This is a genomic window from Saonia flava, assembly GCF_011927795.1.
Classification (GTDB): Bacteria; Bacteroidota; Bacteroidia; order Flavobacteriales; family Flavobacteriaceae; genus Saonia; species Saonia flava.
The window spans coordinates 1-57671 of record NZ_JAATJJ010000002.1 but is presented as its reverse complement, the minus strand read 5'-3'; the positions used below and the strand labels follow the sequence as shown (position 1 = coordinate 57671).

At 34.8% G+C, this 57671-nt stretch carries 54 protein-coding genes, 2 pseudogenes and 1 riboswitch (1 of these 57 running past the window's edge); of the genes and pseudogenes, 28 read left to right on the top strand and 28 right to left on the bottom strand.

Annotated elements, in window-relative coordinates; translation table 11 throughout:
* The 5 genes from GGR42_RS12375 to GGR42_RS12355 all read right to left on the bottom strand — a co-directional run.
* Positions 1-206, bottom strand: the start of a protein-coding gene (locus GGR42_RS12375; RefSeq protein ID WP_167964616.1) for a hypothetical protein. 439 nt of this gene lie to the left of the window's left edge; the window shows 206 of its 645 coding nt (coding positions 1-206); it begins with the start codon at positions 204-206; the stop codon falls past the left edge of the window.
* 343 nt (positions 207-549) lie between these two features.
* A complete protein-coding gene (locus tag GGR42_RS12370; RefSeq protein ID WP_167964614.1) occupies positions 550-1311 on the bottom strand; it encodes a hypothetical protein in 762 nt (253 codons plus the stop codon).
* A gap of 361 nt (positions 1312-1672) precedes the next feature.
* Positions 1673-2353, bottom strand: coding sequence for a DUF4386 domain-containing protein (locus tag GGR42_RS12365; RefSeq protein WP_167964612.1), 681 nt, complete (start codon positions 2351-2353; stop codon positions 1673-1675).
* A gap of 81 nt (positions 2354-2434) precedes the next feature.
* Positions 2435-3019 carry a Crp/Fnr family transcriptional regulator gene (locus GGR42_RS12360; RefSeq protein WP_167964610.1) on the bottom strand — a complete coding sequence of 195 codons (585 nt, stop codon included), beginning with the start codon at positions 3017-3019 and terminating at the stop codon, positions 2435-2437.
* 228 nt (positions 3020-3247) lie between these two features.
* A complete protein-coding gene (locus GGR42_RS12355) occupies positions 3248-3841 on the bottom strand; it encodes a TetR/AcrR family transcriptional regulator (RefSeq protein ID WP_167964608.1) in 594 nt (197 codons plus the stop codon).
* 72 nt (positions 3842-3913) lie between these two features.
* On the opposite strand from GGR42_RS12355, the gene GGR42_RS12350 reads away from it, so the two are divergent.
* Entirely contained in the window at positions 3914-4348 is a 435-nt protein-coding gene (locus tag GGR42_RS12350) for a cupin domain-containing protein (RefSeq protein WP_167964606.1), read from the top strand.
* A gap of 96 nt (positions 4349-4444) precedes the next feature.
* On the opposite strand, the gene GGR42_RS12345 is transcribed toward GGR42_RS12350, so the two are convergent.
* The 5 genes from GGR42_RS12345 to gndA all read right to left on the bottom strand — a co-directional run bounded on the left by GGR42_RS12345 (position 4445) and on the right by gndA (position 12757).
* Positions 4445-5470, bottom strand: a complete 1026-nt coding sequence (locus GGR42_RS12345) for an alpha/beta hydrolase family protein (RefSeq protein WP_167964604.1) — start codon at positions 5468-5470, stop codon at positions 4445-4447.
* A gap of 154 nt (positions 5471-5624) precedes the next feature.
* Positions 5625-6101: a hypothetical protein gene (locus tag GGR42_RS12340; RefSeq protein WP_167964602.1), complete on the bottom strand. Its 477-nt coding sequence runs from the start codon at positions 6099-6101 to the stop codon at positions 5625-5627.
* A gap of 761 nt (positions 6102-6862) precedes the next feature.
* Entirely contained in the window at positions 6863-10405 is a 3543-nt protein-coding gene (locus tag GGR42_RS12335; RefSeq protein WP_167964600.1) for an SIR2 family NAD-dependent protein deacylase, read from the bottom strand.
* A 302-nt stretch (positions 10406-10707) separates the two neighbouring features.
* Positions 10708-11262: a hypothetical protein gene (locus GGR42_RS12330; protein ID WP_209023996.1), complete on the bottom strand. Its 555-nt coding sequence runs from the start codon at positions 11260-11262 to the stop codon at positions 10708-10710.
* 85 nt (positions 11263-11347) lie between these two features.
* Positions 11348-12757, bottom strand: a complete 1410-nt coding sequence (gene gndA, locus GGR42_RS12325; RefSeq protein WP_167966364.1) for an NADP-dependent phosphogluconate dehydrogenase — start codon at positions 12755-12757, stop codon at positions 11348-11350.
* 168 nt (positions 12758-12925) lie between these two features.
* Between gndA and zwf the strand changes: the two genes are divergently transcribed.
* Together zwf and pgl are read left to right on the top strand one after the other, a co-directional pair.
* Positions 12926-14458 (top strand): glucose-6-phosphate dehydrogenase, encoded by a 1533-nt coding sequence (gene zwf, locus GGR42_RS12320; protein ID WP_167964596.1) that lies wholly within the window; start codon positions 12926-12928, stop codon positions 14456-14458.
* A gap of 26 nt (positions 14459-14484) precedes the next feature.
* Positions 14485-15210: a 6-phosphogluconolactonase gene (pgl, locus tag GGR42_RS12315; protein ID WP_167964594.1), complete on the top strand. Its 726-nt coding sequence runs from the start codon at positions 14485-14487 to the stop codon at positions 15208-15210.
* Here the strand turns inward: pgl and GGR42_RS12310 are convergent.
* The 6 genes from GGR42_RS12310 to GGR42_RS12285 all read right to left on the bottom strand — a co-directional run bounded on the left by GGR42_RS12310 (position 15191) and on the right by GGR42_RS12285 (position 20366).
* Positions 15191-15736 carry an acyl-CoA thioesterase gene (locus tag GGR42_RS12310; protein WP_167964592.1) on the bottom strand — a complete coding sequence of 182 codons (546 nt, stop codon included), beginning with the start codon at positions 15734-15736 and terminating at the stop codon, positions 15191-15193. The two genes, pgl and GGR42_RS12310, sit on opposite strands and share 20 nt — an antisense overlap.
* Before the next feature lies 1 nt (position 15737).
* A complete protein-coding gene (locus tag GGR42_RS12305) occupies positions 15738-16103 on the bottom strand; it encodes a 6-phosphogluconate dehydrogenase (RefSeq protein WP_167964590.1) in 366 nt (121 codons plus the stop codon).
* A 6-nt stretch (positions 16104-16109) separates the two neighbouring features.
* Positions 16110-17459, bottom strand: coding sequence for a DNA recombination protein RmuC (gene rmuC / locus GGR42_RS12300; protein ID WP_167964588.1), 1350 nt, complete (start codon positions 17457-17459; stop codon positions 16110-16112).
* 47 nt (positions 17460-17506) lie between these two features.
* On the bottom strand, positions 17507-18208 hold the full coding sequence (locus GGR42_RS12295; protein ID WP_317169703.1) for an ABC transporter ATP-binding protein: 702 nt from the start codon (positions 18206-18208) through the stop codon (positions 17507-17509).
* Between the two features lie 105 nt (positions 18209-18313).
* The gene (locus GGR42_RS12290; RefSeq protein ID WP_167964586.1) at positions 18314-19345 is read right to left on the bottom strand and encodes a FecCD family ABC transporter permease; all 1032 of its coding nucleotides are present in this window, start codon (positions 19343-19345) and stop codon (positions 18314-18316) included.
* Position 19346: 1 nt separating this feature from the next.
* A complete protein-coding gene (locus tag GGR42_RS12285; protein ID WP_245201469.1) occupies positions 19347-20366 on the bottom strand; it encodes an ABC transporter substrate-binding protein in 1020 nt (339 codons plus the stop codon).
* Between the two features lie 234 nt (positions 20367-20600).
* Positions 20601-20804: riboswitch (cobalamin riboswitch) on the top strand.
* Between the two features lie 73 nt (positions 20805-20877).
* On the opposite strand from GGR42_RS12285, the gene GGR42_RS12280 reads away from it, so the two are divergent.
* On the top strand, positions 20878-22734 hold the full coding sequence (locus GGR42_RS12280) for a TonB-dependent receptor plug domain-containing protein (protein ID WP_167964582.1): 1857 nt from the start codon (positions 20878-20880) through the stop codon (positions 22732-22734).
* 70 nt (positions 22735-22804) lie between these two features.
* Here GGR42_RS12280 and GGR42_RS12275 read toward each other — a convergent pair whose 3' ends face one another.
* Positions 22805-24280 carry a S41 family peptidase gene (locus tag GGR42_RS12275; protein ID WP_167964580.1) on the bottom strand — a complete coding sequence of 492 codons (1476 nt, stop codon included), beginning with the start codon at positions 24278-24280 and terminating at the stop codon, positions 22805-22807.
* A gap of 210 nt (positions 24281-24490) precedes the next feature.
* Here GGR42_RS12275 and GGR42_RS12270 point away from each other — a divergent pair, with 210 nt between their 5' ends.
* From GGR42_RS12270 to GGR42_RS12250, 5 genes are all read left to right on the top strand, one after another.
* Positions 24491-25000 carry an RNA polymerase sigma factor gene (locus GGR42_RS12270; RefSeq protein WP_167964578.1) on the top strand — a complete coding sequence of 170 codons (510 nt, stop codon included), beginning with the start codon at positions 24491-24493 and terminating at the stop codon, positions 24998-25000.
* Positions 24987-25418: a hypothetical protein gene (locus tag GGR42_RS12265; protein WP_167964576.1), complete on the top strand. Its 432-nt coding sequence runs from the start codon at positions 24987-24989 to the stop codon at positions 25416-25418. The genes GGR42_RS12270 and GGR42_RS12265 overlap by 14 nt, the downstream gene beginning before the upstream one ends.
* A gap of 12 nt (positions 25419-25430) precedes the next feature.
* Positions 25431-25967 (top strand): DUF4252 domain-containing protein, encoded by a 537-nt coding sequence (locus GGR42_RS12260; protein WP_167964574.1) that lies wholly within the window; start codon positions 25431-25433, stop codon positions 25965-25967.
* 84 nt (positions 25968-26051) lie between these two features.
* Positions 26052-26591: a DUF4252 domain-containing protein gene (locus GGR42_RS12255; RefSeq protein ID WP_167964572.1), complete on the top strand. Its 540-nt coding sequence runs from the start codon at positions 26052-26054 to the stop codon at positions 26589-26591.
* 158 nt (positions 26592-26749) lie between these two features.
* Positions 26750-27565 carry a mechanosensitive ion channel family protein gene (locus GGR42_RS12250; protein ID WP_167964570.1) on the top strand — a complete coding sequence of 272 codons (816 nt, stop codon included), beginning with the start codon at positions 26750-26752 and terminating at the stop codon, positions 27563-27565.
* Positions 27566-27791: 226 nt separating this feature from the next.
* Here the strand turns inward: GGR42_RS12250 and purB are convergent, their stop codons facing one another.
* From purB to GGR42_RS12235, 3 genes are all read right to left on the bottom strand, one after another.
* Positions 27792-29135, bottom strand: a complete 1344-nt coding sequence (gene purB / locus GGR42_RS12245; RefSeq protein WP_167964568.1) for an adenylosuccinate lyase — start codon at positions 29133-29135, stop codon at positions 27792-27794.
* Between the two features lie 84 nt (positions 29136-29219).
* Entirely contained in the window at positions 29220-29780 is a 561-nt protein-coding gene (locus GGR42_RS12240) for an adenylosuccinate lyase (protein WP_167964566.1), read from the bottom strand.
* Positions 29777-30478, bottom strand: coding sequence for an SIR2 family NAD-dependent protein deacylase (locus GGR42_RS12235; protein WP_167964564.1), 702 nt, complete (start codon positions 30476-30478; stop codon positions 29777-29779). Before GGR42_RS12235 ends, GGR42_RS12240 begins: the two co-directional genes overlap by 4 nt.
* A 58-nt stretch (positions 30479-30536) precedes the next feature.
* Here GGR42_RS12235 and GGR42_RS12230 point away from each other — a divergent pair, with 58 nt between their 5' ends.
* Both GGR42_RS12230 and GGR42_RS12225 read left to right on the top strand, forming a co-directional pair.
* Positions 30537-31193: a TrmH family RNA methyltransferase gene (locus GGR42_RS12230; protein WP_167964562.1), complete on the top strand. Its 657-nt coding sequence runs from the start codon at positions 30537-30539 to the stop codon at positions 31191-31193.
* Positions 31194-31236: 43 nt separating this feature from the next.
* Complete coding sequence (locus GGR42_RS12225) at positions 31237-31764, top strand: SRPBCC family protein (protein WP_167964560.1); 528 nt, start codon at positions 31237-31239, stop codon at positions 31762-31764.
* A gap of 6 nt (positions 31765-31770) precedes the next feature.
* Here GGR42_RS12225 and GGR42_RS12220 read toward each other — a convergent pair whose 3' ends face one another.
* From GGR42_RS12220 to GGR42_RS12205, 4 genes are all read right to left on the bottom strand, one after another.
* Entirely contained in the window at positions 31771-33462 is a 1692-nt protein-coding gene (locus tag GGR42_RS12220) for an alpha-amylase family glycosyl hydrolase (protein ID WP_167964558.1), read from the bottom strand.
* An 81-nt stretch (positions 33463-33543) separates the two neighbouring features.
* Entirely contained in the window at positions 33544-34308 is a 765-nt protein-coding gene (locus GGR42_RS12215; protein ID WP_167964556.1) for a carboxypeptidase-like regulatory domain-containing protein, read from the bottom strand.
* A 76-nt stretch (positions 34309-34384) separates the two neighbouring features.
* A complete protein-coding gene (locus tag GGR42_RS12210; protein ID WP_167964554.1) occupies positions 34385-36196 on the bottom strand; it encodes a DEAD/DEAH box helicase in 1812 nt (603 codons plus the stop codon).
* Positions 36197-36345: 149 nt separating this feature from the next.
* Positions 36346-36924, bottom strand: a complete 579-nt coding sequence (locus tag GGR42_RS12205) for a non-canonical purine NTP diphosphatase (protein WP_167964552.1) — start codon at positions 36922-36924, stop codon at positions 36346-36348.
* A gap of 65 nt (positions 36925-36989) precedes the next feature.
* On the opposite strand from GGR42_RS12205, the gene GGR42_RS12200 reads away from it, so the two are divergent.
* The 5 genes from GGR42_RS12200 (at position 36990) to GGR42_RS12180 (ending at position 41925) form a co-directional block, all read left to right on the top strand.
* Positions 36990-37442: a methyltransferase family protein gene (locus GGR42_RS12200; protein WP_167964550.1), complete on the top strand. Its 453-nt coding sequence runs from the start codon at positions 36990-36992 to the stop codon at positions 37440-37442.
* A gap of 100 nt (positions 37443-37542) precedes the next feature.
* A complete protein-coding gene (locus GGR42_RS12195) occupies positions 37543-38169 on the top strand; it encodes a SatD family protein (protein WP_167964548.1) in 627 nt (208 codons plus the stop codon).
* Positions 38150-38851: a DUF3307 domain-containing protein gene (locus GGR42_RS12190; protein ID WP_167964546.1), complete on the top strand. Its 702-nt coding sequence runs from the start codon at positions 38150-38152 to the stop codon at positions 38849-38851. Before GGR42_RS12195 ends, GGR42_RS12190 begins: the two co-directional genes overlap by 20 nt.
* A 97-nt stretch (positions 38852-38948) precedes the next feature.
* On the top strand, positions 38949-40841 hold the full coding sequence (gene serA / locus GGR42_RS12185) for a phosphoglycerate dehydrogenase (protein ID WP_167964544.1): 1893 nt from the start codon (positions 38949-38951) through the stop codon (positions 40839-40841).
* A gap of 166 nt (positions 40842-41007) precedes the next feature.
* Positions 41008-41925 (top strand): type IV pili methyl-accepting chemotaxis transducer N-terminal domain-containing protein, encoded by a 918-nt coding sequence (locus GGR42_RS12180; protein WP_167964542.1) that lies wholly within the window; start codon positions 41008-41010, stop codon positions 41923-41925.
* Here GGR42_RS12180 and rlmH read toward each other — a convergent pair.
* Positions 41891-42364, bottom strand: a complete 474-nt coding sequence (rlmH, locus tag GGR42_RS12175) for a 23S rRNA (pseudouridine(1915)-N(3))-methyltransferase RlmH (protein WP_167964540.1) — start codon at positions 42362-42364, stop codon at positions 41891-41893. The two genes, GGR42_RS12180 and rlmH, sit on opposite strands and share 35 nt — an antisense overlap.
* A gap of 95 nt (positions 42365-42459) precedes the next feature.
* Between rlmH and nadC the strand changes: the two genes are divergently transcribed.
* Genes nadC through priA form a run of 4 tightly spaced genes read left to right on the top strand, consistent with a single transcriptional unit; the run spans position 42460 to position 47185 of the window.
* On the top strand, positions 42460-43317 hold the full coding sequence (gene nadC / locus GGR42_RS12170; protein ID WP_167964538.1) for a carboxylating nicotinate-nucleotide diphosphorylase: 858 nt from the start codon (positions 42460-42462) through the stop codon (positions 43315-43317).
* On the top strand, positions 43317-44282 hold the full coding sequence (locus tag GGR42_RS12165; protein ID WP_167964536.1) for a YihY/virulence factor BrkB family protein: 966 nt from the start codon (positions 43317-43319) through the stop codon (positions 44280-44282). Before nadC ends, GGR42_RS12165 begins: the two co-directional genes overlap by 1 nt.
* Positions 44279-44725, top strand: a complete 447-nt coding sequence (locus tag GGR42_RS12160; protein WP_245201468.1) for a DUF2147 domain-containing protein — start codon at positions 44279-44281, stop codon at positions 44723-44725. Before GGR42_RS12165 ends, GGR42_RS12160 begins: the two co-directional genes overlap by 4 nt.
* 6 nt (positions 44726-44731) lie before the next feature.
* A complete protein-coding gene (gene priA / locus GGR42_RS12155) occupies positions 44732-47185 on the top strand; it encodes a replication restart helicase PriA (RefSeq protein ID WP_167964534.1) in 2454 nt (817 codons plus the stop codon).
* On the opposite strand, the gene GGR42_RS12150 is transcribed toward priA, so the two are convergent.
* Positions 47186-47878 carry a LytR/AlgR family response regulator transcription factor gene (locus GGR42_RS12150; protein WP_167964532.1) on the bottom strand — a complete coding sequence of 231 codons (693 nt, stop codon included), beginning with the start codon at positions 47876-47878 and terminating at the stop codon, positions 47186-47188.
* A 247-nt stretch (positions 47879-48125) separates the two neighbouring features.
* Here GGR42_RS12150 and rpsF point away from each other — a divergent pair, with 247 nt between their 5' ends.
* From rpsF to hisS, 7 genes and pseudogenes are all read left to right on the top strand, one after another.
* Positions 48126-48464: a 30S ribosomal protein S6 gene (gene rpsF, locus GGR42_RS12145; protein ID WP_167964530.1), complete on the top strand. Its 339-nt coding sequence runs from the start codon at positions 48126-48128 to the stop codon at positions 48462-48464.
* Positions 48465-48469: 5 nt separating this feature from the next.
* Entirely contained in the window at positions 48470-48766 is a 297-nt protein-coding gene (gene rpsR, locus GGR42_RS12140; protein ID WP_167964528.1) for a 30S ribosomal protein S18, read from the top strand.
* A gap of 11 nt (positions 48767-48777) precedes the next feature.
* Positions 48778-49230: a 50S ribosomal protein L9 gene (gene rplI / locus GGR42_RS12135; protein ID WP_167964526.1), complete on the top strand. Its 453-nt coding sequence runs from the start codon at positions 48778-48780 to the stop codon at positions 49228-49230.
* 189 nt (positions 49231-49419) lie between these two features.
* Positions 49420-52521 (top strand): TonB-dependent receptor, encoded by a 3102-nt coding sequence (locus GGR42_RS12130; RefSeq protein ID WP_167964524.1) that lies wholly within the window; start codon positions 49420-49422, stop codon positions 52519-52521.
* A 62-nt stretch (positions 52522-52583) separates the two neighbouring features.
* Positions 52584-53054 (top strand): DUF6495 family protein, encoded by a 471-nt coding sequence (locus tag GGR42_RS12125; RefSeq protein ID WP_167964522.1) that lies wholly within the window; start codon positions 52584-52586, stop codon positions 53052-53054.
* Positions 53055-53119: 65 nt separating this feature from the next.
* Positions 53120-53269: pseudogene (locus GGR42_RS16990) on the top strand (histidine--tRNA ligase); the annotation flags it as partial.
* A gap of 381 nt (positions 53270-53650) precedes the next feature.
* Positions 53651-54910, top strand: a pseudogene (hisS, locus tag GGR42_RS12120) (histidine--tRNA ligase); the annotation flags it as partial.
* Positions 54911-54966: 56 nt separating this feature from the next.
* Here the strand turns inward: hisS and GGR42_RS12115 are convergent.
* Together GGR42_RS12115 and GGR42_RS12110 are read right to left on the bottom strand one after the other, a co-directional pair.
* Positions 54967-55515: an NUDIX hydrolase gene (locus GGR42_RS12115; RefSeq protein WP_167964518.1), complete on the bottom strand. Its 549-nt coding sequence runs from the start codon at positions 55513-55515 to the stop codon at positions 54967-54969.
* Positions 55516-55547: 32 nt separating this feature from the next.
* Positions 55548-56636 carry a M42 family metallopeptidase gene (locus tag GGR42_RS12110; protein ID WP_167964516.1) on the bottom strand — a complete coding sequence of 363 codons (1089 nt, stop codon included), beginning with the start codon at positions 56634-56636 and terminating at the stop codon, positions 55548-55550.
* Positions 56637-56739: 103 nt separating this feature from the next.
* On the opposite strand from GGR42_RS12110, the gene GGR42_RS12105 reads away from it, so the two are divergent.
* Positions 56740-57426 (top strand): DUF4294 domain-containing protein, encoded by a 687-nt coding sequence (locus GGR42_RS12105; protein WP_167964514.1) that lies wholly within the window; start codon positions 56740-56742, stop codon positions 57424-57426.
* Positions 57427-57671: the final 245 nt, after the last annotated feature.

Genomic DNA, 57671 nt, shown 5'->3' with positions numbered 1-57671 from the left:
TTATTGTCTTTTCGAATGTTAAAAGATTGAAGAAGTTTCAAAGATTTTTGTCCATTAAATGTCTCGAAACCTGATAGATTTGGTTTTGACGCTTTCGAAACTTTATAATCAAAGGAAACCCTATCGAATATCTTTTTAAGATAGTTCCAATCCGCTTTTTCTTCTCGAGAAAGACTTTGATAATTTTTCGGGAAAATAAAAGCCATTTGGGAGGATTTTTATAATAGTGCCTAACGCCTCACTATTTACGACATCTGCGAAAGCAGTGTGCGAGTTGTAGCGCTGGCGGCGAATTTTAAGGAAATATAGCAAAATCGCATGACTGTTGTTTGGGAACTTGTCTTTTTTTGGTCACCGTGTCCCAAATAACAGGCCTCAAGAAGGCCACTTAGTGGGCGTATCTTATGGATTTTGCGGTATTGGGAATAAAATTTGCCAGGGATGCCCTATGATGAGAATTATGTGTCTGGATTAACTTAAAAGAACTTGTTTTTTAACCCAGTTCTTCTTAAGTTTAATTCTCACTAAATTGTTGTACACTTTTATTAGCTAGTTGCTAAGTTTTTTTTGATAGCGTAACTTAAAATTTTTTGGATTATGAGTAAGTGCTAGAAATTCGTTCAAAAGAGCATTATATTCTTTTAATTTTCCTTTGCTTTTCATCCAATCTTTTGGCGTATCCATTCCTCTAAAATTATCTGTGTTTGCGTAGAACCAAACCAATGTTATTTTACCGTATGCTCCAATGGATCCTCTACTAGTTTCCAGTGGGAAAGGATATTTGGATTCTATAAGTAATTCCGAAAATTCCCTTAAGACTTTGTCAATTTTGTTTACTGATTGAGAACTGATTTCATATTCAATCATTTCGGCAAAAGGAAACTCAGAAACTGACATTTCTGCAACAGTACTCCAAGGCAATATCATTTCTTTTGTATAGTTGAACCTGATATTTACATCAAGTTTTGATAGATTACTGATATTTTCGTCAAATATTTTCCCAGAATTGGCCTTTATAAAAACTTTTCGATAATCATGTATTGTTAAAATGCTATTTAAGTCATCACTAAAATTAACTATCAAATATTCATCTTTCTCAGATTTATAAGTTAACCAATCATATTCATAATCAATTTTGAATTCTTTGGCTCTATCTGCAATAGTTTGTAGATGTTTTTCAAAAGAGATAATATCCTTTTCATTTACATTAATTAAAGTTAATTGAGTGTAAATCTCAATATCCTCTTGAGTGATTGAAGATTGCCCAAATCCTAAGTGTGTAATTAAGAATATTAATATAAAGTTTTTCATTCCTAATAATTGTGTACAATGCCGCGCTATGTACGACATCTGCGAAAGCAGTGTGCGAGTTGGAGCGCTGGCGGCGAATTTTAAGGAAATATAGCAAAATCGCATGACTGTTATTTGGGAATTTGTCATTTTTTGGTCACCGTGTCCCAAATAACAGGCCTCAAGAAGGCCACTTAGTGGGCGTATCTTATGGATTTTGCGGTATTGGGAATAAAATTTGCCAGAGATGCCCTATGATGAGAATTATATGTCTGGATTAACTTAAAAGAACTTGTTTTTAACTCAGTTCTTCTTAAGTTTGATTCTGATTAAGGAAGAATTTGTTTGTTTTTCACCTCAGTTCTTTGTTGGCATTTTCGTTTTATTCCGTAATGTCTAATTTTTTAAACCCTTTTATAATCAGCCAAATAATAAGAGTAACCATAAAAATTCCATTCTGTCCAAAAAGTATAAAAGATACTTCTATTTCAGCCATTTGCAAAGCTCCACCAAAAAAAACAACTACTGATGCTAAAATCCCCCAAATCGCAAGCCATTTTGGTGTAATACGACTTTTAAAGAAAAAATAGAATAAAACAGAATTACCAATGCTAAATAATATTAGCGTTAAAAAATGTGTCCAATAGTAACTATCATAAAGCATTTTTGCAATAGTTGTATAATTTTGAGAAACTGAGGTTCCATTGTTTATTACAAAATCAGTACATACCGATAATAGTCCAATATGTAAAATATTACTAACAGCAATAATTAAAAAGTTGATAATTGCAATTCCAAAGTATGCTAAAGCTAATCTTCCGTTATATTGTCTTATAAAGGGAAATAGAAATATAGCGACTCCAATGATAACGGCACTACTAGCCATATCCAAGTAAATTGCTAGTTTCATTTGATTAATATTTTCAAATGCAAAAGAGAGGAAAGTTGTGTTGTCGAATTCCGCACCTGTCAGTCCTCTGAAGGAGATGCCAATTACTCCTAAAATCATGTTTACTAAAAAGAGAAAGCCTAATATTCTTCCAGAATTTTTTTTTGGTTGCATTTTGATTTGTTATTTTGATTGATGCACAAACCTAAAATCTAAATCGGATAAACTACTTCACAAATGTCAAGAAATTATTTTTTATTTACTCAAATTACTTCGAATACGACTCAAACTGCCTGGGTTTATTCCTAAATAAGAAGCAATGTAGTTTAGAGGTACGTTTTGAATGATAGAGGGAAAGTTTTTTCGCAATTTTATATATCGTTGTTCGGCTGAAAGCGTGGTGTGGTCTATGGAACGTTGCTTGTTTTTTTCTAACTGTTGTTGTAAGATTTGGACAGTGTACTCCATTTGAGTTATACCTAGTTTTGCAGTAATATCTACATCATTTCGTTTAATTCGGAGTAATTCACAATCGGTTATGCAATGTAAGTTCTCATTTGATGGTGTTTTATTCATAAAATGGTCATAAGAAGTGAAGAATCTAGGGCCATCGTTGATATCGGTAGTTATCTCATTGCCTTGCTCATCTATATAAAAATTGCGGATGTAACCTGAAACAATGAAGTTATGATATTCAGGTACTCTTCCTGCAGGTTCAATTATAGTATTTTTTGTAAAAAGGAACGGTTTAAAATACTTACGACAAATTTCTTGATCGTCTAAAGGAATATCTACAAGTAATCTGATGTAATTAAAAAGTGTTTGAAAATTAGTGTCCATTTTTTAAAAATATAGGTATTGAAAAGTAGGTTAGTGTTACAGTTTTATATTGCACTTAATTAAATGTGTAATGCTTTTTTAAATGAATGCCAACGTGTTTGTATAAGATTAGTAGCGTTGTTTAAGCAACTAATTTAGCAAATACAAACCGATAAGAAAATCCGCGAGGACTTTCGTAAGTAGGCTCTAACTAGGGCTTTTCATAGGAGCCGTTGTTGGCAACTGGCTTTATAATTTTTTATCAATAGAAATCCCTTTTAGAATCATTTCCATTCCCCAATTTAACAACTCTTTAGATTGCTGATTATTTAATCCACAAACGTCTTTGGTCACTATCAAAGGTTCTATACCCATAAGAACAGTTAAAAGATTTGATAATTTGTTTTTCTCCTTTTGGTTAAGACTCGAGTCGCTGAGGGCTAGTTGTAGTGTTTCGTTTCTCCTCGCTCCACGCTTATTATCGGCGTTATTGGGTTTTATTACAACGCTCAAATATTTTCTAAAAGCATTTTCGTTATCTATTGTGAAAGTATTATAATAGTCTTGTATTCCAAACATTCTTTCATCTATTTCGAGGTGGCGCAAGGTTTTGTTAATAGTTTCAGAATCTTTCGGTATATCTAAGGCTGCTTCACTTGTTAATATATCTACATTTGAGTAGTATCTATAAATTGTGGCACGGGATATTTTAGCTTTTTTTGCCACATCTTCCAGAGTGAATTCCTTTCCTTTATTAATGAAATATTTTGCGCTGGCAATTATTTCTTTCCTTGTTTCTAACTTTTGATTTGCTCTACCTGAGCTAAGATATTCATCATTCATAAGACAAATATCTTATAAATATTGTAAAATTAAAAATCTTGGCTTATATTTGTAAGACAAATGTCTCATAAAATGAAAAACGCGACAACAAAATGGATACTAGGTCATAAGGTTACACCCTATGATACTTCAGCAGATTACGATTTAATGATGGGTGAGAGTCCACCAAGAACGCAAGGACCTCCGCCGCATCTGCATTATTCTTATAAGGAAGTATTCTTAATAGTAGAAGGTGAAATGGAATTTATGGTCGATGGTGAAAAAAAGATTTTGAAAGCAGGAGATTCAATCGATATTATGCCAAAAACACTACATACGTTTGGAAATAACAGCGATAAACCTTGTAAATGGGTTAATATTCACAGTCCAAAAGGGTTTAGGAAGTTCTTTGAAAATTTAGGGATTCCAATAACTGAGAATAATGCCTTAGAACTTTCTATTGCCCCAGAGGTTATTCAGCAAGTTATACAAACGGCCGAAGATTTTGACATGTATATTAAGGCATAATATACGATTTCAGCTTGTTGCCAACGTCTCGTATAAAGGGCGTAGCCGACGAATGGAGGCTATGAACCTTTTATGCATTGTTCTAGACAGTAATATTTAAGTATTATTCTTAATCCAATTTACTACCATATCCCAATCGTAAAAGTTGTGCCCATTTTCATTAAGGACAAATTCGAAATTATCTTTCCCTGATAATTTATCAATGATAGCTTTGGCGTGGGAGATATTTACTACACTATCATTTTTGCCGTGTATAAGTAAAATAGAATTAGGATAATCTTTAATAAAGAATATTGGAGAACTTTTAATCATTTTTTTTCGGATGTTGTCAATTGATTTTGACCTGCTCAAGAACTGGTATTTATATTGCTTACCATATCTATTGAATGCCTTTTCAGAGTAGAAATTGGTTGGTCCAGAAATAGACACGACACTGCTTATAGTTGAGTCTCTTGATCCCATTAGTAAGGCAACTGTTCCACCTCTACTAATTCCAACTATACATATTCTATTTTCATCTATATTATCAATATTATTTTTTGTGAGGTTTAAGAAATTTAGAGCATCATCTGTTGCTCCATCAAATGCATCTCCAAAGAATCCGTCAGAGCAAAACCTTCTATTATTCGTTATTAAGGCTTGTCCTCTGAATGAAGGAATTAGGATAAAGTAATCTTCTGACTGAGATATTATCTTATTTACTGTACTGTTATATATATTAACACTCGGTTTGACCTGATTCAAACCTTCCGCCCATAATATCAACGGATATTTCTTGTGTGTATCATAGTTTTTTGGATATACGACAGCTCCATAGTGTTTTTGTCCATTTGAATATTGATTAATAATATTAATGGGTCTGTTAGTTATATAATTGAATTGAGTTTCTATTACAAAACTGTCTATTTGATTTCCAGCTAATTTCCACTCCTGTTTAATGTTATTTAGTAACCTTGAATCTACTTTTTTATAAAGTGTTCCTTTATCAATGCCATCATTCAAATTGACATTTGAATATGATATACGCTTCTCACATTCACATCGGTTGTATTGATAATAAATTATAAGGAATATAATTATTCCTCCTACGATTAGTATAGATTTCTTGGTCGTAGCATCCATTTTGTCTTTTTTATTGTCGAGAACGGTTGGGCTATGAGTAATTGCGTGGTTTAGCACTAAACTTTGCAAGTACACACCAAGTTAGAAATTCCGCAGGAATTTCCAAAGTAGGCGAGAACAAGCAATGAATTTTAGCCATTGTTGTAAGTAGTTTTTAAAAATTCATCGAAAGTCCAATTCCGTTTCCGTTTGATATAACTTTAAATTCAGGCTTAAATTCATAAAAAGAAGTTGATTTTAATGACGAGTTATATAATTCCACAGCTTGTTTTCCATTTTTATTTGCGCCTGATGTCAAAGGAATTGATATTGCAATAAGACCAGCTCCAACTCCTGCCAAAGTCCAATTTGCGTCTCCACCACCTATAGTAGTTCCAATCGGCCAACCAACTAAAAATCCACCAGCACCTCCAATAATTGAAGCTATGGTGTTATTCGATTGAGCTTTTTTAATTAAATCAAAAGCTTGCTGATTTGACTCCATTGTTTTTACCAAATCTTTCATTTTCATTAGTTTTCCGTTTTGGGTGTATTTGTATCCGCCAAATACTTTTTCCATTTCAATTTGTTGAGCATTGCAAAAAGTCAAAGTTGCTAAAGTAAAAGTTAGGGTCAAAATTGTGTTTTTCATTTTCTAAAGTTTTTGTTGGTTTAAATTACGTACAACGCTCCGCTAAACGTAGTGAGGTTCTGGCTTTTAAAAATAGTGAATTTATTCACTTGTTTTTAAGGGACAATTGAACCTTACCTTCCGAGTGGAGCGAATAAATGAATTCCTTTAAAAAAACAATAGAATTGATATGAGTAATTTTACAAAACGCCGCGCTATGTACGACATCTGCGAAAGCAGTGTGCGGGTTGGAGCGTTGGTGGCTAATTTTAAGGAAATATAGCAAAATCGCATGACTGTTGTTTGGGAACCTGTCTTTTTTTGGTCACCGTGTCCCAAATAACAGGCCTCAAGAAGGCCACATAGTGGCCGTATCTTATGGATTTTGCGGTATTGGGAATAAAATTTGCCGACCAGATTGTATATAGCGTCCTGATGTGTCGAGTAGATAAGCCGTTGCGGCGATCTTGGCAAAAAGGTCCCTTTTCCTACGGATTTGGCAATCTGACAGAGCGCGGCGATGATGTCGACTGGCTTTTGGTGCGTAGGCTGCGTTAGCAGTGCAACAAAAGTACGCCGCAGGCGACCGAGCGTAGCGACCGATGAATACTTTTAAAAACAATAAAAATCAATGAATAATTCGACATCATCGTTTAGTATATGAAAAGTAGGCGATTACGAAGCCTAAAACTTTCGGTTAAACACAAAGTTTGAAACGAGCTAAAAGCCTTAATTTTACTACTATTTCGCCTATTTTTTATATACATTGTTGTGCGTAGTTTTTATTTAATAATTAATCTCTTATTAATACTTCTTTCAATTTTCTCAATAGCTATGTAAGCATTGTTTCTTAATATAGCATTATCACTTTCCAATAAAGGCTTTAATTTTTTTTCAGCAAATTCTTCATCTCCAATGCTTCCAATAATTGTTGTTGCGAAATTGTTATAATCTTTCTTTTCATCTGTCATTTTATCAAATAACCAACTTATTGTTTGCTCAGAAAAATCTTTTTTCTTTATTTCTAAGTTTCTAACAATAGATAGCAACTTATATCTATTTAATTCATTTTTGTTATTTATTTTATCTAAGATTAAGGCCTTTATGTGTTTAGAACATAAGCTTAAAAACTTAGGAATAAAATAGTGCCAATAGAAAATATCTTCTTCTTCTAACTCTCCCTTTTCAACTTTCTTTTCCCAAGTCTCTAAAAGAAAAACACATGTGTCATAATTAATAAATTCAGAAATCTCATCAGATTCGTTTGAATAGTTCTCAATAATAAACCTGCTGCGTAATTCATCGTTTTTATTTACAAGTGGAATGATTTCTCTATTATAGTCGGAAATGTTTAAAAATAAGCTTTGATGAAGTGCAGAGTTATATTCTATCTTGAAATCAATTATATGTTCTAAAATTATTTTTTTTGATAATTCAGGATGCTTTTCTGAGATGATGTTTGCTAAATTTACTTTTAATGAACCTTTTTGAGTAGCCTTTATTAATTTATAAGCGCGTTCAATTACTGATTCAGATTTTAAATCTTTTAGATAACTTGAAAAGTAACTTCCTATATTATTATTGTCAAGGTTTTGAAAAGATTTCTCTATTAAATTAGGTGTTGTGATTATTTCTTTTTTATAAGGCCAACTTCTTTCTTGCAGGCTATATATAGCAGCTTTTTTTAATTCATCACTTTGGTCATCTAATAAACTGGAAAATATATCAATAATTTCAGGTGACTCATTTCCTTCTAATAACTTGACAGCAATTATCTTATCCTTAACTTCTTCTTTTTCTAATATTTTTAAAATTTTAGGTAGATAAAGCTTAGTTTCAAAATGGTTTAAAATAAATGCAATGTTGGCAATTAAAAGTTCATTGGATTCAATATCCTCAATTTTGGTAACTGAGCTTATTAAATTATCGATAACTTTATTATCATTAAATTTTATTATGGCTTTTGCATATCCACTTGGATAAGAGTTTCCTTTTTTTAATAAACAGTCTATGATTTTTGGAATACTTTCTTTATGATTTGCTTTGGCAATAGAAACAGCTACTTCAGCTCCAATTTCATCATCTTCTAAATATTCAATTATTTTTGATATATATTTTTCGTCAGATAGAATATTACTTATTAACCAGCCTAATCTCCCTTTTTTTCTTAAAGTTATTTTTGAATTGTTTAGACGCATTAATAATTGTTCTATGAGAACTTGTTTAAGAGAAGGGTTTTTAACTGTTGCAAAATCATAAATTGAATAAGCATAGAATATATCTTTCTCTACAATCTTTTCAATAACATCTTTTGCTTTTATTTCATCTAAAAGTGATACGAATAACATTATAGTTTCATCCCATCTGGAATCAACAATTTTTTCATCTAAAACGGATTTATCTTTAACGTATAACTTTTTTAAATGAAATGCTGATAAAAATTCCAGAATAGTCTGATGAACAAATCCTATTTTACCTTCACCATCAGGTAATAGAAATTTCTTTGATATTAATATATTAAATAGTTCATTTTTATTAAATCCTGATAGTTCTAATTTTTTAATAAAATGAATTGGGTCAATATTTATTTCACCTGAATTTGTTAGTTTATATCCAATACTAGAAAATAAATCTAATACATCAATATCAAAGCCATAATCCTTCTGAATACTTTCATTAATTGACATGAAGTACTTATTGATTAATAGTTTAGGTGTAATTTTACTTAAGTCAATATTTGAACTGTAGTCAAGGAATAATTTAAAAAAGAAAGGACTTGTTAAGCTATTTAAAAATTGATTTGATACAATATCTAGATTGTATTTTTTTGTTTCTAATATACTTCTTACATAATCGTGATTAAGTCTTTTTATTTCAAATACAGGGAATTCTAAAAATGAAACATAGTTTAGACTTCTAGTAGATATGTGTAACTTATTATGAGGATATTTTTCAATAAAACCTTTGAGGTCTTGCTCGAAAAATTTTGTTTCATGATATTCTTTTGGAATTTCATTAACAGCATCAATTATAATTGTGTATAAACCATTATTCAAAGTAGTTTCTTTGTCAACCGTTATTGGTAGAGCACTACTTATTAAATCAAATAAACTGCCTTTATATTCTTTACCTTGAATAAATACAGGAATTGCATGTTCAGTAAAATCATCATCGATTATTTCCTTAGATTCTGAAGCAATTTGTGAAGAAAAACATTCCAATGATGTTGATTTACCAGAACCAGGCTCGCCAAGAATAATTAGCCTATTGTGTGCTTTTAATACGTGTTGAATTGATGTACTTTTTTTTAGGACCAGTTCTTTAGATTTCGAATTTGGATTACTTATAATTCCATCCAAACTAAAAATATTTATTTTTTTTGACTGAAAACTAAATACCAATGTGTCACAGTATCTTAGCAAGGCTAATTTACTCGAATTGGATAATTTATAATCATTGCTCTCTTTTTTGACAATCAGTTTTTTATTTAATTCCTCAAGTAATACAATAAGATTACTATGTTTCTGTTTAGAATCTTTTATTGTAGAATATGAAATTAATGTTATGCCATAATTCTTGTGCCAAAATTTCTTTTCAAGCTCAGTTACGTCTGGCATAACTGCAAAGTGCTGTCTATTTCCTCCTTTATAAGTTTCAGCAATAAAGTCTTTTATTAATATGAATGTTGGGTCTGTCAAGCCAAAACCTAAATATATAATGGGTCTTTGTATTAGTAAATGTTTTAATGTATCAATTGTGGATTCCATATTATATTTTACTTTTCTATAATCCTCTTGAGTTAAAATTATAGAGTCCACATTATGCATATCACCATGAGGTTTGAAAATAAACTTAGATGAAGAATGTTTTTGAATTGAAGCTTGTTCAATTGGTTGGTCATTATTTACCCTTCTAAGCATTAATCCGTTGCGGAATTCTTGATATGCATTTTCTATTATTGAATCGTAATTTGTTGTGATAAAACAATCAGAACCTAATGATATGATTAATTCATGAATCTTATGAGGTTTAAGGTTTTTATCAAAAAATTCTTCTTTAATAAATTCAGCAAAATCTGCATCAGTTGATAATGATTTACAATAACTAGCAGCAATGAGTAAGTCTCCCTTATTAATTACGTTAAGGATTTCTTCTTTTTCTTTATCATTACAAATCCCTTTTTGTTCGAGAAATTCGGAATAACTTAGAAGTAGTTTGTACCATGATGGCGCTCCAGACCAAGTTGATATTCCAGACCCGATAAAAAGCGTACACTCATTTGATTTAATCGATTCAATTAGTGATTCTGGAAATTGGTGAGTCATATTAATATTTTAGTAAGGTCTATGTTTTGGTTAATTACGCACAACGCTTGAGCTAAGCGTAGTGCGGAGGCAAGGAAACTTTTAGTTTCCGTCTACGCACGAAGCTAAAGCTTATTGTTTAGTTTTATTTTTTCTTGTCCAAAGCTAAATCCATAAGATTTAGCGACCTTATAAATATACACAGACCTTTCGGTTTTGCCCTAAAGTCCGCATTACGTTTAGGTTTTGTTAGCAAAAGTATTTTCCGTCCGAGTAAAGTCCATCTGCGTTCAGTTTAGTGTGAATATTGACAAATCCATTTATTACTTACGGTACTTAAATCCATATATTTCTTGCAGCCTATGATTCATGTAATTGTCAGATGGAAAAACTGTCAATTGAATCTTATCGTTTTTTGATTTAATCCATTTCACGAATTCAATATAACTTTCATATTCGATTGACAAGAACTTTAAGGACAAGTTCTGTTCTGCTTCCTTAAATTTTATTTCGTTTGTAGTTGGACTTTTAGAAGCATTTATGTATTTCAATTCCATAATATCAGAATAATTGATATGTTTTACCTTATTAATAAAACGATATTTCACGACTACATGTTTGTCCTCAAACAGAATAGAAAATGCTTTTATTCTTGCATAATACATAATTAATCCAATTAGGATAAGGGTAATAGAAATCGCAAGTATTTGATAAATTAAGTTCTCTACTGCTGAAAAGATTCCAAATCCAATCGTTGCTATAATCAAGCAAGCTAAAAATGCCTCCCACACCAAATTTGTTTTCGAGCTATATTTCGGCATATCAGCTAAATGGTCATTTATTGATAATATTTTTGCCAACAAGTGAATATAGATCATATGATTTATATATCTCTTATATAAGGAACTAAGATATGAAATCTTTAAGGTTGTATTATGCGTCTAAAAAAGCTTGTGCATATTCTTATTCCCACTCGGTATGAAAAATACCTTCCATATCTGTACGCTCATAGGTATGCGAACCAAAATGGTCCCTTTGGGCCTGTATTAAATTTAGTGGCAGCTTTTCTGAGGTATAGGCATCAAAATAGGTGAGTGAATTGGACAACCCAGGAACAGGAACTCCGTTCTTAGCAGCATAGGCCACTACTTCTCTGGCAGAATCTACCGTGCTTTGTACTTTCTCCACAAATGTTGGTGCCAATAATAAGTTGGCCAGTTTTTTATCTGCTTGGTAAGCTTTAGTAATGTCTTCCAATAATTCTGCTCTAATTATACAGCCTGCCCTCCATATTTTGGCAATCACTGCTAAATCCAGCTCATACCCATATTCATTGGAGGCGTCCAAAAGTTGGTGCAATCCTTGGGCGTACGCAGAAATAAAAGAAAAATAGAGGGCCTCCTCGGCCATTTTTATCAACTCAACTTTATCCATAGCTGTGGGGGTAGGACGGCTATATAGGGAATCGGCCAAAATACGTTCCTCTTTTAGGGCAGATATTTCCCTCATACTAACAGCTATGTCAATGGTGGGTACTGGAATTCCTAAATCCATGGCATTTTGGGAAGTCCATTTTCCCGTTCCTTTTTGTTTGGCCTTGTCCAAAATTTTATCAACCAGTCTGCCATCACCTTTATCATCTTCCTGCTTAAAGATTTGTGAGGTAATTTCAACTAAAAAGGACTGTAACCTACCTTGGTTCCACGTACTAAAAACGTCATGCAGTTCGTCATTGTTCAACCCGCCTACTTTTCGTAATAAATCATAGATTTCAGAAGTAAGCTGCATCATACCATATTCAATACCATTATGCACCATTTTCACATAATTTCCAGCAGATTTTGGACCTAAATAGGCAACACAGGGTTCTCCCTTAAATTTAGCGGACACGGCCTCAAAAATGGGTTTTATACTTTGGTAGGCTTCCTTGTTCCCTCCGGGCATAATACTGGGCCCCCTACGAGCGCCTTTGGCACCCCCAGAAACTCCAGAACCAAAGAAATTAATTCCTTTTTCCTGTAAATAGGCTTCCCTACGGTCTGTATCGGTAAAGAAAGAGTTGCCACCATCTATAAGGATATCACCTTTGTCCAAAAGAGGAAGTAGACTCTCTATAACTATATCTACCACTTTCCCTGCAGGAACCAAAAGCATAATTTTTCTTGGAGTGCTCAAGGAAGAAACAAAGGTAGTGGCATCAGAAGTTGCATTCACTTTGTTGGTATCACCACCTTCTTTAATTAAAGCACTTACTTTTTCTTTGTCCAGGTCGTTACCATAGGCCGTAAAACCATTATCAGCAACATTTAAAATAAAATTACGTCCCATTACACCAAGACCAACCAATCCAAAATCATACTTTTTTTCTGCCATATCCTTAAAAATCATTTTTTATTTAACATTCTTCTTGGCAAATGAGCCACCTCTAACGAAACTAGAAATAATCACTAAATTCCAAGGTTTAAAACATCAAATTTAAACTAAAAATGGCGACTTTTGTACCTCGTTAGACAAATAAAACGTAGTTAACTTTTCTATTTAATGAGAAAAACAGACAATCAAATGTTGGTGATTTTCGGTGCCTCAGGGGATCTTACCGCCAGAAAATTGGTACCTGCCATTTTTGACCTTTTTATTGCAGGTCAGCTTCCTGAAAATTATATCGTGCTAGGCGCTAGTAGAAGTAATTTAACAGATGGGGAGTTTAGAAAAAGAGTGATTGAAGAGAGTCCATTTTTAAAGAAAAAAATAGCAAAAGTTTCTGAAGAGAAAGTCAAAGAGTTTTCAAACACTTTTTTTTATGAAGATTTAGGGGAGGATTATGATACTTCCTATGATAGACTGCAGAAAAGAATTTTAGACCTGGACAACAAGTTTGGTACGGGTGAAAACATTATTTATTACTTGTCCACTCCTCCTACCTTATATGAGGCAATTGCAAAGAATTTGGCCGATCAGGATTTAAACAACCAGACAAATGGATGGAAACGATTAATAGTTGAAAAACCATTTGGATATAGCTTGGAAACGGCCAAGGAATTAAACAAGGGACTGCAAACCTATTTTGCCGAGTCACAGATATATAGAATTGACCATTATTTAGGGAAGGAAACAGTACAGAACTTGTTGATTACCCGTTTTTCCAATAGTATTTTTGAGCCTCTTTGGAACAGAAACTACATTCACCACGTAGAAATTACCAATGCGGAAAGTGTAGGGGTGGGTAAAAGGGGAGGTTATTATGATAAATCCGGGGCGCTACGGGATATGTTCCAAAACCACTTATTGCAGATTGTCTCCCTAGTAGTTATGGAACCCCCCATTAGTGACAAACCAGATGATATACGTAATGAAAAGGTAAAGGCGTTAAAATCCTTACGTATTATGAGGGATGAGCAAGTTCTTTATGATAATACGATCAGGGCCCAATATATAGCATCTACCATTAATGGAAAAAAGGTAAAAGGGTATCGTGAAGAGGAAGGGGTAGACCCTAATTCTACAACTGAAACCTATGCCGCCATCAAATTTTTTGTGGACAACTGGAGGTGGCAAGATGTGCCATTTTATGTGCGAACGGCCAAGTGTATGCCCACTAAAGTAACGGAGGTCGTAATTTATTTTAAATCACCGCACCACCAATTGTTCCAGTCTTCCGATATGAGCAGTAAGGCGAACAAATTAATAATCCGAATTCAACCAGATGAGGGTATTTTGGTAAAGATAGGGGTTAAAGTTCCTGGCCAAGGTTTTAAAGTAGAACGTGCCAATATGGATTTCTACTATTCCAGTTTGGAGGAAACAACGGTCATGGATGCTTATGAGCGTCTACTTTTGGATGCCATGCAAGGAGATGCCACATTGTATGCAAGGGCAGATGAAGTAGAGGCTGCTTGGGAATTCGTAGATCCTATTTTGGATTACTGGAAAAATGGTAAAGATGTAAGGATGTATGGATATTCAGCCGGCGTATGGGGACCCCAAAATGCCGATAATTTAATAGAGGGAATTGGAATGTGGCGAAATCCTGAAGCTAAATTGGCGGACGAACCAGATTTTTGTGTTCTTGTTTAATACTAAAATACTATCTAAAATCTATAATGGAATTAAAAATTTACAATTCAAAAGAAGCAGTTGCCCAATCGTTTTCCGAGTATTTGGCGCAACTGGTTCAGGCCAATAAAACTACACATATTGCTCTTTCGGGGGGTAGTACACCTAAAGTGGTTTTTGATTATTTGTCTAAAAACTACAGGGATAAAATTGACTGGTCCACAGTTCATTTTTACTGGGGAGATGAGCGTTGTGTGCCGCCATCCGATGATGAAAGCAATTATAAAATGACAGTGGAGCATTTATTGAGTAAAATTAACATTCCCAATACCAATGTGCACCGTGTTAAAGGAGAAGATGTTCCAGAAGATGAGGCAATTGTTTATGGTCAATTGTTGGAGGAAAAGTTACCGATCAACAATACTCTTCCCCAATTTGATTTGGTTATTTTGGGTATGGGTGATGATGGACATACGGCATCTATTTTTCCATATAATATTCATTTATGGCATTCAGAAAATAACTGTGAGGTGGCCATACATCCAGATTCTGGTCAAAGACGTGTGACCCTTACCGGGCAAGTGATCAATAACGCCAAAGAAGTTGCTTTTTTAGTGACAGGAGACAGTAAGTCCGAAAAGGTTAGGGAAATCATGAACAAAGAAGAAACGGCTTCATTGTACCCTGCTTCCTTGGTAGCCCCTACATCTGGAATTTTATATTGGTTTTTGGATACTTCTGCGGCTAAAGAAATTACTTTAGAACAATCTTAAGATTTTCTTTTTTTAGTAATTCTAAATGTTCCTCTGCCTTAAATTTTGATTCATCAAATTGGGTATCCCTAGAAAAAGCTTCTTCTTTTCGTTGCTTGCTACGTGCAAATCTCCGTATTCCTTGCTCATCTTGAATCAACAGCCCAGGAATAGGAATGTTTTTGCCCTTTTCATCTTTTGCAACCATGGTAAAATAGGAAGAATTACAATGTTTCTTTTTTCCTGTGGTGATATTTTCAGATTCAACACGAACACCTACCACCATGGATGTTTTTCCCGTGTAATTGATGGATGCCTTTAAAGTGACCAGTTCCCCCACGTCTATAGGATTTAAAAAATTCACTCGGTTTACGGATGCTGTTACACAATAACATTGGGAATGTTTTGAAGCACAGGCAAAAGCAATTTGGTCCATTAAGTTTAAAATATACCCACCATGGACCTTTCCACCAAAATTGGAATGGGAGGGAAGCATTAATTCTGTTATGGAAACTTTGGACTCTCTAGCTGTTTTATAGGTCTTCATTTTACTCTCTAAAATGTGGTGAACGTTCTTGTTTTACTTCGGTAATAAAATACTTGGTATCTCCCAGCCAAAAAAAGGTTCTGTACCTTTCTATATATTTTAGTTGGACATATTGACCTTGGTACTGTTTTAATTTTTCAATTACATCCCCTTCATTATCTTGAACTGAAAATGAAAATATTTGGGCACCAGAAATCCCCTGGCTCATTTCTCCCTCCCATGTTTTTACCATGACGCCCTTTCTACTAAATTTTATTAATTCCCCAGATCTATAGCCCTCACTGAAAGGTACATAATAGATAAAGGCAAAATAAGCCGCTAGTCCCAAAATAATAACGGATACTACAATAAAGAGTGCTTTTCTCATTATGGTTTATAAATTTAATTCTCTGGGTTCCTCATCAAATTCATCTTCTTGTGCTCTTTTTAAAATAGGTTCTGGAATGGATTTTTTGGCTTTTGCCCCCATTTTTTTGAGTTTCTCAATACTGGTAACAATATTTCCACGGCCATCTACCAATTTGTTCATGGCTCCTTTGTACTCACTTTTTGCCTCGTCCATTTTCTTGCCCACTTTGGTAAGATCAGATACAAAACCTTCAAATTTATCATATAAAGCACCTGCCTGGCGAGCAATTTCAATAGCATTTCGCTGGTGCTTTTCATTGTTCCACATAGAATCTATTGTTCTTAATGTTGCCAGTAAGGTTGAGGGTGTAACAATCACAATGTTCTGCTCAAAAGCCTTATTGTACAGATTGTTATCATTATTTATAGCAACGGCAAAAGCAGGCTCAATGGGCACGAACATAAGTACAAAGTCCGGGCTTTCCATCTCATACAAATCCTCATATTTTTTTTCAGATAGTTGGTCAACATGCTTTCTAAGAGAATTAATATGATCTTTTAAATATTTCTCTTTTACTTCATCCTCCGCATTTACATAGCGCTCATAATCGGTTAGGGATACCTTGGAATCCACAATCATTTTTTTACCATCGGGCAGGTGGATAATAACATCTGGCAACACCCGTGTTCCATCTTCCCTAGTAAAACTTTGCTGTACGGAATATTCCCTGTCTTTTTCCAACCCAGATTTCTCTAAGACACGCTCCAAAACCAATTCTCCCCAATTCCCTTGCATTTTACTATCGCCTTTTAAAGCTTTGGTAAGGTTAATGGTCTCCTTGCTCATTTGCTCGTTCATTTCCTTTAGACCAAAAATCTGTTGTCTTAATGCTGCATGGTAGTCAATACTTTCTTTATGGGTCTTATCTACTTTTTCCTCAAAAGTTTTAATCTTTTCTTTTAATGGATTAAGTATGTTCTCAATATTCTCTTTGTTACTTTTTGTGAACTTTTCACTTTTCTCCTCTAAAATCTTATTGGCCAAATTTTCAAATTCCTTTGTAAATTTCTCTTGAAGTTTTTCTACCTCTTCTTTCTGTTCTGTATTTTTTAAATGGAGGTTTTCCAAATCTGCTTGGTATCGTATAATTTGATTGTCCAGTTGAGCATTTTCCAATCGTAGTTGACTTTTCTCTTCTTCGGCGTATTTTAATTTCTCTTCCTGTATGGCCAATGAGCTTCTTAAATGCTCCTCACTTGTTACCAATGCACTTTGGTTAGATTTTGTTTTTAAATTCTGGATATAAGTGCCCAAAAAGAAGCCGCCAGCTAAAAATACTAGCCCGATTACTATGTAAATTAAGAGTTCGCTCATTCGTTAAAAATACTTTGTAGTAAAGATAAAGGTTTGGCGTTAATATGTTACTTCTTTATTTTAAATGAGCCGGAAGTTGCATCAAAAAATATAGTGTCTGTTGGGAACAGGGTATTAAATTTTCCTTCATCTATTAATTGTTTTGGAGCCCCAAAACTGTTTTTATCATTCTCCATCACGAGCATTTTATCAGCCAATTGTATGCCCAGTTCTATTTCATGGGTTGTAAACACTATAGTTTTTTTGGTCTCATGTGCTATCTGCTGGAGTAATTTTAGAATTTGTGCTTTATGGTACAAATCTAAATGCGTTGTGGGTTCATCCAGGAGGATAATGGAGGTGTCTTGGGCCAATGCACGGGCAATCATTACCTTTTGGAACTGCCCATCACTTAATTCATAACATTTTTTATGTTCAAGTTCTTTTAAACCAACCATCTCAATGGCCCTTATTATTTTTTCCTTATCAATTTTAGATAAGCTTCCAATCCAATTGGTATAGGGTTGCCTGCCTAAACGTATTAATTCCAGAACAGTTAAATTTTTTGAAGCAATAGGCTCAGTGAGTACCACACTGATTTCCGTTGCAAGTTGATTGGAATGATAACTGTCCAAAGGTTTTTCCTTTAAATAAATTTCACCAGATAATTTTGACTGTACATTCCCCAAAGTTCGTAATAGTGTAGATTTCCCAATACCGTTTACACCTACAATGGCGACTAATTCACCTTTGTTTAGACCTAGATCAATATTTTCTCCAATGTAAATTTTCTCCTTTTTAGAGGTATAGCCAATAGAAAGGTTTTTGGTAGAAAAGATATTATGTTGTTTTAAGGTTTTGATAGTGTTTTAATTTTAAAATATCATTTTTCTTTTTCTAACCAATAACCATATTACTACTGGGGCTCCTATAATAGATGTAATTGCATTAATGGGCAATACATAGGCCGATGTTGGCAGTTGTGCCAAAATATCGCACAACAACATTAAAATAGCCCCATAAATAACCACTGCAGGCACTAAAATGTTATGGTCGGTGGTGTTAAAAATTTGTCGGGTTAAATGGGGAACCGCCAAACCTACAAAAGCAATAGGACCTGCAAATGCCGTTATGCCACCTGCCAACAATCCAGTTGCCAAAATAATCAGAAATCTTTTTTGTTTAATATTTACCCCAAGACTTTTGGCGTAGTTTTCACCTAAAAGAAAAGCATTTAGGGTTTTCATCAATATAATGCTAAGAAGCAGACCACTAATGAAAACTATAAATAGTATGCCCACTTGTACCCATGAAAGATTACCCACACTTCCAAAAGACCAATAAATATAACGCTGTAGATTTTCTGCATTGGAAAAATAAGCAAGCACACTGACCAATGCGGCTGTAATACTTCCGAACATAAGTCCTATTATCAATAAGGCCATGGTATCCTTAATTCTTGATGCAACTACCATGACGGTGAGCAATACTAAAAAACTACCAATGCTGGAAGCGATGGCCAGAGTGATATTATTTACAATATCAAATGTCAGTATTCCAGAAAACAGAGAGGTGCCCATAATTAATAATGCCGCACCCAAACTTGCACCCGAACTTATTCCCAGAACAAAAGGACCTGCCAGTGGATTCCTGAACAAGGTTTGCATTAAAAGCCCGCTTAATGAAAGTCCTCCACCTACTAATATAGCAGTAATAGCTTTTGGAATTCTATAGTTTTGTACAATGTACCTCCATGATTCCTGTTTTACATCGCCACTAAAGATAGAATTAATTACATCGCCAAAAGGAATGCTCACAGAACCTAGGCTAATGTTCAGGCAAAAACAAATGAACAATGCAAATAGCAATAGGATAAAAGATAGTTGATATGTTTTTTGAACCCTCATTTTAGTTTAATGGAGTAAAAAAGAACAATTGGTGATTGGGCAAGAGTTCTGGATGTAGTATATGGATAAGGTCTTTTAGAACTAAATCGGGTCTATTGGGAGCCAATTCATAATACAATATCCCTCCAGTTTCACCAACTGTACTGGAAAAAGTGTAGACCTTTTTATTTTTAAAGGCATCAAATTGTGCATAGTGTTGATTCCCTTTTAACATGGCTTGGTAAGAAGTGTATTGGGAAGGTGCAATCCAAAAATTTGCTTGCTGGGCAATCTCCAGCACACTTTCAATGCTTAAGGATAAGCTTCCTGTTTCTTCCTTATCACTCCATAGATAATTGCCATTGGCATCTTCTAAAAATTTAGCGGCCCAGCTATTTCCACCAGGTAAGTACCATACATCTTTATACATAGCACCACTTAATATGGAAGGTTTTACATTTGCTTTTTTTGCAAGTATTTTTGCTTCTTTATATGAGCTTTCAATTTCATTGAAAATACTGTCTGCTTTCTTTTCCAATTGAAAAAATGGAGCAAAGAATTTTATCCATTCCGCCTTTCCCAATGGGGTTTCTTCTGTCCAATCCCCATTGTAGACTACCGGAATATTAGCCTGTTGTATGGTTTCATATGTGGTATTTTGGTTATCTATTCCAAAACCGAATACAACATCGGGTTGTATTGCAATCAACATTTCAGTATTCAATTGTTCATTGTTTCCGAGTTCTTGTATTTGCCCACCATCAATTCGTTTTCTAGCTGCATTGGACGAAATATACTGGGTGTCAGGAAAACCAATTAAATTATCCAAAACCCCTAAACTTTCCAAGGCCGGAATGTGTGTGGTGGAAGTACTTACAATTCGCTCAACTGGGACAGCCACAATAGCATCATATTCGTCTTTGTTTAGGGTAACAATGGATAATTTCTCTTTTGGAACTAAGGCATAGACAAAACTTTTGTTAGCATTGGGCCAAGGCGAAGTCACTTTAATGGTGGTAATTCCAGTATCTGACTTTTCCATAGTAAAACCTTTAGCATGGGAAATTAATGAAGTCTCTGACTTTTCAGAAGTGGGGAGAGCTTCTTTTTTGGATTGTTTGCATGAACAAAAAAGAAGAAGTAACAGGATGATTTTTAGTCGAGCCAAATCTAAAATATTGAATGATGTTCAAAAGTAGTATTATTTAACCTTTTGCTAAAAAGATTAAACAAAATGTTTACTTTCGCATTGAATTTAGGTTTGATGATGTGATTCTGAAACTGTTTCAGAATTGACTTTATCAATTAAAAGGGAATCCAGTGAAAATCTGGAGCTGTTCCCGCAACTGTAAGCATGTGCCATTTTTTGGGCACCTCTTTAAGAGTTGTTATGTACTACTGCCACTGTTCTGGTTTTTGGAATGGGAAGGTCGCATAGCAAACTGCAAGTCAGGAGACCTGCCAAATTCAAACAAACAGTGTTAAACTTTCGGGATAGAAGTTTACGTATGGGTACAGACATACTAATCTCCCGTTTATTGAATTAAACGAAAATGAACAAAAATTTTATTGGGCTATGCGCTATTGGTTTGGCGTGTATGCATGTTGTTGCACAACAACAAAAAGATTCCACAAAAACCCATTATTTGGATGAGGTAGTGGTAAGTGATTCCCGTTTTGAACTGAAAAGGGAAAATTCAGGAAAAACAGTAATTAAAATTACTGCTGATGAGCTGGAAAGAAATCAGGGAAGAACTATCGCAGAAATTATAAATACCAGGAGTGGTATTGAGATTGTGGGAAGCAGAGGAAGAAAAGGAGCAATTTATGGTGTTTATGCCAGGGGGGGCAGAGGTAGACAGGTTTTGGTGTTGATTGATGGGGTACGAGTGTCCGACCCATCATCTTCTTCACAAGAGTATGATTTGCGATTACTGCCCATATCTAATATTGAATCGGTTGAAATAATTAAAGGAGCTGCCAGCACCCTTTATGGGACTAATGCAGCAACAGCTGTAATTAATATCACAACGAAGAAAGTCTCTCGAGAAAGAATAGCTTTAAATGTTCTATCCAGTATGGGAACTAATCAAACTGCTAACAATCAGAATTACAATATTTCAGATTTTTCCAATAGCGCGCAATTGAATGGTACGTTGGGAAAATTGAATTATTTAGCAAGTTTTTCCAATCAGTATTCCAATGGGCTTTCTGCCATTGTAACTCCCGAGAATATAGAGGATGATTATTCTAACTTTAGTTCGGATATAAAAGTGGGTTATGAATTTACTGATAATTTTAAGATTGCCGTTTATGGAAACCATACGAAACTACGAACACAGTTTGATGAGTCTTTTGGATTGGTAGATGCGCCCTATCAGTTTTTAAGTGAGCAAAAAAGAGCCGGACTTTCATCTGAATATACCTACGAAAAGGGTTCAATCCACTTTAATGGAGCATATACTAGCTATGTTTCTGAAAGTCAAAGTGCTTTTCCTAATAAATATGAGGGGGACAATCTTGTATTTGATGTATACAATAAATACATTTTTAATGATAGTTTTCATACTATAGCCGGTATCAACTATCTTATAGATGAAAGTGAATTTGAAGTTGTAAAAGATTTTACAATTACCGATCCTTATGTAAATATGGTATATGTTTCTCCTTTTGGTCTTAATTTGAATGTTGGGGGTAGATTAAACAACCACTCTGAATATGGGGCTCGTTTGGTATATAATGTAAATCCATCGTATACCCATAAATTAGAAAGTGGGTATGTAAAAGTTTTGGGTTCTTATGCCACATCGTACATAACTCCGTCTTTAACACAGCTGTTTGGTTTTTTTGGAGCTAATCCAAACTTAGAACCAGAGGAGAACATCACCATAGAAGGAGGTTTGGAATTTGTCAATAACGGGGTAAGGATGAGTACCCTTTATTTTAATAGAGATGAAAATCAGCCAATTATATATGGTTTAAATGGCTATGAGAATATTGAAGGTTTTATTGATGCCCAAGGAGCAGAGGTAGAATTGGATTGGAACTTGCTTGAAACCTTAAAATGGTCTGCCAATTATACATTTACAGAGCGGAAGGGAGATAACGCCATTAGAATTCCCAAGCACAAGATAAACACATCTTTAGGCTATAAGTTATCAGATAAGACACATGCATCTATTGCTTATTCTTACACGGGAAACCGTTTGGATACCGATTTTAATACGTTTACAGATGTAGCTTTATCACCTTTTTCTTTATTGGATTTTTCTATAAACCATACCATAATACCCAATAAATTGAATGTATTCTTATTTGCAAATAATTTATTAAATGAAGAATATCTAGAGATTATTGGTTTTACAACTAAAGGAAGAAATTTTAGAATTGGAATGAACTTAAGTTTATAAAAAAAGCTGCGGTCTTAAAAATTAAGACCGCAGCTTTTTCTTAAAATACTTTAAAATAAGGCTTATACGCCTATTGTATATTTAAATTTATGTTCAACTCTTTGTCCAAATACATATTATCCTTAGATAGTGTAAACATCTTGGAATTGGTCATGTCCTTAACCGGCATTTTTACAGTGAAATCTCTTTTCCCAGAAACCCCTGTAATTTCCTGTATGGCTCTTGCCAAAAGAGGTTCGTTTATATCTCCTAAGATCCCTAAGTCGGCCAAATCTTCTTCCAGCTCAATTTGTGGTACCAAACCTGTTGTATAATCAAAAAAACCATCAGCGTTTTCATTCCTACCTACCAATGGCTGAATTCCATAACTATTCTCAGGGTTGATACCATTTTCCTTACTGGAATTATAAACATAACTATTGCTGGGATTATCTACCAATGTTATAGAAAACTCATTTTTCCCCCTTGTGGTTTCTCCAATATGTACAATATCCACATAAGGAGCCAGACCGTTCATGACCAATTCACTGGCAGAAGCAGAACTTCCCGTGGCCAAAACATATACCTTGTTTAGGTTTAAAGTATTTATAGGAGATCCTTCACCCGTTTGGTTGGCAAAATAATCATCTAATTGTTCGGAACTTAATTCTGATTGTACTTTATTGTTCCAACGTTGTCTTATGTAAAGGTCATTGGTATTGGTTCCATACACCATGCTTGCCAATAGGCGAGAAGAGTTTACAGACCCCCCTGGATTGTAGCGCATATCCAATACCAAATCGGTTACCCCATCGGACTTAAATTGTCCAAAGGCATTATTTAGTTCTTCATCAAAATTACTTGTAAAACGGTTGTACATTAAGTATCCAATTTTATTACCATTGATATCAAAGGATTTGGCAATAAAGACAGGGTTTTCAACCAAACCTTCCATTTTGGTCAAGGTAACTTCTTTGTCATTAGGTGTAATGACATTATTTTCAATAGCTGCCATATTAAGGGTGTAGGTGTCATTATCACCAAAAAGCAACTCTACATAGTTATTAATTGTCAATGTTTGCCCATCCACACCGGTAAATAGGTCCCCACGGGAAATATCTTTAGTTGACGCATCAGAATTAGGGACAATATAGCGTACATATCCAAAAACATCATCACTATCATTAAAACGTATCAATCCATATTCTAGGCCATCACTTTTGGAAATACCCGCAAAAGAATTTAGTAAAGTTTCATAATCATCGGTTAAAAAACTAAAACGATCATCGGAAAAAAGAAGATCATCGTAAAAAAAACTTTCAGGACTGTCAAATCCCTGTAAATAAACAGTGTATTCTTCACTGGAAGAAAATCTTGTATCGCTTAAATCGCTAACTTCTTCTTGCCAGAAGTACCAGAGATTCATGGATTTCCAAACGAAATCCTCTATGTCTACATTGGCATTTGGGTCTGGATTTTGCCCTCCTGGTTCTAAATCATCATCATTCTTTTTACACCCCATAAATAAAATGGAGGCACTAATAAATAGTAAAATATATTTTTTCATAGCTTTTTTTCTAAATAAGAATCAATTATCATTCCAGTTAGTATTGATTCTATAACTTTCCTTTCAAAAACAAGATACTTATTTTTATAAAGTATTGGCGTCTAAATTAGGAACATAAGAATGAAATAAAAATTTTTTGTAACAAAATTCGATATACTTCGTCTTCCTTTTGTAACCCAATAATTGGATTGCAAAACAACTGAACCAAAAATGAACCAGGCAGAATTTGTAAAAGTAGTAATGCCCTTTAAGGATAAGCTCTATAGGCTTGCAAAGCGCTTATTGACATCCTCTGAGGAAGCGGAAGATGCCACACAAGAAATTTTGATGAAGTTGTGGTCCAAGAACAATAAAATAGAAGGTTATAACAATGTAGAGGCTTTTGCAATGACCATGACAAAGAATTTTTGTTTGGATCGTTTAAAATCCAAGCAAGCGGGAAACCTGAAATTGGTACACAGTAATTATAGTGATGAGAATACATCGTTGCAAAAACAGGTCGAGGCCAAAGACAGTGTAAATTGGGTAGAAAAAATCATGGAAGATTTGCCCCACCAGCAAAAAATGGTATTACAATTGAGAGACGTAGAAGAGTACGATTATGATGAAATTGCCAAATTATTGGAAATGCAGCCCACAGCAGTGAGAGTGGCATTGTCAAGAGCAAGAAAAACTGTAAGAGAAAAATTAATGCAAAAACATAGCTATGGAATTGGATAACATAGAAAAATTATTGGAAAAGTATTTTGAGGCTACTGCAACAGTTGCCGAGGAGAAAACATTACGAGCCTATTTCACAAATGAAAACATAGCACCGCATTTGGAACAATACGCTCCCATGTTTCAGTATTTTTCCATAGCCAAAGAAGAAGAGTTTACTAAGCAGGTATCCGTTACAAAGGTTGTTAGAACCAGAAAAGTCTATTATAAGTGGATTTCCGTTGCTGCAGTTACTCTCCTTATGTTTGGTATCTATTTTGGTAAGAACTACCAAGAACAAAAACAGGCGGAATATGCTTATAACGAAACAAAAAAAGCATTGAACCTATTGGCCGATAATTTTGGAAAAGGAACCGAGAAAATGGCCTATTTAAATGAGTTTGGAACAACAACTCAAAAAATTTACAATAACAAATAAAAACGAAAACAAATGAAAAAGTATATTATAATAGTATTGATCGCAATGTTGCCTATATCTGGATTTGCACAGTCTTTGTTTGATAAGTATGAAGACCTGGATAACGTAACTTCAGTAGTTGTTAATCAAAGTATGTTCAATTTATTGAGCAAAATAGATGTTGAGGTAGACGATCAAGAAGCTCAAGACTTTATGGACATTGCAAAAAGCATTAAAAACCTTAAAGTGTTTACTACCGATGACAAGAAAATTTCTGCCGATATGAAAATCTCTGTGGAGAAGTATCTTAAATCTTCATCTTTGGTTGAATTAATGAGAGTAAAGGATAAGGATGCTAATGTAAAGTTCTATATAAAGAACGGAAAGGATGATGACCATGTTAGTGAACTATTAATGTTTGTTACGGGTATAAAAGAGGTTGAGGCCAATGGTAGACATTTTGAAACAGTATTGTTATCTTTAACTGGGGATATAGATTTAAATAAAATAAATTCCCTTACAAATAAAATGAACCTTCCCCAAGAACTTAATAAGGCAGGGAAGCATTAAGAAAATGGATTTCAAAAGGCAAAATCCTAGGGGTTTTGCCTTTTGAAATTTTTAGTAAATAAAAATCCATCAAAAAACAGAACAATGAAAAATATAATAAAAGGTTTGTTGGTAGTGGCAATAGCTTTTGTAGCCTCTTGCTCGTCAACACAAAGTCTTCAAGAATATTATGTGGATAGTGCGGAGAATCCAAACTTTATCTCCTTGGATGTGCCAACCAGTATTTTGAATTTGGCAGAGGCCGAATTAACGGATGTGCAAAGAGAAGCACTTTCATCCCTTCGAAAATTAAATGTTTTGGCCTTTAAAAAGACATCAGCCAATGAGGCCGATTATAAAATAGAGAATGCCAAAGTAAACCAAATACTAAAGAATGATGAATTTGTGGAACTTATGAAGCTCAATTCTAGTTATGGTAAAGGAGTGATAAAGTATTTGGGAGATGAAGATGCCATAGATGAGGTAATTATATATGGTAATAGTAAAGAAAAAGGTTTTGCTTTGGTAAGAGTTCTTGGTAAGGACATGAACCCGGCTCATATTGTCCAGCTTTTACAGGCCATTCAAAAATCTGATTATAGAGGTGAAGGCCTTGGGGAAATTGGAAAATTCTTGAAAGGATAGAAAAACATAAAAGATTCTTATTGGAAACCGCTGTGATAACTTCATGGCGGTTTTTTTGTTTATCACTTACAAATTACCATTAGTTACTTTAAGAATGGTGACCTAATACATATTCTTGTGTCAGAATAAATAGAGTATTAACAACTAACAATAGAATTATGGAAAAAGCACAAGAATGGATTAATTATGGAATTGATTTGGCCAAAGAATTTGGACCTAGATTAATTACGGCAATTTTAATATTCATCATTGGTTCTTGGATAATTAAAAAAATTACCAAGGGTATAAGAAAAATGATGGAGAAAAGTAGCTATGATGATTCGCTACAGCGATTTTTATTGAATATGATCTCATGGGCATTAAAAATATTTTTAATCCTTTTAGTGATATCTAGACTTGGAGTTGATGTTACCACTTTTGCGGCCGTAATCGCTGCAGCTGGTTTGGCAGTTGGCTTGGCCTTACAAGGTTCTTTGTCCAATTTTGCTGGTGGAGTTTTGATTATGATTTTTAAACCTTATAAAATTGGGGATTTAGTTGAGGCCCAAGGAACTTTGGGAGTTGTAAAGGAAATTGAAATTTTCACTACTAAATTAACCACTCCAGATAGTAAATTGGCTATTGTTCCCAACGGAGCCATGGCAAATGGTAATATAATCAATTACACGGCAGAGGGAAAAATGAGAGTAGATACACAGGTAGGTATTGGTTATGGTGAAGATATTAAAAAAGCCAAAGAAGTTTTGTTGGATGTACTTACATCGAACCCAAAAGTATTGAAAGAACCTGCACCTTCAGTAAATGTTGCTGGTTTGGGAGATAGTTCCGTTGATTTGGCTGTTAGACCATTTTGCAAGCCAGAAGATTATTGGGATGTGTATTTTGAGACATATGAGAATTGCAAATTGGCCTTGGATAAAGCCGGTATTGAAATTCCTTATCCACATGCTGTAGAAATACAGAAGAAAGGCTAATATTATTTCTTTTGTAAAGAGAACTAAACCCCAGTATAATTTGCTGGGGTTATTTTTTTCTTTTTTTCAACAATTGAAAAATAAGAGTTGAAGCTAAAAGAATAAGACCAGTATTTTGAATTATTTTTCCAGTCACAAATCCAAATTCCCAGTGTAGTATTCTAAAAGTTCGGCCAATGAAATATAGAACTATTGAGAATCCGTACAAAAAATAATAAAACTTCATTTATACACCTGTATAATTTGCAGGGGTTATTTGTTTTAATTCACTTTTAATAGCATCAGAAACTTCCAAAGTGTCAATAAAATTGGCAATGGACTGTTGGTTTATTTTTTCATTTGTACGTGTCAAACCTTTTAAAGCTTCGTAAGGATTTGGATAACCTTCCCTTCTTAAAATAGTTTGAATAGCTTCAGCAACTACCGCCCAATTGTTTTCCAGGTCCTGATCAAACTTTTCTTTGTTCAACAATAATTTGTTCAATCCTTTCATGGTGGATTGAAAAGCTATGGAAGTATGCGCCATAGGAACTCCAATATTTCTAAGAACGGTACTATCCGTTAAATCTCGTTGTAGTCGGGAAACAGGAAGCTTAGCGGAAAGGTGTTCAAAAATAGCATTTGCCATGCCCAAATTGCCCTCAGAGTTTTCAAAATCAATAGGATTTACTTTATGGGGCATAGCAGAAGAACCCACTTCTCCTTTTTTGATTTTTTGCTTAAAATAATCCATAGAAACATAAGTCCAAAAATCTCTATCCAAATCAATGATAATTGTATTGATACGTTTTAAAGTATCAAATAGGGCTGCCATGTGGTCATAATGCTCGATCTGCGTGGTAGGGAAGGAGTGGTGCAAACCTAATTTTTCTTGTACAAATTGTTCACCAAAGGCTTTCCAATCAATATTTGGATAGGCCACTTTGTGGGCATTGTAATTTCCTGTTGCTCCACCGAATTTTGCAGCACTTGGAATGTCATTCAATAAATTAAATTGTTCCTTTAACCGTACAACAAAAACCTCAATTTCTTTACCTAATCGGGTAGGGGAGGCTGGTTGGCCGTGAGTTCTTGCCAGCATGGATATGTCTGCCCATTCTGCAACCAAGCTCTTTAATTTCTCTAACATCTCAAGATATTGAGGCACATACACTTCATTCATGGCCTCTTTTAATGAGAGGGGAATGGCAGTATTGTTTATATCTTGGGATGTTAACCCAAAGTGGATAAATTCCTTATGGTCTTCCAATCCCAAAGTGTCAAATTTCTTTTTAATGAAGTACTCGACTGCTTTTACATCATGGTTGGTGATTTTTTCAATATCCTTGATTGCTTGGGCATCCTCAGAAGTAAATTCTTGATAAATCTTACGAAGCGATTCAAATTTACTTGTATCAAAAGATTTAAGTTGAGGTAGGGGAATTTCACAAAGCGCAATAAAATATTCAATCTCTACCAGTACACGGTATTTAATAAGAGCTTCTTCTGAGAAGAAAGGAGCAAGATTACTTATTTTACTTCTATAGCGGCCATCAATTGGAGAAATGGCGTTCAATGGGTTTAATGACATCTTGTTTGGATTGAATTTTTGAAAAGGCAAAGATACTCATTAAAGATTATTGGACAGTTAGGTTTATAGAATATACAGGCTGGTCTATTTTAACTTTGCCAGTGTATGCCGGGCTCTAGCTTTGTATGCAGCACTACCATCTGCATAATTTTGTTCCAATACCATTTTTAGTTCAGGATGTATCCAAGGGAATTTAGAACCAATTAGAAGCAAACAGGTCATGGAATGTGCTTTTGCCGCTACTTTGTGGTCGCCAATAAGCCAATCAAAGCAGGCCGTTGTTATTTGCTCAAGATGCTTTGTGTTAATGTACTCTTGGATATCTGAGTCATTCTTTTTAAAATATTCCAACATCATTAATTCACACATTTTTGCCATAGGTCTAATGGATGATTCATGTTTTATTGTATGAATGTTTTTGATGAAATAATCTATATGTGGTAAAATAGGGTGTATATCATGCTTTGCCGAAAATTCCAGCCCCCAACAGGCTTTGGTAGAAATGGGGTCATCCACCATAAAAACAATTTCCATAAGCGGGCGGATGAGCTCTGGATTGGCAAGAATAATTTTTGCCATTTCACCTCTTTTTTCTCGGGTGTGGTCTATAAAGTTAAGTGAGTTATAAAGCTCTTCTTTTGTCATTTGTAAAAACCTCTATCAATTAAAGTTGATATTAGATTAGGAACTCCATTGACCGCAGTTTCCGAAATAACGGTTAGATTATTAAAATCGGATTCTCTAATAGTTGGTTTTGGGTCCACAAAATATATTGGAATCCCGTAAGGAGCATAATTAATGAGTCCGGCTGCCGGATATACTTGCATGGATGTACCAATAATTATAACCATATCCGATGTTGAAACAATTTCGGCGGCATTTGTAAGCAAGGGTACGTCTTCCCCAAACCAAACAATATGGGGTCGTAATTGATGTCCGTTTTCACATAAATCTCCCAATACTAAATCATTTTTCCAATCTAAAATTAAGGATTCATTTTGTGAGCTTCTTACTTTTAATAATTCCCCATGCAAATGTATTATATGCGAACTCCCAGCACGTTCATGTAGGTCATCTACATTTTGTGTAATAACAGAAACATCATAATGCGATTCTAGGGTTACCAAGGCTTCATGGGCTTTATTGGGCAATACCTTAAAAAGCTGTTTCCTTCTTTGATTATAAAAATCCAATACCAATTCTGGATTTTTTACAAACCCTTCTGGGGTGGCAACTTCCATAACATCATGCCCTTCCCAAAGGCCATCTGCATCCCTAAAGGTTTTTATACCACTTTCCGCACTAATTCCTGCACCGGTTAGAACTGTTACCTTTTTTTTCATGGATATGTATTGATTTCCTTCAAATGTATACATTTTACATTTTTATTATATTGTGATTATGTTCGATTCTAATTTGCTGACATATTTAGAGGAAATTATTTCTCCGGAGCGCAAACAACGTTTTTTGGAAATATTGGAAGAACGAACCAATTATATAACTGTAGCGATAGAAGATGTGTTCCAAATGCACAATGCAAGTGCTGTAATTCGCAGTTGTGATGCTTTTGGTATACAACAAGCTCATATTATTGAAAGGAGAAATAGTCAAGTCTTAGATAAAAATATTGCCATGGGAGCACAACAATGGGTAGATGTGCAACGGCACAGCAATACTGATGAGTGCATTCAAAATTTACGTTATAAGGGATATAAAATAATAGCGACCACACCCCATAATGATTCCTGTCTTCTAAATAATTTTAAAATTAATGGTAAAACTGCTTTGTTTTTTGGTACAGAAAGAGATGGGTTGAGCAAGGAGGTATTAGAAAAGGCCGATGGCTTTTTAAAAATACCTATGACCGGTTTTTCTGAAAGTTTAAATATATCTGTCTCAGTTGCTATTATTCTACAAGCCTTGACAGCACAGCTTAAAAAAGCGAACAATAATTGGGGCCTTACCGAAAGCGAGAAATTAGAGAAACGTCTGGATTGGTCAAAAAAATCAATTAAAAGCATTGATGCCATTTTGGAAAGATATTATGGAACTAAATAAAACTTTTGTTATATTTAAGGATAACTAACTAATTGATAAACAAATGGCTACCTTGCTTTATATTTTAGGCGGATTAGTACTTCTAATTTTGATAATGGCCTTGTTGGCCCCAAAAACTTATAATGTTTCCAGAAGCATTGAAATAGGCAAACCTAAGCCGGAAGTTTTTAAATATTTGTTATCGTTGAAAAAGATGGATGAATGGTCCCCATGGGCGAAAAAGGACCCCAACATGAAAAAAACTTTTACAGGAAATGATGGGGAAGTGGGTTGCATAAGTCATTGGATTGGCAATAAAGATGTTGGAGAAGGGGAGCAAGAAATAAAGAAAATTATGCAAGGGGAAAGAATAGAATCTGAACTCCGGTTTCTAAAGCCATGGAAATCTACTTCTGATTGTTACTTAGACGTTGATGAAGTATCTAAAGGAAGTACAAAAGTGACATGGGGTTTTTCTGGAAAGAATAAATTCCCCATGAGCATTATGATGCTCTTTATGAGTATGGACAAGATGGTTGGAAAGGATTTTGAAGAGGGGTTAGCCACTTTAAAGTCAATATTGGAGAAATAATTCAATTTACTCAACCAATTCCAATAGGGCAATATCAAAATCGTTTTCCAGTAATACTTTTCCATTTTTGACTACGACTTCCGTTTCGGAATACGTATCAAATAATTTGGTGCCATCACCAAAAAAACCCTTTACCCTTAAAGATTTTTTACCCTTGGGTAAATTTAGGCCTACCACCACTTTGTCCTTGTAATCATTTTCTATATAGCTTCTGCTAAAGACATAGGGACTTTTGGCCAATCTATTATGTTTCCCGGCACCAATAGCAGGATGATTGGCCCTAAATTTCCCTAATTTTTGCCAGTGGTTATGTATTCTTCGGGTTTCGGGAAGGCTATCCAAATCTTGCCAGTTCATAAAAGAACGTAAGGTGGCATCCCCCTCAGTACCTTCAATGGTAAGGTTTCTTGCAGTTTCATCCCCGTAATAGATTTGTGATGCTCCTTGGGTGAGCAATAGCACATTGGCAGAATAAATGGATTTTTTTCTTTCTTTATCAAAAGGTTGGCCATCATCATGGGAAGTAAGATAATTTAGAACACTTTTCCCTTTTAGCTTGGTATTTAAAAGTGTATTATACTTTTTGAATATGGTTTCATAGTCGTTTTTGGCATCTGCTTTCAGTTCAAAATTAATAAGGCTTTTAAAACCATAATTAAAATAATCAACCTTCTTGTCGCCAAAGTCAAATTCCCTGCCTGCCGAAATATTGTAATTGTAGACTTCGCCAACCATAAAAAATGGATTGTCATCCAAAACATCATTTGGGTGTTTTTTCTTCCATGTTTCAAAAGCATAAGACGCTTCTTCATAGAGTTCACTCCAAGCATTTTCATCCGCATGTTTTACGGTATCCACTCTAAACCCGTCCACTCCAAATTCGTTCACATAATCGGTTAACCATTTCATGATGTAAAAACGGGGAGCTCTTGGGTGGCCAGTTCTGTCAAAAAAGGATTGAAGCTCATCCAATTCAGTACTTAGCCTCCCTTCTTTTTTCCATTTAGCCAAAAGATGGTCGGGCAATGCTACCGATTCATTGGACTCTGTATAAATATCTGGTAAATTTTCAACTAGCGTGCAACTTGTGGTGTTTTCATAATTGGTAAATTCACAAGCAGGTCCTGTCCTTACCCAATCTGAAGGCCATACGGGATCTTTTTCAGTTACAGGGCCAGTGTGGTTAAGAACCACATCCAATAAAATCCGAATTCCCTTTTTATGGGCAGTTTTGACCATGATTTCTAAATCCTTTTTGGTGCCAAAATTTGGGTCTAGAACTGTCCAATCCTTTGCCCAGTATCCATGATAACCATAAGTGTTTCCCGTACCTTCGTTTACGGGACCATGAATTTGTTCCACAACGGGTGTAAGCCATATGGCATTGACCCCCAAATCGGTGAAATATCCCTCATTTATTTTTTTGGTTATACCTTGTATATCACCTCCCATAAAACCTCTTAAAACTGCAGTCTTCTCAGTTCGTTCAAAGTTTACATCAGTTTCTTTGTTGCCATTGTAAAATCGATCAGTCATTAAGAAATAGATGTTGGCACTTTCCCATAAAAAAGGAACTTTTTTTTCTTCTATTTGAATTGAATCTGAAGAGGTTGTAGTATCTGTGGCAAACGTTTTTTTTGCTTTATTACAACTAAAAATAAGCGCGATAAGAGGGATAGCAATAAGTAGTTTTTTCATTCTCATGAATTTTCTTTAAAGCTATAAAATGATAGTGGAACTAGAAAATTTATTTGTAGGGCATTACCTCATAATATGGAATTAGTTTTTCCTATTAAGCACCTTGTATTCTTCATAACAACTGCTAATTGCATCCAAAATTTGTAGGTCATTTGCAGTCATAATAAAAGATTTAGAATAATTACAGTTGTTTAAGATATCGTCAATATCCACTTTTTCCAATTGTAATAATTCCATAAGAGTTTCCCTGTCAAATTTTGTGGCCAAAAGGTCTCTTATCTGGTCGTCCTCTTTCATTTGCCTTAACTTTCTCATTTGGTTTGGTTTTTTCCCAAATAAGTTTCTAAGTAGATCGGCAGGATTGAGAATAGCCCCGAGTACCTTGGTGACGGCACTTGGAGTTTTATTGCCTCCTTCATAACTCTTGGATAATCCTGAAATGCTATATTGGTAAGCATTGTTAATAGGAAGGTTCTTTACATCAATTTCTAAGTAACCAGTGAGTTGATAAGGTTTAACAATAACTTCTTCCAAAGCATACGCCAATTCGGTCAAGGCAATCTTGGTGTCCTCAAACTTGAACATATCATTGGTAATTCTAACCTTTTGGGATTTGAAACCTAGAAAGGTAAAATATAAAGTGTCATTGACCGCTGCGGGTATGGTAAACTCACCATTTTTGTTGGTAATGGTACCTTTCACCTTGTTAAGGTTTACTACATGGACACTTTCCATGGGGGTGTCTGTCTGTGCGTTGACAACTATGGCCTTAATTTCTCCTTCACCTTCTTGAGCAATTCCTAAACAGCTGATAAGGCAAAAACAAACTAGTATAATTTTTTTCATGTATGGAATCTAATTTTAAAAATAGTAAACAAAATAAAAAAACACGCTATTGCGTGTTTTTTTAATATACAATTAACTAATAAAAGCCATCTCTTCTTTTGCTTTTTCTTCTACCTCCAGAATTGCCAGAACCACCAGAATTTCCCTTAAAGGAGCTTTTGTCCCTTCTGCGACCTCCTCCTTCGGTACTGCCCCGTCTATCACCTTTTCCTTTGCTTCTGTCTCTTCCTCTGTCCCTGCGACGTCCACCACCACTACCTCCAGGGTTTTTGGACACTTCTACATTTATAAATCTTCCATCCACCTTAAAGTCAGAAAATGTATTTAGGATTTGTTCGGTATGTTCTGCATCTGTATTGAAAAAAGAAAAACTATCCTTGGTATCTACCTTATAGATATCATCCTTGCCCATACTCATTGTGTCCTTTAAAAAATCTTTTAATGACATCCAGTCATATCCATCCTTTTCTCCAACATTGATAAAATACCTTACAGAACCTTTTGTGGGCATATCTCCTCTTGAGCCTCTTTCTCCCCTTTCTCCTCTTTCTCTTCTTCCGGAATCTGATGAATTAAGGTCTTGTGATTTGCTGTAATATTGATAGAACCTGGTAAACTCGACCGAAACAATTTTTTTGATAAGTTCTTCTCGATCAATACCTACTAATACATCATTAATGGCAGGCAAGTAATTATCAACATCCTTATTGATCTTTGTATCCTTTATTTTATTGGCCAAATGATACAATTGGATTTCACAGATTTCAATTCCCGTAGGTATTTTTTTTGCAATAAAATTTTGTTTTATTTTTCTTTCTATCGCAGTAATTTTTCTCAACTCACTTCGAGTAACAATAACCATGGAAATACCTGATTTTCCTGCTCTACCGGTACGACCACTACGGTGAGTATAGGTTTCAATTTCATCTGGTAATTGATAATTTATTACGTGCGTAATATCATCCACATCTATTCCACGAGCCGCTACATCCGTGGCAACCAACATTTGTATTTGCTTTTTACGAAAAGAATTCATCACCAAATCTCTTTGGTTTTGACTTAAATCTCCATGTAATGCACCCGCATTATAGCCATCTTCAATTAATTTTTCTGCGACCTTTTGGGTATCTCTTTTAGTTCTACAGAAGACAACGGAAAATATTCCTGGATTTGCATCAGCCAATCTTTTTAAGGCAGGATACCGGTCCCTGCCACCCACAACATAATGCTCATGTTGTACTGTAGAGGCACCAGAGTTTTTATCACCAACCGTAATTTCTTTTGGTGAGTGCATAAACTTTTTGGCAATGGTAGAAACTTCCTTTGGCATGGTAGCAGAAAAAAGCCAAGTAGATTTTTCATTGGGGGTGTTGGATAAAATATCCTTAATATCTTCATAGAAACCCATATTCAACATTTCATCGGCCTCATCAAGAATACAATAATCAATTTTGGAGATATCCACCAATCCTCGACTGATCATGTCCTTCATCCTACCAGGGGTTCCCACAACTATTTGTGCTCCTTTTTTTATCTGTCTGGCTTGGTCTGTAATACTTGCTCCACCATAAATAGCAACCACATTTATTCCCCGTTCGTATTTGGAATATAATTGTATTTCGTTAGTAATTTGTAAACAGAGTTCCCTCGTGGGAGATAGAATTAAACCTTGGGTAGTTCTACTGTCACTATCAATTTTTTGGATTAGGGGAAAACCAAAAGCGGCGGTTTTTCCTGTTCCTGTTTGGGCTAAGGCGACCAAGTCGGTTTCGCTTTCCAATAAGATTGGAATTGCTTTTTCTTGTACTTCAGAAGGAGTCTCAAACCCTAAATCTGAAATAGCATTTAATAGGGACTTTTGCAGTCCCAGTGCTTCAAATTTTGTCATAATAAGTTTTACTTAATTCGCAAATATGTATGTTGCATAGAGCGGTTCTCGTAAATGACCTATTAGACTCGGCGCAACACATGCTATACCAGCGGCGTTTATTAAAGCGGCAAAGGTACTGCTATTTATTTACATGCGCTTGATTGTGGCTAAATACTTTTGGACAGGTAAGATGCCAGTTTTTGTACGGCCCTTCCACGGTGGCTTATTTTATTTTTTTCCAATAGAGGTAATTCGGCAAAAGTTTTGTCATACCCATTTGGTTTAAATATAGGGTCATAGCCAAAGCCTTTTTTTCCATATTTTTTTGTTGTAATTTCTCCTTCTACTGTTCCATGAAATTGTTTCTTTTCAGTTGGTAGGTTTAGGGCAATTACCGTTTTAAACTTTGCAGTTCTATTGTTTTTTTTCTTTAGTTCCTGTAGAAGTTTATCCATATTGTCCTCGGAACTCTTTTGCTCACCCGCATATCGTGCAGAATATACCCCAGGCATGCCGTCCAAGGCATCAACTAATAACCCAGTATCATCCGCGAAGCAGGGATAACCATAATTTTGGGAAACATAATCTGCCTTTAATTGCGCATTTTCCTCTAGGGTCTCACCAGTTTCTGGAATTTCCTCATTACAATCAATATCAGTTAAGGATAAAAGGATTATAGATTTGGGCAATAGTAACCTTACCTCATTAAGTTTATTAAAATTATGTGTAGCAAATACAAGTTTCATTTTTTTTATGCTGATTATTGAAGCGAGACTAAAAGTAGTAATTTTATGGGCTAATCAATTTTAATATGAAACTGAAAATTCCTCCTGTTATTATTGTTTTATTGTTTGGAACGGTAATGTATTTACTTGCAAGGTTTTTGCCTGTTGGTAATTTTGATTTTTTTGGAAAACATTACCTCATGCTTGGCCTATTGGTGTTGGCCATGTTACTTGCCTTAACATCTTTAATACAGTTTTATAGGAGTAAGACAACAGTGAATCCCATTTCTCCTTCTAAAGTATCCACTTTGGTAACAAATGGAATCTTTCAATATTCTAGGAATCCCATGTACTTGGCTTTACTACTGGTGTTGTTGGTATGGGGATTGTGGTTGGGAAATGCTTTTAATACTATAGTAGCCGCTGGTTTTGTATATTATATGAATGCTTTTCAGATTAAACCAGAAGAAGAAGTGCTTTCCAATCTTTTTGGTTCAGAGTATAAGCAATATTGCACATTGGTTAGAAGATGGTTTTGATTTAAATACTAATTGTAAATTATTAACGTTTTAGCTTATAACGATAAATATTAGTATATTTGCTTATATTTTGCAATATTAGTACATTTACTTATATAATATGATAGCAATAATTACAGGCGATATTATCAATTCAGAAAAGAATATCCCTCAAGAATGGATGCCAGTTCTTAAGGGGTATTTTTCGAAACTAGGCCATGGTCCCAAGGATTGGGAAATATATAGGGGCGATGAGTTTCAAATAAAAACTAAGCCAGAAAAAGCTTTGGCCATTGCTATATCCATTAAAGCTTTGGTGAAATCGTTAAAAGGGTTAGATGTACGCATGAGCATTGGTTTTGGCAATGAAACATATGTAGGCAATAGTGTTAGCGAATCTAATGGCACGGCATATCAACGTTCAGGAAGGTTTTTTGATAAGCTAAAGAAAGAAAAACTTAATTTAATTGTAGCTACTGGTATTGAGGAACTTGATAAAGAACTTAATTTTGTTCTTAGGCTAGCTTTGGATTTTATGGACAACTGGAGCCCAGTTTCAGCAGAAATAGTGGCAATGGTTCTAAATAACCCCAGTATCTCACAAACGGAAATGGCCACTATACTCCATATACAGCAGTCTGCTATAAGCCAACGCCAAAAAAGAGCAAGATTGGACCTAGTTTTAGAATTGCTGGATTATTATAATACATTAATAAAAAAAGTACCTAATGACACTACTGTTTACTAAATTGCTTTTAGCACATTTAATTGGGGATTTTTTATTACAGCCCATGAAATGGGTCATACACAAAGAGGCAAACAAAGCAGGCTCCAAATATTTGTATTTTCATATAGTAATACATTTTACATTGACCATGCTGCTGGTTTGGGATGTTAATTTTTGGAAGCAAGCACTTTTAATTATGGTCTTGCATTATTTCATTGATATTGCAAAACTCTATATAGCTCCGTTGTTTAAGAACAAGAGTCTTCCATTTTTTATTGACCAAATTCTACATTTGCTTGTCTTATACTGTATTGCATTTTACGGAAATGTAATTGAAAATTCAATTGATTTAATAAATCAAATTGACTGGTTTTTAATAACAGCAATTGTTTTTGTAAGTTTTCCAACGGCCATCATCATGGGAAAATTGTTGGAATCCATGTCCCATCAAATAGCCTTGGACCATAAATCCCTTCCAAATGCTGGAAAATATATTGGGATTATCGAGCGCCTTTTTGTTCTAGCTTTTATAATTTCTGGTAAATGGGAAGGAATAGGGTTGTTAATAGCGGCGAAATCGGTTTTTAGGTTTAACGATCTTAAGGAAAGTAACAGTAGAAAACTAACCGAGTACATTTTAATAGGCACCTTGCTAAGTTTTGGTATCGCTATGTTGACCGGAATTGTATACACCAATCTATAAATAATATCAATTCAAAACCTTTTTGTTTTATTTGAAATAAGAGTTATATCGGACAAAATTTATGTTTAATTTTGTTCATTAAATTATATCAATAAAAATGGTAGAAGTGGGCAGAAAATATGTATTCGATTTTGACAGCACCTTGACAAGAGTAGAGGCCTTGGATGTCTTGGCAGAAATGATATTGGAAGGGAAATCCAATAAGGATGAAGTTGTCAGTGAAATTCAAAAAATCACCAATCTGGGAATAGATGGGGATATTTCGTTTACAGAATCTTTGGAAAGAAGAATTAAACTATTAAACGCCCATAAAGATGATTTAGAGGGTTTGGTTACGGAACTTAGACAGAAAATTTCCAAATCCATTGAGTCTAATAAAGAATTCTTCCAAAATTATGCAGATGATATTTATGTAATTTCTTGTGGTTTTAAAGAATTTATTGATCCAATTGTAAAGGAGTACAACATTCCTTCTGAGAGGGTTTATGCAAACACATTTAAGTTTGATGCCGATGGAAACATTGTTGGTTTTGATGAAACTAATGTTCTTTCCGCACATAATGGTAAAATAGAATGCCTTAAAAATCTAGACTTGGACGGTGAGGTGCAGGTAATTGGAGATGGGTATAGTGATTATGTAATGAGGGAAGCAGGTATTGCCGACAAGTTTTTCGCATATACCGAGAATGTACATCGGGAAAAAGCCGCAAACAATGCTGATCATGTTGCACCAAATATGGATGAGTTCCTATTTGTAAATGACCTTCCCAGAAATATATCTTATCCTAAGAACAGGATAAAAATTCTTTTGTTGGAAAATGTACATCCAGCTGCTTTTGAAAATCTTTCAGAGGATGGTTTTTCAGTAGAATTGATAAAGCATAGTTTGCCAGAAGAAGAATTGATAGAAAAAATTAAAGGAGTACACGTACTTGGAATTCGTTCCAAGACCCAAGTGACCGAAAAGGTTTTAGATGCAGCTGATAAGCTTTTGGCTGTAGGGGCGTTTTGTATAGGAACTACTCAAATTGACCTTGATTCTTGTAAAAAGAAAGGTGTTGTTGTGTTTAATGCGCCGTATAGCAATACGCGTTCGGTGGTTGAGCTGGCCATTGGTCAGATTATTATGCTTAAAAGAAGAATCTTTACTCGAAGTACAGAAATACACAACGGGCAGTGGAACAAAACTGCTACCAATTCAACAGAGGTCAGAGGAAAGAATTTAGGTATTATTGGTTATGGAAATATAGGCAAACAACTATCTGTTTTGGCTGAGGCCATGGGTATGCGTGTTTATTATTATGATGTGGGAGATCAATTGGCATTAGGTAACGCAGTAAAATGTAATACACTGGAAGATTTATTGAATGTTTCCGATATTGTTTCTCTCCATATTGATGATAACAAGGCCAATAAAAATTTTATAGGAGAAAGGGAAATCAATCAAATGAAAGATGGTGCCATTTTGGTAAATCTTTCCAGAGGCTTTGTAATAGATATACCAGCATTGGCATTGGCCTTAAAGAATGGAAAATTAGGTGGGGCGGCTATAGATGTGTATCCAGAAGAACCAAGGGCAAATGGAGAATTTTTTACAGAGCTTCAAGGTTTAGAAAATGTAATATTGACACCGCATATAGGTGGGAGTACAGAAGAAGCACAGCGTGATATTGCTGATTTTGTTCCTAATAAAATCATGGATTATATTAACTCTGGTAATACTGTAGATGCCGTAAATTTCCCAAATATTAGATTACCAAAACAAAACAAATCCCACCGTTTCTTGCATATCCACAAGAACGTTCCAGGTATCATGGCAAAAATAAATGAGGTATTGGCAAACTATGAAATGAATATTTCAGGTCAATATTTATCCACGGATAATGAGGTTGGATATGTGATAACCGATTTGGATAAGGAGTACAACAAGGATGTTATTAAAGCTCTAAGAAAAATAGAGAATACTATTAAATTTAGGGTTTTATACTAAAACATTTATTATTTTGATATACACCCCTGTATTAATGAACATTAATACAGGGGTGTATTATTACTAAGAATAACTTTATTAAAAGTGTTAGTGTTAAATGGCCTTCTTGCAACATAATAGGTAGTAAACCGTTAATAAGTATAAATTGTAAGATAATTCTTAATAAATGAAATTTAGAGTGCCTAACTCAAAGAAAGGTTCCATTTCCTATTATTTGTTAGTGATAACCATCATTGTTATTACGATTGCTATGCAATCAATAATACAGTACTCCCTTAAAAAACAAAACAATACTGCACTTGTTGTAAATATGGCGGGCAGGCAGCGTATGTTAAGTCAGAAAATATTGAACCAATATTATTCTTGTCTATACGACGAATGTGATTTTGCAGAAATGAAGCTATCATTGAATAAATTAGTACAGGTAAACAATGTTTTGCAGAATGGCGACCCAGAACTTGGTATATCCCCTTTGAAAAATGAGGAAATTAAAAAAAGCTTTGAGGGGTTTCAAAAGCATATTGATTTTATAACCAATGAATTGGGAGAGTTTGAAAATTTCAAGAATATTCCATTACCAGCACTCAAGGAGAATATTAATTCTTTTCTATTAAAAATGGATCATGCTGTTTATCAGTTTCAGTATAAATCTGAAAAAGATATTAAGGGAATTATGATTATTGAGTTGGAATTGGCTGCTTTTTCTGTTTTGATTCTTCTGTTTGAAATATTCTTTATAGTAAAGCCTTTTATTAAAAGAATAACCACGCAAAAAAAGAAACTTACAGAAATAGCATGGCATCAGTCACATGTCTTTGATTCCAATATGAAAAATATAAAGCATCTACAATATGTATTAAAAATCGAAAAAAACCCGGAGAGAAAAGAAGAAATATTTAAGTTTATTTCAGAAGAGTTGGATAGCTTGGAAAATGCTTCTCAGAGTATGGTGAAAGTTCTTAAAGAGAATGAAAATCAATTGGGAAGAACGGAAACCCTTGGGGTTACTTTAAAAAAGAAATATAGCGGGCTTAAATCAAAATTAAAAGCTACTGATGGTGGTAAGGTTCGTTCTTTAAAATAGTAAACCCCCTGTAAATTTGCTCTACAATAAAAAGACGAACCATTTGGTGTGAAAATGTCATTTTGGAAAGACTTATTTTTCCTTTTGTTTTTTTATACAATATATCACTAAATCCATACGGTCCACCTATTATGAACACTAGTTGTTTGGTTCCCATATTCATTATTTTTTGTAAATAATTGGCAAATTCAACCGAGTTGTATTGCTTGCCATTTTCATCCAGAAGTACCACAAAGTCCGTGCTGTTCAATTTTTTAAGAATGGCGTCGGCTTCCTTATCTTTTTGTTGTGATTCAGATAAATTCTTTACATTTTTTATGTCTGGAATCACTTCAAGGTCAAACTTTATATAGTGTTTCAGTCTATTTTCGTATTGATTAACAAGTCGCTCTAAATCAGAACTGTCTGTTTTTCCTATGGCCAGTAGTTTTATATTCATGGAGACAAAGTTAGGATATACAAGTGAATCTTTACCGACTGGCGATATGGGTTTGCCTTTTGTTTTAGTAAATTAGCAAAAAGCAAATAGTACTAATGATTTCAGAAAAACAGTTCAATAAGGAAATAAAATTGATTATTGAAAATGCCATTAGAGAAGATGTGGGGGATGGCGACCATAGCTCACTAGCCTGTATTCCAAATTCAGCTATAGGAAAAGCCAAGCTTTTGGTAAAGGACGAGGGAATAGTTGCGGGAGTTGAATTTGCCAAAAAGGTTTTTGCTTATGTAGATAAAAATATGGAAGTAGAAACATTAATAGAAGATGGTAGCCCGGTAAAATATGGCGATATTGTTTTTTATGTTGCAGGAAGCTCTCAAAGCATTTTAAAAGCTGAGCGACTGGTTTTAAATGCCATGCAACGCATGAGTGCCATTGCCACAAAGGCTAACTATTTTATGTCTTTGGTAAAAGGAACGGAAACAAAAATTTTGGACACTAGAAAAACCACACCCGGAATACGTGCTCTGGAAAAATGGGCTGTGAAAATTGGGGGAGGAGAGAACCATAGATTTGCTTTATATGATATGATTATGCTTAAGGATAATCATATTGATTTCGCTGGTGGAATTACCAAAGCAATTGAGAAAACAAAGCAATACCTAAACGATACCGAGCGAGATTTAAAAATTATAGTTGAAGCCCGTGATTTGGTTGAAGTAAAAGAAATTCTGAAAACAACTGGAGTGTATCGTATTCTTTTGGACAATTTTAATTATGAGGATACTCGTAAAGCCGTGAAACTAATTGGGAATACGTGCTTAACAGAATCATCCGGAGGGATTAATGAAGATACAATAGGTAAATATGCCGCTTGTGGAGTAGATTATATTTCCTCTGGTGCACTGACACATTCTGTATACAATATGGATTTAAGCCTTAAAGCAGTATAATGTCTGTAGAGATTGAAGAGCAGATAGATAAAATCCCTATAATTAACTGGGCTGCAAGACTATTGAAAAAAGTAAAGCTTTCTGCTTTTGAAGGTCTTTCCATGTATGATTTAATTGAAATGTACATTTTTGGCATTGTAAAAGGGGCATTGTCATCTAGAGCTAGTTCTATCGCCTTTAGCTTATTTATGGCTCTTTTTCCATTACTTATTTTCTTAATTACACTTATTCCATTTATTATCCCATATGTAAGTGTTGGCAATGAAAATTTTGATGGACAATTTCTTATTTTTTTGGAGTCTTTTTTACCTTCAGCAACGGGCGATTATTTTGGTGATATTTATCAGCAAATTAAGGATCAAAAAAGAGGGGGGTTGTTATCATCGTCTTTTCTTATTTCTATTTTCTTGGTTGCAAATGGGGTGAATGCCATTTTTGGAGGTTTTGAGAACTCTTATCATGTAGAACTTACCAGAAATTTTCTGCGACAATATTTATATGCCCTAATGGTGGGTTTAATCCTTTCTATTTTATTATTGATAGGAGCCATTGGTTTTGTCTACTTTGAATTTTATATTGTTGAATATTTAAGTGAGTTTGCAGCTAAAACAAGAGGGTATGATTTGGAAGAGAATGATATTGTGGGAGTTACGATAGGGAAGATATTATTTTTCACCATATTGTCCTACCTAACTACCGCTACTCTATATTATTTTGGAACTGCAGAAGGTAAAAAGGCAAAATTCTTTTCAGCTGGCGCCTTAATGACCACATTACTTTTTTTACTTACATCCTATCTTTTTGGGGTTTATGTGGAAAAGTTTGCCCGTTATAATGAGTTATATGGGGCTTTGGGAGGATTGTTGATACTTATGGTGTTTATATGGTTAAATTCTAATATATTGCTTCTTGGCTTTGAACTCAATGCTACATTAAACTCCTTAAGAAAAAATATAAAAAAATGATGAAGAAAGAAAATGCGTTGGCGCTAATATGTTTTTTAATGTTTTCTTTTCAATGGACATATTCCCAGAGTGTTTTTGGAAAGTGGAAAACTGTTGATGATAGAAATGGAATTGTAAAAGCAATCATCAATGTATATGAAAAGAATGGAGCTATGTTCGCCCATGTTGAAAAGATTTTGGAAAAGGGAAAAGAAGGGGCTCTTTGTGGAAAATGTAAAGGGGAACGAAAAGATAAGCCTGTGGAAGGCATGATGGTCATGGATAGTCTTACCAAAAATAAACATGGTGAATATACTGGAAAAACCTTGTTCGACCCTGAGCAAGCCATGACTTTTAAATGTAAAGTATGGCTAAACCCAGATAATCCAAATGAGCTTAAAGTTAGGGGGTATTTGGCCTTTATATATAGAACTCAGACTTGGTTGCGCATAACAGATGAGTAAGGAAGTATGCCACATTTTATAAATGTAATCCTACCCATACCATTAGAAAAGCTATTTACTTATAGTGTTTCGCAAGAAGAAGCTCTTTTCCTGGAACCGGGAATGCGAGTGGCTGTTCCTTTTGGGAAGTCCAAAGTATATACGGCCTTGGTTTATGAGGTGCACCAGGCACCCCCAGAAGTATATGAGGCAAAAGAAACACATCAAATTCTTGACGAAAAACCCATTGTAAACCACATCCAGCTAAAAATATGGGAATGGATGGCACAGTACTATATGTGCACGGTTGGGGAGGTTTTTAGAAGTGCGGTTCCCAGTGTTTTTTTGCTGGAAAGTGAGACACTTATTTTAAGAAATGATAAAGGTTTTTTTGATGAAGAAGATTTAAAAGATGATGAATTTTTGGTAGTTGAGGCCTTGCAACATCAATCTGTTCTAAAAGTGCATGAAGTTGCATCCATTATAGAAAGGAAAAATGTAATGCCGGTTCTACAGAGGCTATTGCAAAAGGGGGCTATTAGTCTAAAAGAAGAAATCTATGAGCAGTACAAGCCAAAATTGGTCAGGTATGTAAAACTCGGTAAGGAATATCAATCGGAACAACAATTAGAAATTCTTCTTGAAACCTTGTCAAGAGCCCCTAAACAGAGTCAAGTAATACTAACCCTATTTCAATTACAGGCTGTAACCAAAAAACCCATTAAGGTAAATGAGTTAGAGGTTGAGAGTGGGGGCTCTAAGGCTATTATAAAAACATTGATAGACAAAGGAATACTGGAAGAGTATTTTATTCAGACAGATAGGATAAATTATTCGGGAAATGTGGAAAGTCCTTCGGTGGTCTTGAATGAGCATCAAGAAAAAGGGTTTAAGGATATTCAAAGAAGTTTTTCAGAGGGAAAAGTTACATTGCTGCATGGTGTAACTTCTTCTGGTAAGACAGAAGTATACATTAAGTTGATAGAAGAGGTAATAGAATCTAAAAAACAAGTGTTGTACCTGTTGCCAGAAATTGCCCTAACTACACAATTGATTGGTAGACTTCAAAATTATTTTGGCAAAAAAGTGTCTGTTTATCATTCCAAATACAACATTCAAGAAAGGGTGGAAGTATGGAATAATGTTTTAGAAAACAAAACAAAAGCACAAATTATAATCGGGGCTCGATCTTCCATGCTTTTACCATTTTCTAATTTGGGATTGGTAATAGTAGATGAGGAACACGAGGCATCTTTTAAACAATATGACCCTGCCCCACGATATCATGCAAGAGACACGGCCATTGTACTGGCACATATGCACCAATCTAATATTGTCTTGGGTTCTGCAACTCCAAGTCTGGAAAGTTTTTACAATGTAAAAATTGGAAAATATGGCTATGCAGAAATTAAAAGAAGATATGGAGATGTTTTGCTTCCGGATATGGAATTGGTTGATATAAAAGAGCAAACTAGGAAGAAACGGATGAAGGGTCATTTTTCCGAACGCTTGTTAGAAGAAATTACGAATACCCTTGAAGAAAATAAACAGGTTATTCTTTTTCAAAATAGACGCGGTTATGCACCTATTTTAGAGTGTACAACCTGTGGGCATTCACCCCAATGTCCCAATTGCGATGTAAGTTTAACCTATCATCAACACAGAAAACAATTGCGTTGCCATTATTGTGGGCACCATATCGCATTACAGGTTAGTTGTTTGGCCTGTGGTTCCGCAACACTGGACACCAAAGGTTTTGGTACAGAGCAGATAGAGGAGGAACTTAATAAGCTCTTTCCAGATGCCAAAATTGGCAGAATGGACTCGGACACCACACGTGGAAAACACGGATATGAAAAAATTATCACGGCATTTGAGCAACAGGAACTGGATATCTTGGTGGGCACACAGATGTTGACGAAAGGATTGGATTTTAGAAATGTAGATTTAGTAGGTATTATGAATGCAGACACCTTACTAAATTTTCCGGATTTTAGGGCTCACGAACGTAGTTTTCAATTATTGACCCAAGTTGCTGGAAGGGCGGGACGTACGCAAAAAAGAGGAAAGGTACTTATACAGAGCTATAATCCATATCACCAAATATTAAAGCAGGTAACTACAAGTGATTTTGAAACGATGTTTAAGGAGCAATTATATGAACGAGAGCTATATAAATATCCCCCTATAAACAGAATTATTAAGATTACCCTTAAGGATAAGGACTACAATAAATTGAATAATGCATCTGAATGGTTTGCCAAATCTTTGAGGAGTATATTCAGAAATAATGTTTTGGGGCCAGAATATCCACCTGTGGCACGAATTCGAAATCAATATTTAAAGAATATCATTATAAAGATTCCAAAAGAAACATCGGTGGTCAAAACAAAAAATAGCATTAAAAGAGTAGAAAAATCTTTTAATGCTATTTCCCAGTATAAAAGTGTACGAATTATCTACAACGTAGATTATATTTAATTAGACATTGCTAAGGGCTTCTGCCAGCTCGGTCTTTTTATTTCTACTTAATGGTATTTGCCTGCCACTAACTTCAACATTTTTACTGTTGAACTTTTCAATTTTCTCCAAGTTTACAATATATGACTTATGTATTCTTAGGAATTTTTCAGCAGGTAGCTGCTTTTCAAAGGATTTCATCGTGGAAAGGATTACAATATTGGCCTCATCAGTTACCAATTTAATATAATCACCCAATGCCTCAATCCATTTAATATCGTTAAGTATAACTTTTCTTTTCTTTAGGTTACTCTTTACAAAGATATGCTCTTCGTCTTCGTTTACCTGGTGCATTTGCTCATATTTGGCAACCGCTCTTTTAACTGAAGCGTCAAAACGTGCCAAAGTGATAGGTTTGTGCAAATAATCTGTAACATCATAATCAAATGCTCTTAGGGCATAATCTGGTTTACCAGTGATTAATATTACTTGTGGCGGGTTTTCCAATGATTCCAATAAATCAAAACCTGTGATAATAGGCATTTCAACATCAAGAAAAATTAAATCTATCTCGTTGTTTTTAATACCGTTCTTTGCTTCGATAGCATTGCTATACTCAGCAACTAGAGCTAGGTTTGGGTGGTTGTTTACCAACTTTGCAACTGCCATACGCTGCATTGAGGAATCGTCTACGATTATACTTCTTAATTTCATAAATGGGGTGATTTGTGGGGTTAAATCATCGGCAAAGTACTTAAAAAACAAGATTAACTCCAATAAAAGATGTAAACATGGTGTTAATTGTTGTGTAATCGGTAAAATGCATGATTAACGTCTAGGTTAAGTTTGGTTTTATTTAAGATTGTTAATAACTCTTTCAGCTAATAACGAAGATTTTTACGTTTTCTTGTAAAAGGAACAAATAATTATTACTTTTGCCACCCTTAAAATATAAATAAATATGAATCATTACGAAACTGTTTTCATTTTAAATCCCGTTCTATCTGATACGCAGATAGAGGAAACAGTTAAGAAATTTGAAGATTTCTTAATTAAGAATGGTGCCAAAATGGTATCCAAAGAAAACTGGGGCCTAAAGAAATTGGCATATCCCATACAGCACAAGAAAAGTGGTTTTTACCATTTGTTCGAATTCACTTCTTCTGGTGAAGTAATTGCTCCTTATGAGTTGGAGTTTAGAAGAGATGAAAGAATTATGAGGTTTTTGACCGTTAAATTGGACAAACATGCCATTTCATGGGCAGAGAGAAGAAGAACAAAATTAAAAGCTAAAGCGTAAGGAATATGTCAACTATAGAGCAAACCGCAAAAGGTAAAAAAGATGGGGAAATTAGATATCTAACCCCATTGAACATTGAGACCAATACGCAAAAGAAGTATTGTCGTTTTAAAAAGTCCGGTATTAAGTATGTAGACTATAAAGATCCAGATTTTTTAATGAAATTGGTAAATGAGCAAGGAAAACTGTTACCACGAAGGTTAACAGGTACTTCATTGAAATATCAAAGAAAAGTGGCAACGGCAGTTAAAAGAGCCCGTCATTTAGCATTAATGCCTTATGTAGGTGATTTACTAAAATAATAAAGCTGATCATGGAACTTATATTAAAAGAAGACGTACAGAACTTAGGTTTTAAAGATGACGTGGTTACAGTAAAGAATGGTTACGGTAGAAACTATCTTATACCACAAGGATTGGCTGCAATGGCGACACCTTCGGCAAAAAAGGTGTTGGAGGAAAATTTAAGACAAAAGGCGCATAAAGAAGAGAAAATTGTTAAGGCAGCCAACAAAACGGCAGAAGCACTTAAACAATTAGAAATTAAGATTACCGCTAAAACTGGAGCAGGGGATAAATTGTTTGGTTCTATTACCAATATGGATTTAGCTGATGCTTTGGCAAAAGAAGGCCATGAAATAGATAAAAAGTTTGTTTCTATTAAAGGAGGTTCTGTTAAAAGAACTGGACCGTATGTGTCTAATATTAGATTGCATAGAGAGGTGATTGTTGAATTTCCTTTTGAAGTAATTGCAGAGGCAAAGTAAATTTTTGCCCTAGATAATTTTAAAAGAGCTGTACACGTGTACAGCTCTTTTTTTTTGTCTTTTTTTGCACTACAGTCAGAAAAGGATATTCACAATATGGGTTGATAAGTGTTTGGAGCTATGCGTGCATAATTCTTTATTTTAGGTTATTTTTGCCGTAATTTAATTCTTACATAACTACATTTTACTATGAAAAAACTACTACTTTTTGGAACAGTTATATTGTTATTTGCCACTTCTGTTTCAGCACAAGTAACCACATCTAATATTAGAGGGGTTGTGGTTGATGATCAAAATTTACCTTTGTTAGGAGCCAATATTGTTGCAGTACATACACCAACGGGCACTAAGTATGGTACAATTTCTAACGAAGATGGTAGATACAACCTTTTGAATTTAAGAGTTGGTGGGCCTTATGAGGTAACCATTTCTTATGTGGGTTTTTCAAGCCAGACTAGAAATGATGTTTTCCTTACATTGGGAAAGACCTTTAATATTGATACTAAGTTAGTTGCAAAGAGCCAGACTTTAGATGAAGTGGTGGTGATTGCAGATCAAAGTGGGACTTTTGGTAGCGATAGGACAGGAGCGGAGACAAGTGTTGGTCGCAGGGAAATAACAAGACTGCCAACAATTTCTAGATCTGCTCAAGATTTCACAAGACTAGAGCCAACCGCCAGTGGTAATTCTTTTGGAGGTAGAAATGACCAGTTTAATAATTTCTCTTTGGATGGAGCTATTTTTAATAATCCTTTTGGGTTGGATGCTCCTACACCAGGTGGGCAAACCAGTGCTCAACCAATTTCATTGGACGCCCTAGATCAAATTCAAATTAGTACAGCACCTTATGATGTTACCCAGTCTGGTTTTACAGGAGCCACTGTAAATGCAGTAACAAAAAGTGGAACCAATGAATTTCATGGTACGGTTTATGGTTTTTTTAGAAATGAAGACCTCACTGGTGGAAAAATTAAGGGAGAAGACGTAACTAAACCTAAATTATCCCAAAATCAATATGGAGTAAGTATTGGAGGACCAATCATAAAAAATAAATTGTTCTTTTTTGCAAATTTTGAAAAAGATGAAAGAGACGATTTAGGAACAAATGGCTTTGTGCCTAACACAGGTTCTGGAGCAATCAATGAGTCAAGAGTATTGGAACAAGACCTTATTGATGTTAGAAATGGTTTATTGGGTGTAGGGTATGATCCAGGTGCTTATGAAGGATTTACCCATAACTCCAATTCAACTAAAGGAATTTTTAAATTGGACTGGAATATTAATGACAATAACCGTTTGGCTGTTATTTATAACTTTTTGGATGCCTCCAAGGACAAGCCAGCTCACCCTACGGCAATTGCGTTTAGAGGACCAAATCTAAATACCTTACAGTTTCAAAATTCTGGATATCAAATCAATAATAAATTAAAATCCATTCAATTAGAATTGAATTCTACACTTTCTGAAAATGCCGTAAATAAGCTGCAGGTAGGATATACTCATTTTGATGATTTTAGAAATCCATTTTCAACGCCTGCACCATCTATAAATATTACCAAGGATGGTTCTAACTATATAATTGCAGGGCATGAGCCATTTTCTGTAAACAATAGGTTGGATCAAAAAGTTTTTCAATTTTCGAATAACTTGAACTTTTACAAGGGAAACCATACCTATACCGTAGGGGTTTCTTTTGAGAAATTTCAATTTGATAACTCATTCAACTTAACAGCTTATGGTTTTGATTTGTTTGGAAGTGTTGATATAGCAGATTTTGATGCGAATGACTACGCAGCCGCGATTGCTAATGCCCAAAGTGTATTTAGTGCAAATAATGCAGTGCCAGATGGTACTCCTGGAGGATGGACATTACCAGAAACCAATGTAGGACAAATGGCTTTTTATATTCAGGATGAATGGGCAGCTACGGATAAATTTAAAGTAACGTATGGTGTACGTTTTGATAAACCTTTATTCTTTGATTCTGCAGAAAAAGCGCAGGATGTAATTGATAGAGGGTTTGTTTTAGCAGATATCCCATACTACAACCCAAATACTGGAGAATCGGTACTAATTGATAATACACAAATGCCAAGTAACGATTGGTTAATTTCCCCTAGGGTAGGGTTTAATTATGATGCCAATGGGGATAACACATTGCAGATAAGAGGTGGTTCTGGACTATTTACAGGACGTTTCCCCTTTGTATGGTTAGGAAACCAGATTGGGAGCCCAGATGTATTCTTTTTGCAAGCTGTTGACCCCGACTATAAATTTCCACAAGTATGGAGAACAAATATAGGGGTTGATAAAGCTTTAGAGAACGGATTGGTTTTAACGGCAGACGTGTCCTATACGAAGGATACAAACGGACCCCATGTACAAAACTGGGGATTGTTTCCTCCATCAGGAACTTTACAGGGAGTTGATAGCAGACCAATTTATGCCCCATCAGATATAATTGGAGGTGCCGGTGAAGGACCGTTCGTATTTACAAATTCTGACAAAGGAAGAATATGGAACGCCTCCCTTAAAGCACAAAAAACTTTTGAAGGCGGCCTATACACTATGTTGGCATATAGTCACTTAAATGCTAAAGATGTAAATTCTATTGAGGCAGAAATTACAAGTGATGCCTTTGCTGGTAACCCTGCGGTTGGTAATGTAAATGATGATGTCTTAGGTTTCTCTAAGTATGGCGATAAACATAGGTTCATTGGTGTTGCTAGTAAAGAATGGACATATGGAAATGATAAATGGTCATCTACTTTGTCCACTTTCTTTGAGTATGCCCAAGGGGGACGTTTTAATTATACCTACGGTGGAGATATTAATGCAGATGGTTCTGGAATTAATGATTTGTTGTATGTGCCTACATCTAGTGAGATTGGCCAGATGAATTTCTCTGGAGCGGGACAAGGAGCAGCTTTTGATGCCTTTATTGCGCAAGATGATTATTTAAGTGATAGGAGAGGAGAATATGTTGAGCGTTATGCCGCTATTGCGCCATGGAGAGGAAAATGGGACATGAAATTTATTCAAGAGCTTAAAATAGGTGAGAACAATGCAGTACAGTTCAGCATAGATGTGTTGAACATAGGAAACCTTATAAATTCTAACTGGGGACTTACCCAGCTTCCAAATAGTGTACAGCCGGTTGGTGTCAGTGTAGATCCTAATACTAACATTCCAACGTATACTTTTGATGGTACTTTAACGGAAACTTTTGGGTATGATTCAAGTTTATTGTCCAGATGGCAAGCCCAATTTGGATTGCGATATATTTTCTAAGAAAAAGAATTAATCTTTTAAAAAGGCTGTGCAACTTGTACAGCCTTTTTTATTTTTGCAAAATGAAATTTACAAGGCTAACAAAACAACAATTAGAAGAGTTGCACCAAGAATTTATTAATTTTTTGGCAACACAATCCATTACTGCCGATGAATGGATTAAAATAAAAGCGGAAAAACCAGAAGTTGCCGAGGAAGAATTGGACATTTTTAGCGATTTAATTTGGGAAGGAGTATTGAACAAAGTTTCTTATTTAGAGAACATTTCAGCCCAGCAAATGCATCTGTTTCAATTGACCGATAAGGAAATGAAATTAATTTCCGTAAAAGTATTGAACCCGAATATAGATTTGCAAACGGAAGTAGGTTTTGGTTGGTTCAAAAAGAATTTTCAGGGAGATTTTGTAGATTATTTAACTGCTTCAAAAGCCTATTCAGAGGACAAGAATTTAGATAAATTCAATTTAATAAAACAAGGAGCAGTAATCACAAAAGGAGATTTGTTTAAGTGGTTCGATGATATGATTGAGTAATTTAATATCGTTCATGTCTAGGCAAGAATTCCCAATCTCATATATTTGCATCAGAATTAAAATTAATGGCACAGAAACCAAGCATACCTAAAGGCACTAGGGATTTCTCCCCAAGTGAAGTATATAAGCGAAACTACATTTTTGATGTTGTAAAGAAGCATTTCCAGACTTTTGGTTTTCAACCCATAGAAACCCCTTCTTTTGAGAATTCGGACACCCTAATGGGGAAGTATGGCGATGAAGGGGATCGTTTGATTTTTAAGATAATTGATTCTGGAAATATATATGAAAAAAAATTATCAGAAGACGTTGAGAATGCTATTTCAATATTTGTTGCTTTAACTTATATTTTTAGAGATGTCACAACTGCAATTTTAGAAGATATAGATCGGTATAATCTAGAATTTGCTACAAGAGAAGAACTTTATGAAATAATTAAAGGGAAGAATCTTTTAAAACACTACGACAATAAATTAGAGGAGTGGGGTCATTTTTTAATTGATGATTATAAGTATAGAATTGCATTTACAGATAAGCTAAATGCCTATCGCGAAGTTTTTTTGAGTAACTGTGTGGAATTTATTTATGGAAGAGGTATTGATTTCAAACAAGTTAGGGATAAAAGTGACCTTTCTGAGCATTATTTCAAATGGGCAGATAGACATGTTGTAAAACAGTTTACAACTGATATTTTTGGTAAAATAGAAGGAGAAATCCCCAATATTAATAAATTGACAAGTGATTTACTGGTTAAAAAAATTTCTGAAAAAGCATTACGCTATGATCTTACCGTTCCTTTTGCACGATATGTTGTAATGCACCAAAATGAGATTGATTTTCCTTTTAAAAGGTACCAAATTCAACCTGTATGGCGTGCAGACAGACCCCAAAAAGGTCGGTTTAGAGAGTTTTATCAGTGTGATGCGGATGTGGTGGGCGCAAATTCTTTGTTGCAAGAAGTAGAATTGATACAATTATACGATGCTGTTTTTACAGATTTAGGATTAAAAGGAACAACCATCAAACTGAACAATAGAAAAATACTTTCTGGTATTGCAGAAGTGATAGGTGCAAAGCATTTGTTGGTCGCTTTCACCGTTGCTTTGGACAAGCTTGATAAAATTGGAGAAGAAGGTGTAAAGAAAGAAATGCTAGAAAAAGGCATTTCTGAGCAGGCTATTCAAAAGGCCACACCATTATTCTCACTCTCAGGTTCTAATTCCGAACAATTACTACAATTAAAAGAACTATTAAAAGATTCCGAAGAGGGGAGTAAAGGTGTTCAGGAACTTGACTATATCATCAGTTCCATTGAGGAATTAGGTTTGCAATCGGCCAATCTTTCAATTGATGTAACGTTGGCTCGCGGCCTTAACTATTATACTGGGGCTATTTTTGAGGTTTCTGCTCCGGATGGTGTTAACATGGGATCTATTGGCGGGGGAGGTCGTTACGATGACCTTACTGGAGTTTTTGGATTAAAAGATATGAGTGGAGTAGGAATATCCTTTGGTTTGGATCGTATTTATATAGTCCTGGAAGAATTAGGCCTGTTTCCAAGTGCAATTGACCAATCATTGGATGTGCTTTGTGTTAATTTTGGAGATAGGGAAGCTTTATTTGCTTTAAAACTGGTCAGGGAATTAAGAAAATCGGGAATAAAAGCAGATGTATACCCTTCTTCAGTTAAAATGCAAAAGCAAATGAAGTATGCCAACAATAGAAAAGTGCCATTTGTAATTCTTATTGGAGAACAAGAATTAGAAAGCAATTCTTTTGTGGTTAAAAACATGAAAGAAGGCAGTCAAGGAACGTATAGTTTGGATAAAGTTGAAGAATTCATCAATTCTTTCTAAATGTCATTTTGAAATGAGTTCCGATAACTATCAGAACGATTGAGAAGTCAAAGAAATCAAAGCTTCTCTTTAATTGCCTTAATAATAGTTTTGTAATAAGCAGGACCATGGGGAACATACTTACTAATATTTGCCAAGCCCCATGTTTCTTCCGCAAATTTTGTTAAAGGAATTAAATCCAGAGCTTCAACCTCACTGTCCTGTTTTTTTAAACCGTTAAGAGGAATCTTTAATTCACACAAAAAAGTATGGTGGTATTCACAATCAATTAGGGTCTCATGGTGTTTTTGAACGCTTTTGAAGAGCCCTACTTTCTGTAGGTCATTCTCCGATATTGTAATCCCAATTTCTTCCTCAACTTCTCTAATGGCAGAATCTAGAACACCTTCACCAGCTCCAATATGCCCTGCAACGGATACATCCCATAAAAGAGGGAAAGTATCTTTGTCTTTCCCTCTTTGTTGAATTAATACCTTACCAGTCTTTGTATAAAACCAAATATGGACAGTTGGATGGAAAACCCCATTTTTATGGGCTTCAAATTTCATAATGGTTTCCCCGGTAGGGTTTCCATTATCATCCAAAACATCAATTAATTCATCCATAGGTTTTTTAAACTAAGGGGTGCGACCTATCCCTATTCAAAGTAGCTAAAAGTTTCTCCTTCTTTAATTGTGAGAAGTGTTTCATAAATTAAACGAATAACATTCTCAACATCATCTTGGTGAACGGTTTCTACCGTGGTGTGCATGTAGCGTAGTGGTAAAGAAATCAAAGCGGAAGCCACGCCGCCATTACTGTAAGCAAAAGCATCCGTATCAGTTCCTGTCATTCTGGAAGCAGCCATTCGCTGAAAAGGAATTTTCTTGGTTTCAGCGGTATCAATAATACGCTCACGTAATTTATTTTGTACAGCGGGAGCATAAGAAATTACAGGGCCAGAACCAATTTCAGTATGTCCTTGTGTCTTTTTTTCTATCATTGGGGTAGTGGTATCGTGGCATACATCGGTTACGATAGCCACATTTGGTTTAATGGTTTGTGTAATCATTTCCGCACCACGCAATCCAATTTCCTCTTGTACAGAATTAGTAATGTAAAGGCCAAAAGGTAGTTTAACTTTATTCTCATGTAATAATCGGGCCACTTCGGCAATCATAAAACCACCGGCACGGTTATCAATTGCCCTACAGACAAATTTGTTTTTGTTTAAAACCTGAAATTCATCTGGGTACGTTATTACACAACCCACATGCACACCCATTTTTTCAACTTCGGCCTTGTCCTTAGCACCAATATCTACAGTTATGTTGTCAAGTTTGGGGGGTTCTTCTTTAACCTTATTTCTAGTATGTATGGCTGGCCATCCAAAAATGCCTTTGACAATACCATTTTTTGTGTGGATGTTTACCCATTTGGAAGGTGCAATTTGGTGGTCGCTACCTCCGTTACGAATCACATGGATAAGTCCATTGTCAGTAATATAGTTTACATACCAAGAAATCTCATCGGCATGTCCTTCTATGACTACCTTGTATTTGGCATCAGGATTAATAACACCAACTGCAGTTCCATAAGTGTCAGTTATAAAAGTATCTACATATGGCTTTAGGTAGTCCATCCACAATTTTTGCCCATTCCACTCGTAACCTGTAGGGGCTGCATTATTTAAATATTTTTCAAAAAAGCCTAAGGACTTCTTAGTAATGATTTTCTTTGCGCTCATTAAAATGTATTTTGATACAAACTTAGGAATATTCACTTTTATTTAATAATATCATTATATGTTTATCGTTAATTTTGGTAAGATTTTTGTTTGATATAAATTAATGAAGAAAAGCTTTATTATATTGTTTTATGGTTTGATTGGCTTCTTGGGATGGTCACAGGAAGAAGACCTTCCATTGGACTCCATTGCCAAAGAATATATTCTTATTGAGGGAGATTCTATTTTTCAAAGTTCTATCTCTCTAGATGAAGTATATATTTTCGGTAAGCTAAAGTTTGAGAACAGAGAAGACAAGCTTAGGTATTATATTTTAAGAAGAAAAACTATTAAAGTGTACCCTTATGCCAAACTAGCTTCAGAACGTTTGGTAGAACTAAATGATAGTTTGTCAAAAATTACATCTAAACGAAAAAGAAAAAAGTATACCAAACACGTTCAAAAATATATCGAAGAAGAATTTTCTGAGGAGTTGAAAAAATTGACCCGCACAGAAGGACAAATATTGGTAAAACTCATTTATAGACAAACAGGAATAACAGCTTTTGATTTGGTAAAGGAGTTACGAAGTGGTTGGAGAGCCTTTTGGTACAACACTACTGCAAAAATGTTTAAGATAAGTATTAAAGAGGAATACCATCCAGATAATGTTCACGAAGACTATTTAATTGAAGATATTTTGCAACGGGCATTTGCCAATGATCGGTTGGAAAGACAGAAGTCTGTATTGGATTATGATTATGCATCGCTTACCAATAAATGGAATTCATCCAATAAAGAAAAAGAATAGTTGCAAATAAGAATAAGAATAGTTAAATTTAGTACCCTTTTTTTACAAAAGAGTTTTCTTCAAGAACCTAATTTATAAGGTGTTAAAAAAGGGGTGAAAAAAAAGTTTAATTTTTTTTCGAAAAATAGTTTTTAATTTAAAAAACAGGTCTATATTTGCACCCGCTTAGAGGGGCAAGAGATTGTTTCTCGGGTTTATTGAGAAAGAGATAAGTTCTATTGACATATTGGGAAGACAGCGTATAC

Excerpts from the sequence above, each read along its gene's own strand:
- GGR42_RS12370 (WP_167964614.1), bottom strand. The coding sequence starts at position 1,311 with ATGAAAAACTTTATATTAATATTCTTAATTACACACTTAGGATTTGGG.
- GGR42_RS12365 (WP_167964612.1), bottom strand. The coding sequence starts at position 2,353 with ATGCAACCAAAAAAAAATTCTGGAAGAATATTAGGCTTTCTCTTTTTA.
- GGR42_RS12360 (WP_167964610.1), bottom strand. The coding sequence starts at position 3,019 with ATGGACACTAATTTTCAAACACTTTTTAATTACATCAGATTACTTGTA.
- GGR42_RS12355 (WP_167964608.1), bottom strand. The coding sequence starts at position 3,841 with ATGAATGATGAATATCTTAGCTCAGGTAGAGCAAATCAAAAGTTAGAA.
- GGR42_RS12350 (WP_167964606.1), top strand. The coding sequence starts at position 3,914 with ATGAAAAACGCGACAACAAAATGGATACTAGGTCATAAGGTTACACCC.
- GGR42_RS12345 (WP_167964604.1), bottom strand. The coding sequence starts at position 5,470 with ATGGATGCTACGACCAAGAAATCTATACTAATCGTAGGAGGAATAATT.
- GGR42_RS12340 (WP_167964602.1), bottom strand. The coding sequence starts at position 6,101 with ATGAAAAACACAATTTTGACCCTAACTTTTACTTTAGCAACTTTGACT.
- GGR42_RS12335 (WP_167964600.1), bottom strand. The coding sequence starts at position 10,405 with ATGACTCACCAATTTCCAGAATCACTAATTGAATCGATTAAATCAAAT.
- GGR42_RS12330 (WP_209023996.1), bottom strand. The coding sequence starts at position 11,262 with ATGATCTATATTCACTTGTTGGCAAAAATATTATCAATAAATGACCAT.
- gndA (WP_167966364.1), bottom strand. The coding sequence starts at position 12,757 with ATGGCAGAAAAAAAGTATGATTTTGGATTGGTTGGTCTTGGTGTAATG.
- zwf (WP_167964596.1), top strand. The coding sequence starts at position 12,926 with ATGAGAAAAACAGACAATCAAATGTTGGTGATTTTCGGTGCCTCAGGG.
- pgl (WP_167964594.1), top strand. The coding sequence starts at position 14,485 with ATGGAATTAAAAATTTACAATTCAAAAGAAGCAGTTGCCCAATCGTTT.
- GGR42_RS12310 (WP_167964592.1), bottom strand. The coding sequence starts at position 15,736 with ATGAAGACCTATAAAACAGCTAGAGAGTCCAAAGTTTCCATAACAGAA.
- GGR42_RS12305 (WP_167964590.1), bottom strand. The coding sequence starts at position 16,103 with ATGAGAAAAGCACTCTTTATTGTAGTATCCGTTATTATTTTGGGACTA.
- rmuC (WP_167964588.1), bottom strand. The coding sequence starts at position 17,459 with ATGAGCGAACTCTTAATTTACATAGTAATCGGGCTAGTATTTTTAGCT.
- GGR42_RS12290 (WP_167964586.1), bottom strand. The coding sequence starts at position 19,345 with ATGAGGGTTCAAAAAACATATCAACTATCTTTTATCCTATTGCTATTT.
- GGR42_RS12285 (WP_245201469.1), bottom strand. The coding sequence starts at position 20,366 with ATGGAAAAGTCAGATACTGGAATTACCACCATTAAAGTGACTTCGCCT.
- GGR42_RS12280 (WP_167964582.1), top strand. The coding sequence starts at position 20,878 with ATGAACAAAAATTTTATTGGGCTATGCGCTATTGGTTTGGCGTGTATG.
- GGR42_RS12275 (WP_167964580.1), bottom strand. The coding sequence starts at position 24,280 with ATGAAAAAATATATTTTACTATTTATTAGTGCCTCCATTTTATTTATG.
- GGR42_RS12270 (WP_167964578.1), top strand. The coding sequence starts at position 24,491 with ATGAACCAGGCAGAATTTGTAAAAGTAGTAATGCCCTTTAAGGATAAG.
- GGR42_RS12265 (WP_167964576.1), top strand. The coding sequence starts at position 24,987 with ATGGAATTGGATAACATAGAAAAATTATTGGAAAAGTATTTTGAGGCT.
- GGR42_RS12260 (WP_167964574.1), top strand. The coding sequence starts at position 25,431 with ATGAAAAAGTATATTATAATAGTATTGATCGCAATGTTGCCTATATCT.
- GGR42_RS12255 (WP_167964572.1), top strand. The coding sequence starts at position 26,052 with ATGAAAAATATAATAAAAGGTTTGTTGGTAGTGGCAATAGCTTTTGTA.
- GGR42_RS12250 (WP_167964570.1), top strand. The coding sequence starts at position 26,750 with ATGGAAAAAGCACAAGAATGGATTAATTATGGAATTGATTTGGCCAAA.
- purB (WP_167964568.1), bottom strand. The coding sequence starts at position 29,135 with ATGTCATTAAACCCATTGAACGCCATTTCTCCAATTGATGGCCGCTAT.
- GGR42_RS12240 (WP_167964566.1), bottom strand. The coding sequence starts at position 29,780 with ATGACAAAAGAAGAGCTTTATAACTCACTTAACTTTATAGACCACACC.
- GGR42_RS12235 (WP_167964564.1), bottom strand. The coding sequence starts at position 30,478 with ATGAAAAAAAAGGTAACAGTTCTAACCGGTGCAGGAATTAGTGCGGAA.
- GGR42_RS12230 (WP_167964562.1), top strand. The coding sequence starts at position 30,537 with ATGTTCGATTCTAATTTGCTGACATATTTAGAGGAAATTATTTCTCCG.
- GGR42_RS12225 (WP_167964560.1), top strand. The coding sequence starts at position 31,237 with ATGGCTACCTTGCTTTATATTTTAGGCGGATTAGTACTTCTAATTTTG.
- GGR42_RS12220 (WP_167964558.1), bottom strand. The coding sequence starts at position 33,462 with ATGAAAAAACTACTTATTGCTATCCCTCTTATCGCGCTTATTTTTAGT.
- GGR42_RS12215 (WP_167964556.1), bottom strand. The coding sequence starts at position 34,308 with ATGAAAAAAATTATACTAGTTTGTTTTTGCCTTATCAGCTGTTTAGGA.
- GGR42_RS12210 (WP_167964554.1), bottom strand. The coding sequence starts at position 36,196 with ATGACAAAATTTGAAGCACTGGGACTGCAAAAGTCCCTATTAAATGCT.
- GGR42_RS12205 (WP_167964552.1), bottom strand. The coding sequence starts at position 36,924 with ATGAAACTTGTATTTGCTACACATAATTTTAATAAACTTAATGAGGTA.
- GGR42_RS12200 (WP_167964550.1), top strand. The coding sequence starts at position 36,990 with ATGAAACTGAAAATTCCTCCTGTTATTATTGTTTTATTGTTTGGAACG.
- GGR42_RS12195 (WP_167964548.1), top strand. The coding sequence starts at position 37,543 with ATGATAGCAATAATTACAGGCGATATTATCAATTCAGAAAAGAATATC.
- GGR42_RS12190 (WP_167964546.1), top strand. The coding sequence starts at position 38,150 with ATGACACTACTGTTTACTAAATTGCTTTTAGCACATTTAATTGGGGAT.
- serA (WP_167964544.1), top strand. The coding sequence starts at position 38,949 with ATGGTAGAAGTGGGCAGAAAATATGTATTCGATTTTGACAGCACCTTG.
- GGR42_RS12180 (WP_167964542.1), top strand. The coding sequence starts at position 41,008 with ATGAAATTTAGAGTGCCTAACTCAAAGAAAGGTTCCATTTCCTATTAT.
- rlmH (WP_167964540.1), bottom strand. The coding sequence starts at position 42,364 with ATGAATATAAAACTACTGGCCATAGGAAAAACAGACAGTTCTGATTTA.
- nadC (WP_167964538.1), top strand. The coding sequence starts at position 42,460 with ATGATTTCAGAAAAACAGTTCAATAAGGAAATAAAATTGATTATTGAA.
- GGR42_RS12165 (WP_167964536.1), top strand. The coding sequence starts at position 43,317 with ATGTCTGTAGAGATTGAAGAGCAGATAGATAAAATCCCTATAATTAAC.
- GGR42_RS12160 (WP_245201468.1), top strand. The coding sequence starts at position 44,279 with ATGATGAAGAAAGAAAATGCGTTGGCGCTAATATGTTTTTTAATGTTT.
- priA (WP_167964534.1), top strand. The coding sequence starts at position 44,732 with ATGCCACATTTTATAAATGTAATCCTACCCATACCATTAGAAAAGCTA.
- GGR42_RS12150 (WP_167964532.1), bottom strand. The coding sequence starts at position 47,878 with ATGAAATTAAGAAGTATAATCGTAGACGATTCCTCAATGCAGCGTATG.
- rpsF (WP_167964530.1), top strand. The coding sequence starts at position 48,126 with ATGAATCATTACGAAACTGTTTTCATTTTAAATCCCGTTCTATCTGAT.
- rpsR (WP_167964528.1), top strand. The coding sequence starts at position 48,470 with ATGTCAACTATAGAGCAAACCGCAAAAGGTAAAAAAGATGGGGAAATT.
- rplI (WP_167964526.1), top strand. The coding sequence starts at position 48,778 with ATGGAACTTATATTAAAAGAAGACGTACAGAACTTAGGTTTTAAAGAT.
- GGR42_RS12130 (WP_167964524.1), top strand. The coding sequence starts at position 49,420 with ATGAAAAAACTACTACTTTTTGGAACAGTTATATTGTTATTTGCCACT.
- GGR42_RS12125 (WP_167964522.1), top strand. The coding sequence starts at position 52,584 with ATGAAATTTACAAGGCTAACAAAACAACAATTAGAAGAGTTGCACCAA.
- GGR42_RS12115 (WP_167964518.1), bottom strand. The coding sequence starts at position 55,515 with ATGGATGAATTAATTGATGTTTTGGATGATAATGGAAACCCTACCGGG.
- GGR42_RS12110 (WP_167964516.1), bottom strand. The coding sequence starts at position 56,636 with ATGAGCGCAAAGAAAATCATTACTAAGAAGTCCTTAGGCTTTTTTGAA.
- GGR42_RS12105 (WP_167964514.1), top strand. The coding sequence starts at position 56,740 with ATGAAGAAAAGCTTTATTATATTGTTTTATGGTTTGATTGGCTTCTTG.